Annotated in this window: 49 protein-coding genes, 3 pseudogenes, 1 riboswitch and 1 other annotated feature (2 of these 54 running past the window's edge); of the genes and pseudogenes, 40 read left to right on the forward strand and 12 right to left on the reverse strand. The window is 46.2% G+C overall.

The features are described 5' to 3' along the window. Window positions 1-751, forward strand: the final stretch of a protein-coding gene (locus tag BFJ94_RS05720) for an ABC transporter permease (protein WP_120461794.1). The gene continues 1,142 nt to the left of window position 1, outside the view; 751 of the gene's 1,893 nt are visible here — the last part of the coding sequence; its start codon lies off the left edge, out of view; its stop codon occupies window positions 749-751. Here the strand turns inward: BFJ94_RS05720 and BFJ94_RS05725 are convergent. Next, complete coding sequence (locus BFJ94_RS05725; protein ID WP_120461795.1) at window positions 748-1,308, reverse strand: RNA polymerase sigma factor; 561 nt, start codon at window positions 1,306-1,308, stop codon at window positions 748-750. The two genes, BFJ94_RS05720 and BFJ94_RS05725, sit on opposite strands and share 4 nt — an antisense overlap. 182 nt (window positions 1,309-1,490) lie before the next feature. On the opposite strand from BFJ94_RS05725, the gene BFJ94_RS05730 reads away from it, so the two are divergent. The 10 genes from BFJ94_RS05730 (at window position 1,491) to BFJ94_RS05775 (ending at window position 9,971) form a co-directional block, all read left to right on the forward strand. Further along, entirely contained in the window at window positions 1,491-2,204 is a 714-nt protein-coding gene (locus BFJ94_RS05730; protein ID WP_229716972.1) for a response regulator transcription factor, read from the forward strand. Window positions 2,205-2,208: 4 nt separating this feature from the next. After that, a complete protein-coding gene (locus tag BFJ94_RS05735) occupies window positions 2,209-3,633 on the forward strand; it encodes a sensor histidine kinase (RefSeq protein WP_120461796.1) in 1,425 nt (474 codons plus the stop codon). A gap of 68 nt (window positions 3,634-3,701) precedes the next feature. After that, the gene (locus BFJ94_RS05740) at window positions 3,702-4,238 is read left to right on the forward strand and encodes a hypothetical protein (RefSeq protein ID WP_162944196.1); all 537 of its coding nucleotides are present in this window, start codon (window positions 3,702-3,704) and stop codon (window positions 4,236-4,238) included. Window positions 4,239-4,379: 141 nt separating this feature from the next. Next, complete coding sequence (locus BFJ94_RS05745) at window positions 4,380-5,501, forward strand: FtsW/RodA/SpoVE family cell cycle protein (RefSeq protein ID WP_229716974.1); 1,122 nt, start codon at window positions 4,380-4,382, stop codon at window positions 5,499-5,501. Between the two features lie 61 nt (window positions 5,502-5,562). Next, entirely contained in the window at window positions 5,563-6,180 is a 618-nt protein-coding gene (locus BFJ94_RS05750; protein WP_120461799.1) for an undecaprenyl-diphosphatase, read from the forward strand. 27 nt (window positions 6,181-6,207) lie between these two features. Next, window positions 6,208-7,242: an LCP family protein gene (locus BFJ94_RS05755; protein WP_120461800.1), complete on the forward strand. Its 1,035-nt coding sequence runs from the start codon at window positions 6,208-6,210 to the stop codon at window positions 7,240-7,242. Window positions 7,243-7,337: 95 nt separating this feature from the next. Then, window positions 7,338-7,493, forward strand: coding sequence for a helix-turn-helix domain-containing protein (locus tag BFJ94_RS05760; RefSeq protein WP_120461801.1), 156 nt, complete (start codon window positions 7,338-7,340; stop codon window positions 7,491-7,493). 73 nt (window positions 7,494-7,566) lie between these two features. Next, a complete protein-coding gene (locus BFJ94_RS05765; RefSeq protein ID WP_120461802.1) occupies window positions 7,567-8,574 on the forward strand; it encodes a phosphotransferase family protein in 1,008 nt (335 codons plus the stop codon). Between the two features lie 649 nt (window positions 8,575-9,223). Continuing rightward, a complete protein-coding gene (locus BFJ94_RS05770) occupies window positions 9,224-9,667 on the forward strand; it encodes a hypothetical protein (RefSeq protein WP_120461803.1) in 444 nt (147 codons plus the stop codon). Then, complete coding sequence (locus BFJ94_RS05775) at window positions 9,660-9,971, forward strand: nucleotidyltransferase family protein (protein WP_120461804.1); 312 nt, start codon at window positions 9,660-9,662, stop codon at window positions 9,969-9,971. Before BFJ94_RS05770 ends, BFJ94_RS05775 begins: the two co-directional genes overlap by 8 nt. A gap of 117 nt (window positions 9,972-10,088) precedes the next feature. Here the strand turns inward: BFJ94_RS05775 and BFJ94_RS05780 are convergent, their stop codons facing one another. Next, window positions 10,089-11,033, reverse strand: coding sequence for a tyrosine-type recombinase/integrase (locus BFJ94_RS05780; protein ID WP_120461805.1), 945 nt, complete (start codon window positions 11,031-11,033; stop codon window positions 10,089-10,091). A gap of 230 nt (window positions 11,034-11,263) precedes the next feature. Between BFJ94_RS05780 and BFJ94_RS05785 the strand changes: the two genes are divergently transcribed. Beyond that, window positions 11,264-12,460, forward strand: coding sequence for an AI-2E family transporter (locus tag BFJ94_RS05785; protein WP_120461806.1), 1,197 nt, complete (start codon window positions 11,264-11,266; stop codon window positions 12,458-12,460). Window positions 12,461-12,514: 54 nt separating this feature from the next. On the opposite strand, the gene fabV is transcribed toward BFJ94_RS05785, so the two are convergent. Then, window positions 12,515-13,699, reverse strand: a complete 1,185-nt coding sequence (gene fabV / locus BFJ94_RS05790) for an enoyl-ACP reductase FabV (protein WP_120461807.1) — start codon at window positions 13,697-13,699, stop codon at window positions 12,515-12,517. A 212-nt stretch (window positions 13,700-13,911) separates the two neighbouring features. On the opposite strand from fabV, the gene BFJ94_RS05795 reads away from it, so the two are divergent. The 3 genes from BFJ94_RS05795 (at window position 13,912) to BFJ94_RS05805 (ending at window position 19,099) form a co-directional block, all read left to right on the forward strand. Continuing rightward, window positions 13,912-15,273, forward strand: a complete 1,362-nt coding sequence (locus BFJ94_RS05795; protein WP_120461808.1) for an MATE family efflux transporter — start codon at window positions 13,912-13,914, stop codon at window positions 15,271-15,273. 41 nt (window positions 15,274-15,314) lie between these two features. Continuing rightward, entirely contained in the window at window positions 15,315-17,648 is a 2,334-nt protein-coding gene (gene gshAB / locus BFJ94_RS05800) for a bifunctional glutamate--cysteine ligase GshA/glutathione synthetase GshB (RefSeq protein WP_120461809.1), read from the forward strand. 269 nt (window positions 17,649-17,917) lie between these two features. Next, window positions 17,918-19,099: an aminotransferase-like domain-containing protein gene (locus BFJ94_RS05805; protein ID WP_120461810.1), complete on the forward strand. Its 1,182-nt coding sequence runs from the start codon at window positions 17,918-17,920 to the stop codon at window positions 19,097-19,099. A gap of 238 nt (window positions 19,100-19,337) precedes the next feature. Here BFJ94_RS05805 and BFJ94_RS05810 read toward each other — a convergent pair whose 3' ends face one another. From BFJ94_RS05810 to BFJ94_RS05825, 4 genes are all read right to left on the reverse strand, one after another. Next, window positions 19,338-20,210, reverse strand: a complete 873-nt coding sequence (locus BFJ94_RS05810; RefSeq protein WP_120461811.1) for a carbohydrate ABC transporter permease — start codon at window positions 20,208-20,210, stop codon at window positions 19,338-19,340. 21 nt (window positions 20,211-20,231) lie between these two features. Next, the gene (locus BFJ94_RS05815) at window positions 20,232-21,089 is read right to left on the reverse strand and encodes a carbohydrate ABC transporter permease (protein ID WP_120461812.1); all 858 of its coding nucleotides are present in this window, start codon (window positions 21,087-21,089) and stop codon (window positions 20,232-20,234) included. 120 nt (window positions 21,090-21,209) lie between these two features. Beyond that, window positions 21,210-22,541, reverse strand: a complete 1,332-nt coding sequence (locus tag BFJ94_RS05820) for an ABC transporter substrate-binding protein (protein ID WP_229716978.1) — start codon at window positions 22,539-22,541, stop codon at window positions 21,210-21,212. Between the two features lie 222 nt (window positions 22,542-22,763). Further along, on the reverse strand, window positions 22,764-23,096 hold the full coding sequence (locus tag BFJ94_RS05825) for a hypothetical protein (RefSeq protein WP_438803688.1): 333 nt from the start codon (window positions 23,094-23,096) through the stop codon (window positions 22,764-22,766). Window positions 23,097-23,308: 212 nt separating this feature from the next. Between BFJ94_RS05825 and BFJ94_RS05830 the strand changes: the two genes are divergently transcribed. The 4 genes from BFJ94_RS05830 (at window position 23,309) to BFJ94_RS05845 (ending at window position 28,426) form a co-directional block, all read left to right on the forward strand. Next, window positions 23,309-24,025 carry a response regulator transcription factor gene (locus BFJ94_RS05830; RefSeq protein WP_120461814.1) on the forward strand — a complete coding sequence of 239 codons (717 nt, stop codon included), beginning with the start codon at window positions 23,309-23,311 and terminating at the stop codon, window positions 24,023-24,025. After that, complete coding sequence (locus BFJ94_RS05835; protein ID WP_120465109.1) at window positions 24,012-25,013, forward strand: sensor histidine kinase; 1,002 nt, start codon at window positions 24,012-24,014, stop codon at window positions 25,011-25,013. The genes BFJ94_RS05830 and BFJ94_RS05835 overlap by 14 nt, the downstream gene beginning before the upstream one ends. A 114-nt stretch (window positions 25,014-25,127) precedes the next feature. Continuing rightward, window positions 25,128-25,811 carry an ABC transporter ATP-binding protein gene (locus tag BFJ94_RS05840; protein WP_120461815.1) on the forward strand — a complete coding sequence of 228 codons (684 nt, stop codon included), beginning with the start codon at window positions 25,128-25,130 and terminating at the stop codon, window positions 25,809-25,811. Next, window positions 25,808-28,426 (forward strand): ABC transporter permease, encoded by a 2,619-nt coding sequence (locus BFJ94_RS05845; RefSeq protein ID WP_120461816.1) that lies wholly within the window; start codon window positions 25,808-25,810, stop codon window positions 28,424-28,426. The genes BFJ94_RS05840 and BFJ94_RS05845 overlap by 4 nt, the downstream gene beginning before the upstream one ends. A gap of 118 nt (window positions 28,427-28,544) precedes the next feature. On the opposite strand, the gene BFJ94_RS05850 is transcribed toward BFJ94_RS05845, so the two are convergent. Continuing rightward, window positions 28,545-28,811 (reverse strand): hypothetical protein, encoded by a 267-nt coding sequence (locus tag BFJ94_RS05850; RefSeq protein WP_120461817.1) that lies wholly within the window; start codon window positions 28,809-28,811, stop codon window positions 28,545-28,547. Between the two features lie 147 nt (window positions 28,812-28,958). Between BFJ94_RS05850 and BFJ94_RS05855 the strand changes: the two genes are divergently transcribed. From BFJ94_RS05855 to BFJ94_RS05900, 11 genes and pseudogenes are all read left to right on the forward strand, one after another. Next, window positions 28,959-29,573 carry a sugar O-acetyltransferase gene (locus tag BFJ94_RS05855; RefSeq protein WP_120461818.1) on the forward strand — a complete coding sequence of 205 codons (615 nt, stop codon included), beginning with the start codon at window positions 28,959-28,961 and terminating at the stop codon, window positions 29,571-29,573. Window positions 29,574-29,680: 107 nt separating this feature from the next. Continuing rightward, window positions 29,681-31,384: a molecular chaperone HscC gene (locus BFJ94_RS05860; protein WP_120461819.1), complete on the forward strand. Its 1,704-nt coding sequence runs from the start codon at window positions 29,681-29,683 to the stop codon at window positions 31,382-31,384. Continuing rightward, window positions 31,384-34,002, forward strand: a complete 2,619-nt coding sequence (locus tag BFJ94_RS05865; RefSeq protein WP_120461820.1) for a J domain-containing protein — start codon at window positions 31,384-31,386, stop codon at window positions 34,000-34,002. Before BFJ94_RS05860 ends, BFJ94_RS05865 begins: the two co-directional genes overlap by 1 nt. After that, window positions 33,995-34,660, forward strand: coding sequence for a DUF1266 domain-containing protein (locus BFJ94_RS05870; RefSeq protein WP_120461821.1), 666 nt, complete (start codon window positions 33,995-33,997; stop codon window positions 34,658-34,660). Before BFJ94_RS05865 ends, BFJ94_RS05870 begins: the two co-directional genes overlap by 8 nt. 96 nt (window positions 34,661-34,756) lie before the next feature. Further along, a riboswitch (TPP riboswitch) is annotated at window positions 34,757-34,857 on the forward strand. 116 nt (window positions 34,858-34,973) lie between these two features. Next, window positions 34,974-35,594, forward strand: a complete 621-nt coding sequence (locus BFJ94_RS05875; RefSeq protein WP_120461822.1) for a thiamine phosphate synthase — start codon at window positions 34,974-34,976, stop codon at window positions 35,592-35,594. A gap of 4 nt (window positions 35,595-35,598) precedes the next feature. Next, on the forward strand, window positions 35,599-36,717 hold the full coding sequence (gene thiO, locus BFJ94_RS05880; protein WP_120461823.1) for a glycine oxidase ThiO: 1,119 nt from the start codon (window positions 35,599-35,601) through the stop codon (window positions 36,715-36,717). An 18-nt stretch (window positions 36,718-36,735) separates the two neighbouring features. After that, complete coding sequence (gene thiS, locus BFJ94_RS05885) at window positions 36,736-36,948, forward strand: sulfur carrier protein ThiS (protein WP_120461824.1); 213 nt, start codon at window positions 36,736-36,738, stop codon at window positions 36,946-36,948. A 51-nt stretch (window positions 36,949-36,999) separates the two neighbouring features. Beyond that, window positions 37,000-37,773, forward strand: coding sequence for a thiazole synthase (locus tag BFJ94_RS05890; RefSeq protein WP_188831427.1), 774 nt, complete (start codon window positions 37,000-37,002; stop codon window positions 37,771-37,773). Between the two features lie 215 nt (window positions 37,774-37,988). Beyond that, window positions 37,989-39,109, forward strand: a pseudogene (locus BFJ94_RS05895) (chitinase); the annotation flags it as partial. 75 nt (window positions 39,110-39,184) lie between these two features. Continuing rightward, window positions 39,185-39,544, forward strand: a complete 360-nt coding sequence (locus BFJ94_RS25760; protein WP_229716986.1) for a carbohydrate-binding protein — start codon at window positions 39,185-39,187, stop codon at window positions 39,542-39,544. A gap of 186 nt (window positions 39,545-39,730) precedes the next feature. Further along, window positions 39,731-40,489: a YheC/YheD family protein gene (locus BFJ94_RS05900; RefSeq protein WP_120461826.1), complete on the forward strand. Its 759-nt coding sequence runs from the start codon at window positions 39,731-39,733 to the stop codon at window positions 40,487-40,489. 50 nt (window positions 40,490-40,539) lie between these two features. Here BFJ94_RS05900 and BFJ94_RS05905 read toward each other — a convergent pair whose 3' ends face one another. The 3 genes and pseudogenes from BFJ94_RS05905 to BFJ94_RS05915 all read right to left on the reverse strand — a co-directional run bounded on the left by BFJ94_RS05905 (window position 40,540) and on the right by BFJ94_RS05915 (window position 44,268). Beyond that, window positions 40,540-41,691: a Ger(x)C family spore germination protein gene (locus tag BFJ94_RS05905; RefSeq protein WP_120461827.1), complete on the reverse strand. Its 1,152-nt coding sequence runs from the start codon at window positions 41,689-41,691 to the stop codon at window positions 40,540-40,542. Beyond that, window positions 41,688-43,171, reverse strand: a pseudogene (locus tag BFJ94_RS26190) (spore germination protein). The gene BFJ94_RS05905 and the pseudogene BFJ94_RS26190 overlap by 4 nt, the downstream one beginning before the upstream one ends. Beyond that, window positions 43,168-44,268, reverse strand: coding sequence for an endospore germination permease (locus tag BFJ94_RS05915; protein ID WP_120461828.1), 1,101 nt, complete (start codon window positions 44,266-44,268; stop codon window positions 43,168-43,170). The pseudogene BFJ94_RS26190 and the gene BFJ94_RS05915 overlap by 4 nt, the downstream one beginning before the upstream one ends. Window positions 44,269-44,842: 574 nt before the next feature. After that, window positions 44,843-45,065, forward strand: a binding site (T-box leader). Between the two features lie 70 nt (window positions 45,066-45,135). Here BFJ94_RS05915 and tyrS point away from each other — a divergent pair. The 7 genes from tyrS to BFJ94_RS05950 all read left to right on the forward strand — a co-directional run bounded on the left by tyrS (window position 45,136) and on the right by BFJ94_RS05950 (window position 54,161). Then, entirely contained in the window at window positions 45,136-46,398 is a 1,263-nt protein-coding gene (gene tyrS / locus BFJ94_RS05920; RefSeq protein ID WP_120465110.1) for a tyrosine--tRNA ligase, read from the forward strand. Between the two features lie 49 nt (window positions 46,399-46,447). Next, window positions 46,448-47,152: a protein rep gene (locus tag BFJ94_RS05925; protein WP_120461829.1), complete on the forward strand. Its 705-nt coding sequence runs from the start codon at window positions 46,448-46,450 to the stop codon at window positions 47,150-47,152. A gap of 786 nt (window positions 47,153-47,938) precedes the next feature. Beyond that, entirely contained in the window at window positions 47,939-49,345 is a 1,407-nt protein-coding gene (gene tyrP, locus BFJ94_RS05930; RefSeq protein WP_120461830.1) for a tyrosine-tyramine antiporter, read from the forward strand. 71 nt (window positions 49,346-49,416) lie between these two features. After that, window positions 49,417-51,288 (forward strand): tyrosine decarboxylase, encoded by a 1,872-nt coding sequence (gene tdc, locus BFJ94_RS05935; RefSeq protein WP_120461831.1) that lies wholly within the window; start codon window positions 49,417-49,419, stop codon window positions 51,286-51,288. Between the two features lie 84 nt (window positions 51,289-51,372). Continuing rightward, window positions 51,373-52,197: a bifunctional hydroxymethylpyrimidine kinase/phosphomethylpyrimidine kinase gene (thiD, locus tag BFJ94_RS05940; RefSeq protein WP_120461832.1), complete on the forward strand. Its 825-nt coding sequence runs from the start codon at window positions 51,373-51,375 to the stop codon at window positions 52,195-52,197. Window positions 52,198-52,290: 93 nt separating this feature from the next. Continuing rightward, on the forward strand, window positions 52,291-53,658 hold the full coding sequence (gene nhaC / locus BFJ94_RS05945; RefSeq protein WP_120461833.1) for a Na+/H+ antiporter NhaC: 1,368 nt from the start codon (window positions 52,291-52,293) through the stop codon (window positions 53,656-53,658). Between the two features lie 191 nt (window positions 53,659-53,849). After that, the gene (locus tag BFJ94_RS05950; RefSeq protein WP_120461834.1) at window positions 53,850-54,161 is read left to right on the forward strand and encodes a YerC/YecD family TrpR-related protein; all 312 of its coding nucleotides are present in this window, start codon (window positions 53,850-53,852) and stop codon (window positions 54,159-54,161) included. A gap of 785 nt (window positions 54,162-54,946) precedes the next feature. Here the strand turns inward: BFJ94_RS05950 and BFJ94_RS05955 are convergent. Further along, window positions 54,947-55,732, reverse strand: a complete 786-nt coding sequence (locus tag BFJ94_RS05955; protein ID WP_120461835.1) for an SDR family NAD(P)-dependent oxidoreductase — start codon at window positions 55,730-55,732, stop codon at window positions 54,947-54,949. 153 nt (window positions 55,733-55,885) lie between these two features. Between BFJ94_RS05955 and BFJ94_RS05960 the strand changes: the two genes are divergently transcribed. The 3 genes and pseudogenes from BFJ94_RS05960 to BFJ94_RS05970 all read left to right on the forward strand — a co-directional run. Beyond that, a complete protein-coding gene (locus BFJ94_RS05960) occupies window positions 55,886-56,650 on the forward strand; it encodes a LuxR C-terminal-related transcriptional regulator (protein ID WP_162944197.1) in 765 nt (254 codons plus the stop codon). A gap of 72 nt (window positions 56,651-56,722) precedes the next feature. Further along, a pseudogene (locus BFJ94_RS05965) lies at window positions 56,723-57,004 on the forward strand (UDP-N-acetylmuramoyl-L-alanyl-D-glutamate--2,6-diaminopimelate ligase); the annotation flags it as partial. Between the two features lie 92 nt (window positions 57,005-57,096). After that, window positions 57,097-57,671, forward strand: partial view of an SIR2 family protein gene (locus tag BFJ94_RS05970; protein WP_120461838.1) — the start only. The gene runs 604 nt beyond the window's last position; only the first 575 of its 1,179 coding nucleotides appear in the window; its start codon is at window positions 57,097-57,099; the stop codon falls past the right edge of the window.

The raw sequence follows: 57,671 nt of genomic DNA on the forward strand, positions 1-57,671 counted from the left end.
GCTCCCATTGCCACTTAGCCTGCTGATCATCGGCTTTCTGATCCTCACCGGTTGTGATAGTCGGGGAAAGGTGGAAGATGTCTTTAGTTTCGATGCGGGGGAATTGCGAAATTATGGGGAGACCGCCGAGTATGCGATTCAGCTGGATGAGGAGCAGAGCCTGATTACGGCCCGACATCTCGCTACAGGTGAAGAAATTCTGCTAACGCGCGAACCCTTCCGGCAAGAAGGCATGATCTCGACCATCTTCGTCCGCGATGATTGGTGCTATTATGTCACCCAAACCTTGGGCAAGGAAGGAATCCGCATCTATGGTATCGATCTGAAGAACTTCCACCAGAAGCTCATATATAACAGTCTGCGCGAGAATACCGAGGATTTCTTCGGTCTTGTATCCGAGCAGCAGGATATGGAACAGATAAGCAGGAACATCTCGCCCGTGTACAGCCTGATTCTGAATCCAAATTATATCTATTATGTAGTGGATGCGGAACTGGTGCAGATTCAGCGGAGTACAGGCCGTGAGAAGGTGATAGCGCGTGATGTACGAGCCGGACTGGCGCTAGCTTATTACAATGGGGCTATCTACTATATAGATCATCAGTACCGGCTCAATGTATATAAGGAACTGGATGGCAAGGTACATCCGCTGGAATCGATCTACACCGATCAATTTCATATTAAAAACGGAGAACTGCAATATAGAAGCTTGCTAGATGACAAGCGGCTTCAGTCTTATGACCTGCCCTAGTCAAGATGATCGCTGTAATGCTCATGAATGATCATCTTGATTTTCTTCTTCAAGCGATGAATTCTGGTCGTGGTGGCAGTGACGGTAATCCCATACTTCTCAGACAAGCTTGATACAGACATTCGGTTCTGATAGTAGTCGGTATATAATTCATATTCCTTCTCATTAAGCCTGCCCAGAATCTCACTACAGAGCGCTTCATAATTGATGTGCTCATGAAAAAGACGCTCCAGATCCTGATCCAGCTCCATTAAACTGTTGGAAATCGTCTCATCGAGAATGACCTCACGCCTTTTCTTCGCGTACATGCTCCTGTAGGAGTGATTGATCATATTCCGTGCTGTAGTATATAACCAGCCTTCGATGTTAGGATGAGATCTTAAGCGGGAGATTTGCCGATGAGCCTCGAGAAAAGTGTTCTGCGTGCAATCTTCTGCCAGATCAGACAGCTCGTTCTGCCACTTTACGCGTTTTTGGCAGTAGGTATAAATGCGTTTGTAATACTTATTGTAGAGTTCCTCAGTAAAAGTCCCTTCGCTTCGTGACAATCTGTACAATAGAATTCGGCCCCCGATCTATTAAATTCTCTTTTTTTCTATATCTGCAAAAAACTAGTATATGATAATTGTACCATATATTTGTATAAAGTTCGCTTATTTTTGACAAGACTATCTATTTCGAGTAATATCCACTTTATCGTAGAAGGTGATAGGACCTTACTAGCATCCATGGTTGGGAGGTGCAAATCCTGGATACTATAACGCGCAATCAAGTATTGATCGGGGAAGATGATGATCATATTCGCCGGTTTATCTCTATTAATTTGACCCATAGCGGATTTATCGTACATGAGGCTTCTTGCGGAGCGGCGGTCATCGAGAGCTACCAAACGAATAAGCCCGATGTAATCATTCTCGATATTATGCTGCCCGATGCCGATGGCTTCGACATTTGTCGAAGGATCAGGGAAGAGGACCCAGGGGTCATCATCGTCTTCCTGACAGCACGCGGGCAGGATCTTGACAAGATCAAGGGGCTTGAAATCGGAGCCGATGATTATATCGTCAAGCCGTTTAATCCTCTAGAACTGGTAGCTCGGATTCATGCGATACTGCGCCGTACTGACATTAGCGTGCGAACGCAGCGGCAGGTTCTCCAGTCTGGACCGATCCGCCTCGATCTCGATTCCAATCGCGTATTCAAGCAGGATGAGATCATCGAGCTGACGCCGAAGGAGTTCCAGATGCTGCGGACCTTTCTCGAACAGCCTGATACGGCTTTGTCACGAAATGAATTGTTGAATCTCGTATGGGGGGAGGATTTCGTCGGCGATCCGAAGACGGTCGATGTCCATGTGCGCAAGCTTCGCGAGAAGATGGAGGACGACTGCTCCCATCCTCGCTGGATTGAGACGGTATGGGGACTCGGATATCGCTGGAGGAAGGACGAATAAGGCGATGAGTATACAGAAGAGATTAGTAGGAAGCTATGTGGTCGTTATCTTTCTTACCGTTCTGATTCTGGAGATCTTTCTGATCGCCTCCGTCAGATTTTATTATTTACATAATGTGGAGCGGATTCTGATTAATCAAGCAGAGCTATCTGCTTCTTTTTTTCAGCAATATTTCGCCGAAGAGGATCTGGAGAGTCAGTCTGAGCGTCTATTGAAGGGGTTCGTGTATAATTCAGATGCCCAGGTTCAGATTATCACCGCATCCGGCCAACTGCTTCAGGATTCTAATGGGTACGAGAGAAGCATGGGCAGCATCTCCATGGTCGAATATCCCGATGTTCAAGTAGCCATGACCGGCACGCCCGGAGTATGGAGGGGGAAGGACCCGCTCACCCATGAACCGGTCTTAGCCGTCTCTTACCCGCTGAAGAAGTATGAAGCGGATGTAACGCTCGGTGAGGTCCGATTCGCTACTTCCTTGACGACGACGCTGCATACGGTCAAGCAGATTACACTGATTCTGATCTTGGTCGGACTGCTCGTTCTCGCGATCGTTACGCTGCTTGGGATGCTCCTGTCCTGGACCATCACCCGCTCGATCAAGGATCTCAAGCAGGCTGCCGACCGCATGACAGAAGGAGATTTCGATATACGTGTGCGTAAGCGTTATCAGGATGAGCTCGGCTCTCTGGCGGATACTTTGAATATGATGGCCGCAAGAATCCTGAAGACCGAGCAGCTCAAGAATGATTTTATCTCTTCGATCTCGCATGAGCTAAGAACACCGCTTACCTCGATCAAGGGCTGGGTGATCACTTTGAAGGCCAACGGGAAAGATAATCAGCTTCTGATGGAGGAAGGGCTGGATATTATCGAGTCGGAGAGCGAGCGGTTGACTCATTTGGTGGATGAGCTGCTGGATTTCTCGAAGCTGGACAATGGAAGAATTACCCTCCAGCTCAGTCCGGTTCATCTCCAAGCCTTGCTTCAACAGATGGGCAAGCAGCTTGGTCCTAGAGCTGACAGGCAAGGGCTCGCATTGGAGATACAAGTCGATGAGCAGATTCCTCCTATCCAAGCTGATGTAAACCGTCTGAAGCAGGTGCTGATTAATTTGCTGGATAATTCGTTCAAGCATACCGATCCGGGCGGCCTCATCCTGGTGAGCGCACATATGAAGCAAGGGCAAGCCTTGATTCGGGTGAAGGATACGGGGAGTGGGATCGCCGAGGATAAGCTGGCTCATGTGCTGCATCAATTCTATAAGGCGGATCAGCATGCGGCAGGCAGCGGCTTGGGTCTGGCCATATCAGATCGCATCATTCGACTGCATCGCGGAGAATTAAGAATCAGCAGTACGGTGGGAGAGGGGACGACGGTCGATATCATCCTGCCTGTCGAAAATCAGCGAAATTTAACTATTTCATAACCACTTTGGACGAAAGGATCATTACAATAGATATTAACCTTGGATACGCAGGGGGGATGATCATCAGCATGCTTAGTAAATTAGGTCGAACCGGAATGATATTAATGCTGTCAGGGCTGCTTGGAGGATGTGGGATTCCCGCGATGCCAGCCGATATGATCAGGCCTCCTGTATCTGCTAGTCGTCTTCAACAGGACAATACCAGCCGCGAGCTTATTCAACTGCTGCCGAAGCAGGCGCAGGTTATTGTACCGATGCAGAGCAATCTGGGGCAGACCATCTCCTATGGAGATATGGATGGAGACGGGGTCGATGAAGCGGTCGTGGTATACGAGGAGAATCTTCCGTCCGGCAGAGCCCTTAAGGCCGCCTTATTCCGGCAGCAGAACGATCGGTGGCAAATTTTATCGGAAATCAAGGGCTTTGGATACGGGGTTGAGTATGCCGGATTTCCGGATACGAACCGCGATGGACGATCCGAGCTTGCTCTTAGCTGGTCGCTGGGAGAGGCTGGGAATGGACTGGATATTTATGAATTAGATGATAATGGCTTGAGGCTTGTTAAGAAAAAGCAAGAATTCCGTGGAAAGGTTGAGCTGGATTAATCGATATAGCTATATCAAACACGGGTAGTCCGTCCGGGGCACAGGTCTTGAATCAAGACGTGTTCGCGCTCAGTGGACTATTTGTGATGCCCATTTTTATGTCTATACATCTACATGTCTACGAGGATAGAGGTCATAGTAATGCTTAAGCGCAAAATTGAAAAGCTGGATAAATTCATTCTATTCATTCTCGTCTGTCTCGTAGCCTGCGGAACCCTCTCGATCTATGAGGCTACTAGAGATACGAAGCTGGAAGGGCTTCATATCAACAACTTATATCTGTTTGCGTTCTTTTGCATACCGATGCTGGTGATCTTCTGGATCGATTATAAGGCTCTGTTGGGAAAAATATTGTACATCGGCTACGCCATGGGCATAGGCTTGCTCATCGCGCTGAAGTTTGCGGGCGAGAACATCAATGGAGCGGTGCGCTGGCTGAACATCGGTCCCTTTCAGCTCCAGCCCTCCGAGCTCGTCAAGATATTCACCATCCTGCTCGCTGCTCAGCTGCTGAGTAGAAGACAGGGGGAACAGCTTCGTCTATTCAAGGATTTGCTGCCCGTCTGCATCGTTTTCATGATCCCGACCATCCTGATTATGAAGCAGCCGGATCTGGGGACTGCGCTTGTGTTTATCGGCGTGTTAATCAGCATGCTGTGGATGGGCAATATCCGCTTACTTTACATGATCCTGTTCATCTCCATTATGGTCACTGCGATCGTGACTATATTTTGGCTGTACAATGCGAACCAGGAATTGCTGGCCAGATTTGTGGAGCCGCATCAGATGTCGCGGATTCAGACCTTCCTTGATCCCGCAAGCGATCCTGATAAATCATGGCATGTCAAAAACGCGATGCGCGCCATTAGCTCGGGCGGCTTGAGTGGAGGCGATGGATATTACATCGAGAAGGGCTTCATTCCCTATGCCTATTCGGACTCGATCTATGTCGTCATCGGTGAGAATTACGGGTTTTTAGGATCGGCGGTCCTGCTTGTGCTGTATTTTCTGCTCATTTATCGGATGATTCAAATTGTCATCGAAAGTCAGGATTACGCCGGGGCTTACATTGTCATCGGGATTGTGGGCATGCTGGCTTTTCAAATCTTCGTGAACATCGGCATGTTAATCGGTTTAGTTCCGCTGACGGGGATCTCATTGCCATTCATCAGCTATGGCGGCAGCTCTCTGTTCAGCAATATGCTCGCGATCGGGCTGGTGCTAAGCGTTCACGCTCATAATAGCAATCAGGCCTCTTCATAGGATTTCAAGCACCACACAGATTTACTATTATCTACTACTTATCAGGAAGAAGGGTTGAATATTGAGTTTTTTCCAAATAGATACGCTTATATTCGAAGCGATTAATCAGTTATCTGTATCACTAGATGCACTGAATCCATTGATGCGCTTTCTGTCCAAACAGGCGGAATATCTCTTCTATCTCGGAATCATCATCTATTGGTTCGCTGGCGGGCGGGAGAACAAGAAAATGGTCATCGTAGCGCTCGCTGCCGCCTGCATCGGCTTTGGAGCCGGAGAAGTGCTGTCTCATTTATTCTATCGGGACAGACCCTTCGTCGCGATGGAGGTGCATCAATTAATCTCCCATGCTGCGAACGCCTCATTTCCTAGCAATCATTCCATCGGCTCCTTTGTCATCGCCACCGCCATTTGCCTGTATCGGCATAAGGATGGCATTCTGTGGCTTCCGCTCGCCAGTCTGATCGCCTTCTCCCGCATCTGGAATGGGGTTCACTTCCCATCTGATGTGGTAGGAGGGGCACTGATCGGTGTCATCAGCGCAATTCTAGTCCATCAACTCGTTCGTCATTGGGCCTTCGCCCGCAAGTGTACGGACGCCTGTCTGGGTTTATATGATAGCCTTTGGAGCAAGGCAGGTCTGCCTCGCTCGCAGAATCAGTCGTCACGTATAGACTAATAAGGCAACATCGAATTGGAGGAAGCTATGTTTTACATCAGCAAAAAATTGACCGTACGTAAAGCCCTGAAAGCGTTTGTAGCCGTATTCGTCATACTGATTCTCGGGGCTTGCAGCTATGCCGGATATCTCTATTACAAGGCGGATCATGCGATACAGCAAATATCTGCCGTGGAAAAGCCTGTTGAATCGCCGGATGCAGGTGATGTGGGGGTGCCCCCGCTTGAGCCAGCTCCGGATCTGAAACCGATGATTTTGCTCTTGGCAGGCATCGACAGCCGGGAGGGCGGGGAAGGGATGATGAACACGGATGTGCTGATGCTGGTAAGCTATAACCCTGATACCCGTTCAGCCAGCTTCCTGTCGATCCCGCGGGATTTAAAGATCAAGACGAAATCATCATCATCCCGCAAGGCTAATTATTATTATGCTCATTACTATATTAAGGATAAATCTCAGGCTATGGCAAATACGAAGCAATTGTTCAGTGAGATGTTCGATCTGCCGATCGACTATATGGTCGTGGTCAATTTCGATGCTTTGCGCCAGACGGTGGATGCGCTGAATGGACTGCAGATCGATGTTGAAATGGATATGAAGTATCGCGATACGGCAGACGGGACGAATATTGACCTGCACAAGGGGCTGCAGAAATTGGATGGTCAGCAGGTGCTCGACTACGTACGCTATCGCAAATCTAACCAAGGCACCCAGGAGTCTTCCGACTTCGCGCGCAATCAGCGACAGCAGAAGGTGATCAAGCAGATTTTGGAGAAGATGAGCGCCTTGAGCGGGGTTAGCCAATGGGGGGCCATCCTGGATATTATCGGGGATAATGTCGTCTCGGACATTCCGGAGTCTCTGCTGCGTCAAGGAATCTTCAATTTCTCCAGTCTGAAGCCGGATCAAATTCAGTCTTTGCATATGGATAGCACCTGGAAGAGTCCCTTTGTCTATGTGAAGCAGTCTGATCTTTACGATGCGCTGGCGACATTGAGGGAAGAAGCCGGGCTTGATAAGGACAGTCACCCACAGTTCGAATCGATTGGCACATTGAATTAGGGTAGGCTGATGCTGCTTCCGGCTCGGCTCCAATGTATTGTAAAAACACGACAAGTACCACGGTTTCCGATAAAGTCAGGAGTTGATCGATCATCATGCCTGCCGAGACGATGGATCGCCAGATGCCAATCGATCTGACGCAGTTAGCTATGGAGCTGGGGGATCATGATCAGTCGCATTTTATTAAGGATTTCAAAGCGGTCGTCGGCTGTACACCGGATGAATACCGCAGAAACTTGCGGGACAGCTGAGATCTACTGATGGAATTGTAGTAAAATATATAGTTGAATATCGTTGATAGATTATATAGGGGGGTGAACGGCTGTGACGACGGAAATATTTTTCTCTTCTCCTAAGCTGGGAGAGATAACAGGGAAGCAGCTGCAGTTGATGCTGCATCGCTTCCATCTGGGCGAATTGATCTCATATGCGCCTACCTCGAAAGGGGTTGGCCAACAGACCTTGTTCCTGCAATCCACTACAGGGGAGTATGTGTTGAAGGGAAATCCGCTCTATCCTGGGCAATTCATCGAGGAGAAGTATTATATCGAGCACTTGCGATCAACCACATCATTGCCGATTCCGCCGCTATATATTGTGGATGAAGCAGAGGACATCTTCGGCTGGTCCTATGCCATCATGTCCCGACTGCCAGGATTGCATTTGAGTGATCCCGCTGCGTATGCCGGGCTGAACGAAGTCGAACGGGAAGCAGTTGCCTTATTGCTGGCGGACACATTAGCGCAAATGCAGTGCTGGAAAGTTGATCGCTGTGGAGAGTATAAGCCGCTGGAGGGGAGAATCATAGAATTCTCCGCAGGATATACCGCCTGGCTTTATGAGCGGATCAGGTACTGGTTAGCCGATGCGAAGAATTATTCTACAGTTACGGAGCAGGACCTCGCATGGGTGGAGGAAGTATTGAGCAGTGCAGAGTTGGCCTTTAACGAGCTTTCTGCTCCAGTCTACGTCATGGGGGACTATAAGCTGGACAATCTGCTCTTCCAGCCTCAAGCCGATGGATGGCGGCTATCGGGTCTATTTGATTTCACTAACGGCTACTTCGGCGACGGCTTGGCGGATGTAAGCCGAATTATGACCATGTATCTGGACCGGGGAGAAGTCGAGGCGGCCACCCAGTTCATCAAACGCTACTATCTTAATTCAGAATCCAAAGCTGGCTTCAAGGAACGCTATCGGGTCCATATCCTGCACCAACGGGTGCTGGATTGGGGCTGCGCCTATGCGATTAATCAAGTCACCTGGGGCAGAGAACTTTCCTTTGCCGATTGGGCTTCAGAATTTATAGATTTACCGGTAGGGGTGGAGTAATTGTCCATCAGGCCATCGGCTACGCTCACCGACCAGATCGGCTCGAAAATCGGAAATTCCTGCAAAAGTGCAGGCTTTTCAATCCCAAACCGCCTCTTCTGGATAAATACCTGCAAATATGCAGGTATTTCCTTATATTTTGGCTAAATCAAGCCTATACGGAGAAAAAAGATGCATTTTCGCAGGAATTTACTCTTTTAGGACGAATATCAGCAAAATTCCTGCATAATCGCAGGCTTTTCCGGAAGACGCCCTAACGCCGCTCCACAAACTTACGATTCTTAAACTTACTTGTCTATTCTCAAGCCCTTCCTTTATGCCGTATGAAGATTCATATTGCATCAATCCACTATATTAATGTCATTAATCATTTATACAATTAACTCATCTGTAAATCCGCCCAATTCTCTTATTTAGCGACATGAACTATGTCGATTTAACGTCTTTGTTTACTCTAAATAAGTGTGATTTATGGTTACTATTTTATGATAATATGAGGGGGAGGCATTTGTGGAGCTCTGAGCAACGGATGACTAAATTAACAGTCAGTTAACACTAGTATAGGTCATCTTTTATTGGTAGATAATACTTACTAAGAATACAATGCTATACGAAAATATTGAAATTTAGATTGGAGTAGAAGAAAGAGATGAATAAGTCCTCTAGTTCCAGTAGTGATAAAACGTTAAAAGAACGTAAGCTTTCGACACTAAACAGGCAAATAGAAGACTTGCGAAAAACGATCAAAACCTACAATGTTTGGTCAGAACAAGACTCGAATTTGAAAGATTCTCTTTCCAGATCCGTAGTATCTTCTTTTGTAGGTAGTGTAGAAGGTGTCCTGAATTATGTCGGATTTTTAGCTAAAAATTACTATTTTGAAAGCACCCCACATCTTCTAGATAAGTTAAAATTTGCTTACAAGAGAGGTTGGATTGTGAATGAAAATTTATGGGAAAGCTTAGTTAAGAGCAGACATCGTATGTCCCATGTATACAGTGGGTTTGAGGCAAACTCTCTTGTAAAGCGTATATTTTCCGAGGGATATCTAGAAGAAATCTACCAACTTGTCGAGGTTTTACAAAATGAATAAGCCCGTCCTATCTAAAAGCCTGGAAATGTCGTTGAAAGGTATTCTCTATATGTTTCCTGAAATAACAGAGATGATCCTGTTCGGATCGAGAGCTACGGGTAAGGTCCGTATAGGGTCAGACTTGGACATCTATGTCGATGCTACCGATAAATTAGATAAAATATGCTATGAGATCTGGGAAGAGGCCTGTATAGTTCCGGTTGATGTCATAACGCCTGAAATTTTGGAGGGTTCTCCAGAACTAGCGGAGGAGATCGAGGAACATGGTATAGACTTGATAGCTTACTTTGGGTTGAAGAGGTAGTATCTGTGTATAGAGTGGCGCCGGATCGGGCTGGAGCAGCATAGTGCCGGCAGCCAACCCCTACTTATCGGTTCGTTAGCTGCGCCAACACTGCGCTGCCCGAAATAGCGCAGTACATCACTTCACTTGCTGCTTCAGCTTCAATCGGCTTAGATCCGGATGAATGCTGTTCATCGCTTTTTTCTTCGTTTCATCGAGCACATGGGTGTAGATTTGTGTCGTTGAAATGTCCTCATGCCCCAGCAGCTCCTGCACCGTACGCAGATCCGCTCCACTGCGCAGCAAATCCGTAGCAAAGGAGTGCCTCAGCTTATGCGCCGACAGCTTCATTCCCCGCAGCTCGGGATATTCGCTCTGCAAGGCCGCAAAAGTTTTCTCCGCCACCGTCTGTACCATCCGCTTACTAATTCTTCGTCCAAACTGTGATACGAACATAGCGTGTTGATCTTTTTTATTCTTAGGTTCGATCCGTTCGCCCATGTAATGCTGCAGCAGCTCGTTCATTTCAGCAGGGAGGGGGATGTAACGCCATTTCTCCCCTTTACCAAGTACACCAAGCTCTGACCGTTCTTTATTGAAATCATTAACGTTGAGACGCACAATCTCACTAACGCGCAAGCCGGCATATGCCATGAGTGCTACGATCGTAATATCGCGGATGACATATTTTCCCTCAATAAGCTGAAGGCAGGCATCGAGAAAGGGCTTCTCCAAATAAGTAGGCTTACGGTTCTTATCCACCTTGGCCCTCTCAATATTCAAGGCTGGATTATGATTTGTCATTTGGAATTTCACCAGCACTTTATAGAAGAGACGGATCGCCGACTGGCATCGGTTCCGATATCTCGCTCCAGCACCCGCCTCACGGACGAGAGTCAGGTGATTCATGACGTCGAAGTCAGATACATCGCCTACATTCTTACCATCCAAGTTATGAAGAAAATGCATCACATCGAAAGTGTAAGCTTTTTGCGTCTCCTTGGAATATTCCCGGTCTTTCATATAAATCGAAAATAGCTGTAATTCGCGTTCATATTGCTCGGCAATAGCTGTATTGTTCATCAGAATCGCATCCATTTCATCGTTTAAAAGGGAAATTGCATTAAATCTACATTTAACGCAATTAATATTATAGCAGAAATGCGGTGTTTATGGTGTTTCGTTACACTCGACACGGGTCGATTCGTCGATATTTACACTTCAATCCTACTAAATTTGAATCAGCTTCATCTTTGAGGATATAATTAGGAAATAAAAACAATTCTAAAGATAAAACAAGATGGGGGAGTCGTGTGAGCAAACTTAATAAATTTATTAAAATATGCCTAGCTGTCGCGCTAGTGCTGGTCATTGTGTATCTGTGCTCGAAGGTGGATTTTATTTTTACGCCGATTAGATCGTTAACGAAGGTTATTCTTATTCCATTACTGTTATCGGGATTCTTCTATTATATGCTGCGTCCGCTGGTAGACTATATGGAGCGGCATAAGATCAAACGAATGATATCCATTCTACTAATCTATCTGGTCATGGCCATTCTGATCACAGGCTTTATTATTGGCGTATGGCCGTCACTGAGTGCCCAGATCACGAATCTGCTACTGAGTGCCCCGGATTATTTGAATAAATTCAGTCACCAGCTCATGGAGCTGGAGGAGAACGGCGTACTCGCGGACCTCTTGCCTGAGGACTTCAGCCTGCTGTCTAATATGTCCGAATATTTGAACAGAGGCTTCTCCTTATTAAGCAATTATGTCTCCGGATTGTTCTCATTCTTCTCTAACTTTGCGATCATCCTGTTCACGACACCGTTGCTGCTGTTCTATATGCTTAAGGAAGGGAATAAATTCAGCCGTGGGATCGCCCGTTTCTTTCCAAGACGATACCATCAGGATGTAAAAGAGGTCACCACAGAGATCGATAGTGCGCTGAGCGGCTATATTATCAGCAGAGTGTTGGTCAATGTGGCCCTGGGCGTATTGATGTATATAGGCTTCCTGTTCCTTGGATTACCCTATGCACTTCTGCTCACAGTAATTGCGGTCATTCTGAATTTCATTCCGTTCTTCGGTGCGATTCTGTCCTCCATTCCGATCGTCATTATCGGTTGGATCGAATCTCCATCGATGGCGATCTGGTCGCTCGTGATCATACTCGTGGCCCAGCAAATTCAGGATAATCTGATCTCACCACTCATCTTCGGCAAGAAGCTGGACATTCATCCGATTACGACGATTATCCTCGTGCTCGCCGGCGGCGATTTATTCGGTATTATCGGCATGCTGATTATTATTCCTGTCTATATGTTCTTCAAGATTATCATCATCAAGATATACGAGATCTTCTTCAAGAGTCAGTGGGAGGCGGAGGATGAAGCTGAGGCCGTGCAGTCAGAAGCTACTCTTGATGAGCAGAGTGAAGCCCCCAGCGATCCTGTAGCAACAGTGGATTCAGAGGATTCAAATTCAACGGATACACCATCGAAATAAAACCTAAAAAAATCCCGTTCTCTCTATCAAAAGAGAAGACGGGATTTTGTATTATTAAACTAAATTCGGAATGTCTACGCTCGGATCAACGTCTGCTTCATAATCGACCCCTTCGGTCCGGAAGCCGAATAATTGGAAGAAGTCCTGCTGATATCCAGCCAGATCTGATAATTCATTCACATTATCCGTCTCAATTGTGGCCCAGCGCTTCATCACCTCGGTCTGGATATTGTCGCGCATTTCCCAATCATCGATGCGGATCAAGCAATTCTCGTCCTTGGCATTCTCATTATATAAATGCTCCGCGAACAAGCGGTACATTTGCTGGATGCAGTTCTCGTGCAGGCCATTCTCCTTCATCACTTGGTACAGCGTCGAGATATAGAGCGGAACTACCGGAATCGCCGAGCTGGATTGGGTCACAAGCGCCTTGTTCACCGATACAAAAGCCCGTCCACCCTTGGAGGCCAGCAGATCTTGCAATTGATGCGCTGTTTGCTCCAGATCATTCTTCGCCTTACCAATCGTTCCTTCGCGATAAATAGGATGTGTGATCTCCGGACCGATATAAGAATAAGCCACCGTAGTCGCTCCATCAGCCAGTACACCCGCTTCCAACAGCTGATCGATCCACATTCTCCAGTCCTCACCGCCCATGACAGCGATCGTCTGTCTAACCTCTTCCTCCGTAGCCGGTTCGATACTGGTCATCGATACTTCACCCGTATGGAAGTTCATCGTCTTGTTGGAATAAGCTTCTCCAATCGGCTTGATCACCGAAGAGAAGGTCTCGCCCGTCACCGGATGGGTGCGGCGTGGGGAAGCTACGCTGTATACGACCAGGTCAACTTGGCCGAATTCGGATTTGATCAGATCAATCGTCTTCGTCTTGATCTCATTGGAGAAGGCATCGCCGACGATGCTGAAGGATTTCAGCCCTTGGCTCTGTGCGGCCTGTTCAAACGCTGCTGAATTGTACCAGCCCGCCGTTGCGGTACGTACACCTTCAGCCGCCTTGTCGAAGAATACGCCGATCGTGTTGGCGCCAGCGCCGAATGCCGCGGCAATCCGGGAAGCTAGTCCATAACCGGTCGAAGCACCTACGACGAGCACGTTGACTGGTCCTGTAATTTTCTTTTGCGCTTTGACATATTCAATCTGTTGCTCGATCTGCTTCGCACATCCTTCTGGATGCGCTGTCGTACAAATGAAACCACGTGTCTTGGGCTTAATGATCATCTAAAAGATTTCCCCTTTACTATGTAATGTAATGAATTGTTGAATACAAACCATCTCTATCTCTAGAGAATTATAGCAAATCTCACAATATGAATACAAAGGTTATATTATAAGCGTTATTCCCGAGTCTATGGATAAATCATGATTTGATTAAATTCGCGGGGAATTATAATATTATAGGCAGCATTATTGTACGGGACAGGAGAGTTGAAATGAGAGAAGCTTATTCTTTAACCGAGGGCCCTATAGCCTCGACTTTATTGAAATTAACACTACCTATCATTGCTACTAACTTCATATCTACGACCTATGGGTTGATCGATATGATCTGGGTAGGCCGATTGGGGAGCGGCCCGGTGGCAGCGATTGGAACCGCGAGTTTCTTCATCAATCTGGCGTTGGCACTGTCAACGATGATTACGATTGGGACAGGGATTAAGGTGGCCCATAGTGTAGGCGAAGGCGAAGAGTCCAGAGCTCTGATATACATCAAGAACGGATTCATTATGTCCTTGCTCCTAAGTATCCTGTACACTATAGTGATATTATTCACAAAAAATAAGCTGATCGGCTTTTTCGAATTAGCGAATGAAGAAATCGAGTGGATGGCGATCCAGTTCCTCGTTATCTCCTTGTTTGGCTCGATCTTTACGATTATCAATACTCTGTTCAGCACCATCCTGAACTCCTACGGAAATAGTAAACAGCCTTTTAAAATATTCACGCTAGGCTTTCTGGTCAATATGCTGATCGATCCTCTGCTGATTTTTGGATTAGGGCCTATTCCGGGGATGGGGGTTCTGGGGGCAGCCATCGCCACCCTGATCGCGAATCTGGTGGTTACCGGTTTATTCATCCTGCGTACGAAGAATACTTCGCTATTCTCATTGCGGAAGAAGTCGGATATTCAGCTGATGAAAGAGGTTATCAAACTCGGAGCTCCAATCACGATTCAGCGGGTAACCTTCATCATCATCTCCATTATTATCGCCAAGCTTATCGTCCAATGGGGGGCGGAGGCGATTGCCGTACAGAAGGTCGGTATCCAGATCGAAGCGATATCTTATATGACCATCGGCGGACTACAGGGCGCCATTGCGGCTTTCTTCGGTCAAAACTATGGCGCGAGACGGCTCGACCGCATTCATCGAGGATATTATCAGGCCTTGCTGCTAACGGTTATTTTCGGCGCTTTGATCTCAGTTATTTTCATTCTATTCCCTGGTCAGCTCTTCTCGCTATTCCTGAGTGAGGCTAGCAGTCTGGCACTAGGAACCGACTATATGAGGATTATCGGATACTCGCAGTTATTCATGTGTCTGGAGATTATGTCGGTAGGGGCCTTCAACGGGATCGGCAAGACACATGTCCCGCCCATGTTCAGCATTACCTTAACAGCGCTGCGCATTCCGATGGCCTTAGCCTTGTCCGGCCCCTTCGGTCTGAACGGGATATGGATGTCTATCGCACTAAGCAGTGTATTGAAGGGAGTCATCCTGTCCGGATGGTTCATCGGCTCACTTCGGAAGTTAGATAGAACAGCTGCGGTAAGCAGCAATCATGCAGCGATGTAATGATGTAATGATGTAATTGTGAATGAAAGAAGGAATTCGATATGACTTTACTAGATCATCAGTTGATAAAAAGAATCATGGAACACGATCTCGACGACGGACTGTTTCGCGGTCGATTCGGACTGGAGAAAGAGAATGTAAGAGTCGATGCAAACGGGCAGCTGGCTCTTACCCCGCACCCGAAGGTGTTCGGCAATAAGCTGGACAATCCTTATATTCAGACGGATTTCTCCGAGAGCCAGATCGAAATGATCACACCACCTCTAAATAGCACTGATGAAGCCCTTCATTTCCTTGAGGCGCTTCATAATATCGTGACAGAGCAGCTGGAGGATGAATACCTGTGGCCAAGCAGCAATCCCCCGGCATTACCATGTGATGAGGAGATCCCGATCGCCAGACTGGGTCATCCTGCAGAGGACATATACCGCGAACAGCTGGCTGAAAAATATGGCCGTAAGAAGCAGCTACTCAGTGGAATTCACTTCAACTTCTCTTTCGATGAGAGATTTCTGCAGCAATTATATGGGAAGCTGGAGTCTAAGCCGAGTTTCAGAGGGTTCAAGGATGAACTGTATTTTCGAGTAGCCCGCAATGTGATGAAGTATCGCTGGCTGCTGGCCTATGTGGTGGGAGCGAGCCCGGTATTTGATCCTAGCTATGTTGAGAAATGCGTATCTGCAAGTGAACAGCTCGCTGACAAGAGCCATTTCTTCCCGCATATGGTGTCCTTGCGCAACAGTGTCTGCGGATACAGGAACAATAAATTCTTCCCGGTGTCGCTGAATTCCCTGGAGGAATATGTTCATGATTTGCATACGCTCGTCGATTCACATGAATTACTGAGTGCCAAGGAATTCTATAGTCCGGTTCGGATCAAATCAACTGCAGGGGGAGATCTTCTCCAGGGGTTAATCGAGCACGGCGCCGCTTATTTGGAGCTGCGTATGATTGACCTCAATCCGCTGCAGAAGGCGGGCATTTGCCGGCAAACGCTGGACTTTGTGCATTTATTCCTGATCTTCATGTTGCTTAAGATAGAAGAGCCTTTCGATGCCGTGGAACAGGAGCAGGCGGCGATGAAGGTGGATCGGCTGATGAAAGCGGGAATCGACAGTTCCATAGACCCCGATGGCACGGGGATCAGCTTCGCGGACGAGGCGATGCGCCTGCTGAACGAAATGCAGGAAATGGTCAGTATTTTGCAGCCTGAGGATAACCGTTATATGTCGCTATTGGAGCAGGAGAAATGCAAAGTGATGAACCCGGAACTAAGCGATGCGGCATTCATTCGCGCTGAGGTCGGTAAATCCTCTTATGTCGCCTATCATCTGGAGATGGCTAAGCAGTATGCTGTCGAGAGTAAGCAGAGAGGTTACCGGTTTAACGGCTATGAGGATCTGGAGCTGTCCACTCAGCTATTGCTGAAGGCAGCCGTGAAGCGAGGCATCGCCTTCGAAATTCTGGATCGCGATGAGAATTTTATCGCCTTGAAGAAGGGAAACCACATAGAATATGTGAAGCAATCGACGAAGACTTCGCTGGATTCCTATAGCTCGGTGCTTATTATGGAGAATAAAATCGTGACGAAAAAGGTGCTGAAGCAACATAGCATCCGGGTTCCTGAGGGCGAGGCCTACAATGATCTACAAGCAGCGCTGAATGATTATGAGCAATATAGCGAGGGACCCATCGTCATCAAGCCCAAATCGACCAATTTCGGTCTCGGCATCACGATTTTCAAGAACCAATTCTCCAGAGAAGACTATCGGCAGGCGTTCGAGATGGCCTTCGCTTATGACAGCACGGTACTGCTGGAGCCATTCATGACGGGCAAGGAGTATCGCTTCCTGGTCATGGGGGATGAGGTCGTTGGAGTTCTGCATCGCGTTCCCGCCAATGTTCGTGGAGACGGTAGCCATACGATCGAGCAGCTGGTGGCCTTGAAGAATCAAGACCCGCTAAGAGGCAAGGGCTACAAGACACCGCTGGAGCGAATAGAGCTGGGTGAAGCCGAAGTGATGTTTTTGAAAAATCAGGGCAAGAGCATTCATGATATACCGGATGAAGAGATGATCGTCTACCTGCGCGAGAACTCCAATATTAGCACCGGAGGGGATAGCATCGACTTCACCGATGAGATCCCGGACAGCTATAAGCGAATCGCCGTACGATCAGCTCAAGCCGCTGGCGCTGTCATTTGCGGCGTAGACATGATGATCGATAATATTCATGAGGAAGCAAGCGCTCAGAACTACAGTATCATCGAGATCAACTTCAATCCGGCCATTCATATCCATTGCTATCCCTATCAGGGCAAGAATCGCAGAGCTGATGATAAGATTCTGGATCTGTTGTTTCGAGATGCTAAATGACAGGCATATCGATATTGAGTTATAATAATCTGATTAGCAATTCTAACGAAACGTGGTAACGCTATTCGTGCCAAAAAGCGCCGCTGAAAATTATAACGAAACTGGGTATCGCTATTTTGCCAAAATCACGGTTTATAGCCCAAATTTAGCTCAAATAGCGATATGGTGTTTCGTTAGATTCGAAGGAGCCTTGTTTTGGAGCAAATAGCGTTCTGTAGTTTCATTAGAATATCCAAACAGCATGTTATTTGCATAAAGGAGCAACAAGAATGAACATTAATTTTTCTAAAAGAGCTCGCGCTATGAAGCCGTCTGGAACGCATCAGCTGCTACAAATGTCTGAGAGACCCGAGGTGATCTCTTTTGCCGGCGGGTTTCCTGCTCCCGAGCTGTTCCCGGTTGAGGCTTTGAAGGCGGTATGCGAGGCCGTATTAGACGAACAAGGCCCTGCATCTCTCCAATACAGCACGACCGAAGGCTATATACCGCTGAGAACAGCTATCTGCGATAGAATGAAGATGATCGGCATTGAAGCTTCCTATGAGCATGTGATGATCACCTCCGGCTCGCAGCAGGCTATTGATCTAACGGGGAAATTATTCATCGACGATGGCGATGTCATTATATGTGAGAGTCCTACATATCTAGCAGCGATTAATGCATTCAAGCTGTACAATCCGCAGTTTGTGGAAGTTGCTATGGATGAGGACGGGATGATCATGGAAGAGCTGGAGAAGAAGCTACAGGCGCATCCTGGGGCGAAGTTTATTTATACGATTCCGGATTTTCAGAATCCGACGGGCCGGACGATGAACCTGGAGAGAAGACAGAGAATGGTGGAACTGGCCAACCAATACGATGTGCTAATTCTGGAGGATAATCCTTACGGTGCGATCCGATTCGCGGGTGAACCTTTGCCACCGATTAAGCATTTTGACTCAGAAGGTCGGGTTATCTATCTCAGCACTTTCTCTAAAATTTTCTCACCAGGGCTGCGATTAGGCTGGATTTGTGCGGATGAGGCCATGATCGAGAAATATGTATTATTAAAAGAATCCTCCGATCTGCACACCGATAGCTTCGCTCAGAGGATTGCCGTCAAGTATATGGAAATGAATGATCTCGATGCACATATCGATAGAATCAGAGCCATTTATAGAGAAAGATACACTACTATGGTATCCTGCATTGAACAGTTCCTGCCGCACAGCGTGTCCCATAGCACCCCGGAGGGCGGTCTATTCATTTGGCTGGAGCTCCCCGAGAGCATCGATTCGGCAGAACTGCTTCAGGATTGCCTGAATAATCATGTCGCCTTCGTATCGGGCGCTGCTTTCTTCCCGAACGGAGGAGGGCATAATACATTACGCCTGAACTTCTCCAATATGTCCAATGAGAATATTACGGAAGGCATCAAGCGCTTGGCCGATGTACTGCATAGCAAGTTATAAAAAAATGGAAATCCCTTTGGTGAGCACATAAAGTTAGTTAACATAATAATAGTTATGTAAACTTATATGAGCTCGATCTGTAATCACAGTCATCATAACTGCATAAAAGCACTTATAATCTGTACCTCGCGCAGCACTTCACCCCAAGAGGCGGTGTCACGGAACAGAGAAAAGGTCGAGTAGAAGGGTAATTCTCATCCCTAATAACTCGACCTTTCTTATGTGCTTTTGAAAGTTGTTATCCTTTAACGGCCCCTTCTGTCAGACCCTGTTGAATATACTTGGAGATAAACAGGTAGACGATCAGGACCGGGATGACGGTCAGTGTAATCGCTGTGGCCATCAGGCCGAAATCCGTACCATACTGTGAGCTGATCTCATTCAGCAGGGCCACGATCGGACGGACATTCTCCTTGTTAACGAAGATCAAGGCCGAGAACAGATCATTATAGGACCACAGGAAGACGAAAATACTAGCCGAAGCGAAGACCGGCCTGGAGATGGGCACGAACACCTTGTAGAACATTTGCCAACGGTTCGAGCCATCGATGAATGCAGCTTCCTCCAGCTCCTTCGGAATTGTAGACATATAGCCGGCCATGACGAGAATGGCGAAGGTCAGATTACCTGCCGTATGGGGAAGGATCAGTCCCCAGTACGTATTCACAGTGCCCGTCTTGATCAGCAGCTCATACACCGGAACAACCGTGGCGAAGGCTGGAATCAGCAGAGTTGCGTATAAGAGGGAGTAGAGCACTTTTTTTCCCGCAAAATTAAATCTGGCTAGCACATAAGCGGCCAATCCGCCAAAAATCAACACTAATATAACGGCCGATCCGGACATGATCAAGCTGTTGACATAGCTCTTGCCGATATTAATCCGGTCGAACGCTGTCGTATAGTTAATCATATTAAATTCCTTGGCGATGCTAAATGAGTTATTCATAACATCTCTGGAAACTTTGAAGGAGTTGTTCACGATCCAGAATAACGGGTAGATCGTCGTCATCGCCCATGCGGTCAGAACTAAATATATAAAGACGGTGCTGAGCTTGAACCGTCTGTATTCTCCGCGCCGAACATTAGGTTCTACTGAAATTGTTGGTTCCATAACTGTACACCCCTATATGACTTAGTATGTAATCTCGTCTCTTTTTAACAAACGATTGGCCAGTAACGCCAGCAATACGCCGAATATCACCATATAAATCGCTATGGCTGATCCATAGCCGAAATTCTGGTCGACCATGGCTTTCTTGTACATATAGGTTCCCAGGACTTCCGAGCCATTCTGTCCGCTCGTGATGACCCATACAAATTCAAATACCTTGAGTGTCCCTGTAATCGCTAAGGTAATAACGACCTTAATGTCACTCATAATTAACGGGATCGTTAGCATGGTCGTCCGTTTAATCGCCCCGATGCCTTCCAGACGGGCAGCCTCATAATAGTCAGCCGGAATCTTTGACATCGCCGTCAGGAAGAGGATGAAATAGAAGCCGACATAATGCCATACCGTTGGGATCGCCACGGCTTTGAGTGCGTTACCTTCATCAAGCCAGAATATCTTCTCAATGCCAAAATTGGCTAGAATATTGTTAAGTAATCCGAAGTTATAGTTATAGAAAAGAACGAACAGCAATGAAATCGCCGTACCAGAAATGACAACCGGGAAGAAGAACACTGTACGGTAGAAATCCTTAAAGCGGCTGATCCCCTCGATAAGAACCGCTAAGACGAGCGCAATTCCGACCTGGAACAGAAGTACATAGAGCATCAACTCTAGCGTATGCAATGTCGCCGCCCCGAGCAATTTATCGGTAAACAATCGTTCAAAGTTGTCCCATCCGACAAATTTCTTGTCGAAGAAGCCCTTGGTGCGATAGAAACTTAAATAGAAGCTCTTGAAGAACGGATAGTATAAGAAGACTGTCAAAAATAGAGCCGATGGGAAAAGAAACATAAAGATGTATTTGCGATCGCCCTTCATAATCATCACCTTTGTTGTGTTATTTAGTATTTTGCTTTTGAAACGGCTACGCCGCCCGGGGGTCAAGCGAGTGGGCGGCGCACATCCGTTTATTCATTTTGGGTGGAGGGGAGGTAATTGTTATTTATTTGCATCTTCCACTTTCTTGGCACTCTCGATAGCTTCAGTCGGTGTTTTCTTACCAGTTACCACCTGCTGAACACTAGCGCGGAGGTCATTGAAAGTTTCAGGAGCAACCTTACTGTCAACCGGCGAACTAATTGAATCCGAATTAGCAGCCATTGCAAATCCATCCATAGCTACTTGAGCCAAGCCGCTAATTTCTACGTCAGCTGCCGGTGTCCCACCATTAGCAGTGGCAATCTTCTGAATAATAGCTGGAGAAGTCAGATGCTTCAGCAGTGCGACTACTGAATCTTTCTTCGCAGCATCGTTATATACCGATTTAGGGAGATAGAACCCGGAACCAAAGCCGCCCACCACGTTATTACCGCTTCCTAAACCACCTGGTACGGTAGGGAATGGAATAACCGTCGCATTATCCTTCGTTTCATCTGTCCAGCCGCCGATCGCCCAGGACCCTTCGATGGTCATGGCAGCGAGGCCTTCACTGAAGTAGTTGCCGGACATATTCAAGTCAATCGTAGCGGCATCCTTAGGGAAGGCTCCGAGATCATACAGTTCTTTCATCGCGGCATACGCCTTTTCCCAGTTAGGATCGATTCCATCCTTCAAGCCTTTGCTCTGCCCTTCAGGGCCTGCAGCAGACAGAATGCTATATTCTATTAAATAATGAGATTGGTCAAACGGTACGGAGAGAGGAATAATCCCTTTGGCAGAAAGCGTTTTCACAGCTGCGGTAAGTTTATCCCAATCCGTTGGCAATTCCAGACCATTCTCTTCGAAAATCTTCTTGTTCACGAATAAACCTTCATAGAAACCAGTAAGCGGTGCTGCATAAATATTGCCGTCAGGCTGCTTCGCAAAATCAAGCGCGCTAGGTATGAAGCCATTCTTCCATTCAGGATCCGCATCGAGAAGGTCATTAAGCGGGACTACTTTGTCTGCATTAACGAAGCCCTCAGCATCAGCGCCGATAAAATAGAAGAGAAGATCCGGCTCATTGCCGCTGTTCATATCCGTATTTACCTTCGTACGGAATCCATCGTCATTAGCTGACATGGTATCGTTCTCAATAGTTACATTAGGGTGGCTGGCGGTAAACTCATCAATCGCTTGCTGAAAAGCTTCGCGAGCGCTATCCGTTCCACCAAACGTCGAGAATACACGGAGTTTGACTGGGGCAGCATCTTTGTTCTTATCGTCCTGTTGTGTGTTAGCAGCGTTCTTGCCTGCGTTCCCATCCGCAGCCGAAGAGTTGCTACCGCTCTTGTTGTCTCCGCATGCTGCTAGGATCATGGAGAACAATAAAAGTAGACTCAAAAGCATCATTGAATACTTCCTCAACACAATTCCCCCTAATAATTATATTGTATTCGGTTTATCTAGGTGTTTAGGAAAATATTAACTTAACATACAGATTCCTTGTAGGGGGATAATTCTATAATCAGGGGATAAATTACTCTAAAACATATTTAAACCTGAAAGTGGCTCCGCATTTCAGAGAGATCAGGTTAAGATTCTCTCTTCATTTGACGGAGCCACTTGAGGGAACTACTGTCTTTGTTGATTCATATACCCCGTAGGCTGGTTTGACGAGTTAAACTGAGGCTGCATATAACTTACCGACTGGGTCATTGTATTGTTTAGTTGCTGCGCTAAATTGGAGATCTGTTGTAATTGCTGAAGAGCTGTCTGATGCCCTTGAAGCGCGGTTTGAATCACTTGAACGGCCTGGCGCTCGCGCTGAGCCAGCTGCTCCAGTTGTTGCGCATTGCTCTCTTCCTGCCGCATTAATTGCTGATACGCCATAGATGCCTGATTGGTCTGTTGCTTTAGTTGCTGGATTAACTGTGAGATTTGTTGAGCTTGCATACTCTGATTCACTTGATGACCTCCATTGATGTAATTGAATTCTGAGATATTATGGCAGGAAATCAACAGGATTATACAAAATTGAACGTATGGAACGTCGGAAAGATATACATTACATTAACATTTAATTATATTAATCAATTAAAACGAGCTGGAAATAGCGAAGTCACCCGTCGATGCTATAATATAGTCATTGAAAATATATGAAAGCAGGATGACTGTTAATGAACATATTACTAGTTGAAGATGACAAGACGATCGCTGCAGGGCTTCAATATTCCTTGGAGCAGGACGGATTTGCCACCATCATTTGCTATAATGCGGAGTCAGCCGGGCAGGTCATTGCAGAGCGGCTGGAGCAGATTTCACTCTGCATATTCGATTTATCTTTACCGGATGGAAGCGGGTATGATCTCTGTCGCATGGTCAAAGATCGAAGAGATCTGCCAGTTATTTTCTTGACAGCGATAGATGATGAAGTGAATGTTGTTATGGGACTGGATATGGGGGCGGACGATTATATTACGAAGCCATTTCGGATTCGCGAGCTAACCTCACGGATTAAATCCGTGCTTAGGCGCTATCAGAACCAGCAGCAGAGTAAGCAGCAAACGCAGCCCAAAGCATTCATCGACATCGGTAATGTGCGGATTGGTACGCTAGAAGGTAAGGTTTATAAACAGGGGAACGAGGTGGCTCTGACAGCGCTGGAATACCGTTTGCTGCTTATTTTTGCAAATCATATCGGACAGGTTCTATCACGGACGCAGCTGCTGGAAGGCATCTGGGATATCGCTGGCGATTTTGTGAATGACAATACATTAACCGTCTATATCAAAAGATTGCGAGAGAAGTTGGAGGATAATCCTCAACAGCCGACACTGATCAAGACCGTTCGTGGACTTGGCTATAAGGTAGGTGATTCGTATTCTGCGAAATAGAGAATTCCGGATCACACTGCTGATCATGTGTGGAATTACGCTAGCCGCCGCAGCCGCTGTCTTCTTTTTACCAATTCCCCCGATTATTATCGTTCTGATCGCATCCTTGCTGCTGATCGCCTGCTGCTATCTGTTCACTCGCTGGAGATATCGCGAAATGGAGAAGCTGTCGGGCTATTTACGGAATATTGCAAGCGGGAACTACACGCTGGATGTACGCGATAATGAAGAGGGAGAACTGAGCATTCTGAAGAATGAAATATATAAAGTGACGCTCCGCTTGTCCGAACAAAGCACTCTTCTTCAGCAGGATAAACTTCGGCTCACCGATGCCATATCCGACATCTCCCATCAGCTCAAAACACCTCTAACCTCGATGCTAGTCATGGTGGATCTGCTCAGCCATCCCGAACTGCCTGACGCGAAGCGGACGGAATTTACCAACAATATTCGTATCCAATTAGAGCGAATCGAATGGCTGATCACTTCTTTATTGAAGTTATCCAAAATTGACGCGGGCGCGATCCAGTTCAAGAAGGAGCCGGTTCGTGTTGAGCAGCTGCTTCATAAAGCGCTGGGGCCGCTGTTAATCCCGATCGATATTAAGGAGCTGTCGCTTGAGATTCACGGTGATCCGGAAGCAGCCTTCACAGGGGATCTGAACTGGATGACGGAGGCGCTGATTAATTTGTTAAAGAATGCGGTCGAGCATACGAATGATGGCGGGAGGATTACGATTCAATATGAGGAAAATCCGCTGTTCACGGTTATAGAGATCGCTGACAATGGGCAAGGCATCGCCAAAGAGGATTTGCCTTATATATTCAGACGATTCTACAAAGGCAAGAATGCCGGAGATAGCAGTGTGGGTATAGGACTAGCTATGTCCCACAGCATTATTACAAGTCAGGACGGCACGCTAGATGTCAGCAGCCTCCCCGGGGAGGGTACGCGGTTTAGAATCAATTTTTACAAGCGAGTTATTTAACAGGCAGCCCATCACTCATCTGCAAAGTGACTAGATTGTCACTTACCAAGTCACTGAATAGTCATCTTCATTAATTATACTGACTCTATCAACAAATGAACTGGAGGATTCTGCATGGAAATTTTGAAGATAGAGCATTTGTCCAAAATATACGGCAAGGGTGAAATGGCTGTCAAAGCTTTGGATAACGTATCTTTCTCGGTACAAAAGGGGGAGTTCGTGGCGATCATCGGTCCTTCAGGCTCGGGAAAATCAACCTTGCTGCATATGCTTGGCGGTGTTGATCGTCCGACCTACGGTAAAGTCATCATCGATAATACAGATATTTACAGCTTGGATGAGACTGCGCTGGCCGTGTTCCGGCGTCGACAAATCGGACTCATCTATCAATTCTACAATCTGATCCCTGTGCTGACCGTGGAAGAGAATATTACATTGCCGCTCTTGCTTGACCAGCATAAGGTGGATATGAAGCAGCTTAAAGAGATCGTCGACGCGCTTAAGCTAAGCGACCGCTTAAATCATCTGCCCAATCAGCTATCCGGGGGCCAGCAGCAACGTGTCTCCATCGGCCGGGCCTTGATTAATAATCCGTCTATTATCCTGGCGGACGAACCTACGGGAAATCTCGACAGCAAGAACAGTAGTGAAATCATCGCCCTGCTGAAAATGTTCAACAAAATGCTCAATCAGACGCTAATCGTGATTACACATGATGAGAGAATAGCACTCCAGGCGGATCGCGTTATCTCTATTGAAGACGGAAGGATTGCCAAGGACGAGGTGATCCGTCCATGAACATCGTTAATAAGCTGACGATCAGGCATATGAGGCTGAACAAGCGGAGGACCTGGGTTACGATCATCGGCGTGATTATATCCGTGGCCATGATTACTGCGGTCGCTACCATTAGCGCCTCATTTCTGGATCTATTGAAGCAACATTCGATTGCAACGGATGGGGAGTGGCATGTTCGGTATCATGATGTCGATGCCCGGCAGATCGAGGCGATTCAGCAGGACAGCAAGACGAAGGGATTATCTATCTCCAGAAATCTCGGTTACGCTTATCTTGAGAATCCAGAAATTTCGAACAAACCTTATCTGCTCGTCAGAGAATATAGTGACTTTGCATTTCAGCAATTAAATATTAAGCTGGCCGACGGGCGCCTCCCTAAGAATAAACAAGAAATAGTGGTTCCCCAGCATATTACCCGGATCGGAGGCACGGACTATCAAATCGGCGACACGATCTCGCTAAGTGTGGGGCAACGCCATTCCCTGGTTGAGGATATCCCTTCTGAGACCTTAGAGAATTATTCTTTCCTGCTCACAGAGGAAGGAGAGCCCGGTGAAGAACTGATCAATTTAACAGAGCATAAGTACACCATTGTAGGGATGATAGAGACACCGAAATGGGAACGTTCATGGGGAGCAAGTTATACGGCGATCTCCTATATAGACAAGGATATGCTCGGAGTAAATGATGTGGCGAATGCTACTGTTACGCTTCATAACGTGAATAAATCTATATATAAGCATGCTGAGCAGTTAACGGAGACTATCGGGGCTACGAAGAACCAGCTTGAATATAACAGTGCGTTGCTCCGTTATTATGGAATTACGAATAATAATAATCTGAACAAGCTGCTCTACTCCTTGACTGCCATCATGATGGGGATTGTCATTGTCGGTTCAGTGGCGCTTATATACAATGCGTTTGCCATTTCTGTGGCTGAACGCTCCCGCCATTTAGGTATGCTCTCAAGTGTCGGGGCAACCCGGAGACAAAAGCGAAATTCGGTATTGTTCGAGGGAGCGGTGATCGGCTTAATCAGCATTCCGTTGGGAATTGCTAGCGGATTGGCCGGGATTGGAATCACCTTTCTTGTCATTAACTCTGTGATTCAAAAGGCGTTGGATCTTTCAGAGAACTTGAAGGTAAGCGTGACAGTCACGCCTTTCTCAATGATCACTGCCATTCTCGTCTCGGTGTTCACCATCTTTATCTCCGCTTATTTGCCTGCCAGAAGGGCGGCGAAGGTGACCGCGATCGAAGCGATCCGGCAAACGGCTGAAATCAAGCTAACGGGCAAGACAGTGAAGACATCAAAGTTAGTCCGCAAGGTCTTCGGCCTCGAAGCCGAGATCGGTCTGAAGAATTTGAAGCGCAACAAGCGCAAGTACCAGGCCACCGTGTTCTCACTTGTTATCAGTATTGTACTATTCCTTGCTGTATCTTATTTCACCAATAACATGAAGAGATCCGTGGAGATGACACAGAGCGGCGCAAATTACGATATTCAGCTAGTTAGTATCTACGGGAAAATGGATCCCCATTTCGCGCAATCGGTCGCTGAATTAAACGGGATTCAGCAGTATTCGCTAGTGAAACGGAGCACTTGGAGTACCTGGATTGATCCCGCAGTGGCTGCATATCCTCTAAAGGAAATGGTCAAGCAAGATAAGAGTATACTGGAGAACGGCAAAATCCAATATTATGTGCATATGTACGCGCTTGATCGTCAGAGCCTGGAAGCATATGCGGCCGAGATTGGTGCGAACAGTGAGGAGCTGAATGATCCCAAGCAGATGAAGGCTATTGTCATCGATCAAGCTAGCTATCTAGACGATGTTCATAAGAAATTCGTTGAGACCAAGACCTTGTATTCGAAGATTGGCGATGATTTGGAGCTGATCAGCGATCAGGTAGATTCAGAGCAAAAAGCGATGAAAGCCCAGGTTGAGATAGCTGCACTAACGGCGCAAAGACCACTCGGGATTGATACTTCAAGTTTATCTGAACTAAGTATTATCGTCTCCGAGCCTGTCATGAATCAGTTGTTAGCTGGAGATGGCGGGGAGGCAAGATATAGCCGAAATAGTATCTTCCTGAAGAGTACAGATCCAATCAGAACAGAGCGAGATATCTTGAGTTTGAAGGAAGCGGAATCTTATTATCTCTGGAACCTGTACAGCGATAAGCAGAGAGATGCGCAGACGATAACACTGTTATCGGTCTTTACGTATGGTTTTATCCTGTTAATAACGGCGATCTCTGTCGCTAATATCTTCAACACAATCTCAACCAGCATCTCACTGCGCAAGCGTGAATTCGCTATGCTGAGATCCGTTGGTATGACACCGCACGGCTTCAATAAGATGATCAACTATGAGAGTATTTTCTATGGCATCAAGTCACTTCTCTACGGCTTGCCGCTCAGTTTCGGTGTGATGTTGCTCATCTACTATTCCTTATCGAACTCTTTCTCATACCGATTTGATGTGCCATGGATCAGCCTCGTTATTGTGATCATCGGTGTGTTCGTCATCGTTGGATCGGCGATGCTCTATTCCAGCTCCAAGGTGAAGAAAGAGAATATCATCGAGGCGATTAAGCAGGAGAATATTTAGATAGACTGATGGATTTGAATTGGAAAATAATGAGACCACCCTCCCGGTGGTCTTTTTTTATGGATGTGGATTCAAATGAAATTATATATTAGTTTACATAACTATTATTATGTCAACTTCACTCGATGATCAATGCCACCCATACGATCAGCACATATAACAATGACATCGAGGAAATGACGCAAGCGGGAATAATCCAGAGTAGTTTTGTATTGAACGGCCGAAGTTTTTGACGGATTTTCTGGTTCACTGACAGCATTTCATAATCCATTTGGTCCAGCAGTTTCGCCGCCTTCTCCTCCTCATAATCCTGTAGCTTAAGCCAGGTCTGTTCATAACGTTCTTTATACGCTTTCCAATGAGAGCTATCCTTCAATAACGTCATAGTTATCCTCCAATCATCATTTACTAGGGAATACAAGTTCTTACAATTATACAATGAACCTGTGGAAATAACCATCCAGCCGATATATTATAGAAGTTGAGTTAAATTCAGATTTTAGCTTATATAGAAGAGCAGGAGAGTAGACATATGGCGACTAATAAAGAGAAAATGCTAGCTGGAAAGCTATATATGGCGGGTGAAGGAGAATTGGCCAGGGACTTCAACAAATCCCGAATGCTAACCCGCTTATTCAATAATACGACCGAGGAACAGAAGGAATATAGGGTGGAGCTGCTCCGTGAATTATTCGAGTCGATCGGGGAGTCCGTATATATTGAACCGCCTTTTCGCTGCGACTATGGATGCAATATTACGGTTGGCAACCATTTCTATGCCAATTTTGACTGTATCATTCTAGATGTAGCCAAGGTCAAGATCGGAAATAATGTATTGTTCGGTCCAAGAGTTGGAATTTATACGGCGGGTCATCCGATTGATGCGGGGGTACGTAATACGCTGCTGGAATTCGGCACACCGATTACGATAGGTGATAACGTATGGGTCGGCGGGAATACGGTCATTAATCCTGGAGTGACGATTGGCAACAACGTTATTATCGGCTCCGGCTCAGTCGTTACCAAGGATATTCCAGATAACGTGATTGCCGTTGGTAATCCTTGTCGCGTCCTAAGATCGATTACAGAAGAAGATCAAATATATTGGGAGAAGCAGAAAGAAGCGTATTACGCAGATATAGAGTAACTCTAATGGAACGCGACGGGAAACTGAGCTTATGATACATAGATTTGCGGTTGATAGAAAATAGATAGAAAAGAATTTGTATAGATAGAAATGGGAGGGTATTTATTTTGACGATGATCGGAATTGACTTAGGTACAACGAACAGCGTTGTTGCTGCTTTTACACCAGATGGGCCCAAAATCATCCCCAATGCGCTAGGCCAGCACCTGACCCCATCGATTGTCAGTCTGGATGATGACGGACAAGTGATCGTCGGGGAGGTCGCCAAGCAGCGATTGATTACACATCCGCAGCTGACAGCTTCCCTCTTCAAAAGATATATGGGAACGAACAAGAGCTTTCGGCTGGGTCAATATAAGTTCACGCCGGAGGACCTGTCCTCATTCGTGCTGCGTTCATTAAAAGCCGATGCAGAGGCTTATCTGGGCACCCCGGTGACCGAGGCGGTCATTAGCGTGCCTGCTTATTTCAACGATGCTCAGCGTCAAGCGACGAAGCGAGCCGGGCAGCTGGCCGGATTGCAGGTGGACCGGTTAATTAATGAACCGACCGCAGCTGCGGTAGCCTATGGACTTCATTTAGAGGAGCCCAATACCCGCTTTCTTGTCTTCGATCTGGGCGGGGGCACCTTCGATATTTCGATTCTGGAGCGGTTCGAGAATCTGATGGAGGTTCAAGCTGTGGCCGGTGACAATTATTTGGGTGGGGAAGATTTTACAGAGCTGTTGTTCCAGGAGTTCGTCACGCGGCAGGAAGCAGGCAGTGTCAATCTGGAGGATATCAAGCTAACCGGGGTGATCCGCAAGCAGGCTGAGACGGCCAAGCAGACCTTGTCTCAGAGCAAGGTGGCGGTCATGGAGCTTAGCCAGCCGGATACCTTGCAGCCGTTGACGGTGAGCCATGAGCAATTTGAGAGATTGGCCAAGCCGCTGCTGATGCGGCTTAGACATCCCATCGAACGGGCGATTCGCGATGCAGCGATCCGGCCGTCTGATCTCGATGCGATTATCCTCGTCGGTGGAGCGACCCGGATGCCTGTCATCTCTTCCTTTGTCGCCAAAATGTTCAATCGCCTGGCTTCGGCTCATATCGATCCGGATGAGACTGTCGCGATCGGAGCGGCCATCCAGGCGGGAATGAAGGCGAGGAACGAAGCGGTGAACGATATCGTACTGACCGATGTCTGTCCTTATACACTCGGGGTTGGCACGACCATGCGGACTTCATCAGGGCAATACGAACCGGGCTATTTCAGTCCGATTATTGAGCGGAACTCCGTCGTGCCTGTCAGCAAGATTCAGCGCTACTATACGATTACCGACAATCAGACGGCGATGAATATCGATGTCTATCAAGGAGAGAGCCGCCTGATCCAGAACAATGTTGCACTCGGTGAATTCTCCGTCGATCTCCCCCCGTCACCCAAAGGGGAAGAAGCCGTAGATATCCGCTTCACATATGATATTAACGGGATTCTTGAAGTGGAGACGACGATAGTAAGTACAGGAGAGAAAAAGCAGGTGATCTTTGAAGAGAATCCGGGGCAATTCTCCAAAGAACAGATCGAGCAAAGGTTCAAGGAACTCTCCGAGATCAAGATCCATCCGCGGGATCGGATGGAGATCAAGCTGCTGCTGGCTCGCGGCGAGCGACTCTATGAAGAATCGCTCGGGAGAACGCGGGATCAGATCGCGCTGCTGCTGCAGCAATTCGATGAGATTCTGAACCGCCAGAACGACCGTGAAATCCGCGAGGCCGTCACAGACTATAAGGCTTATTTAGATGCGATTGAGAGGGGGTTGGAATTCTGATGTCAGAATTCTGGAGCCTGCTCGGCATCGAACCAACCCTTGATACTATAGCCATCAAGCGGGCTTATGTCGCGAAGCTGAAGGTGACCCATCCGGAGGATGATCCTGAAGGGTTCCAGCGTCTGCGCGAAGCTTATGAGACCGCTGTTGATGAAGCGAGAAATGCCAAGGTTCAGCAGGAATATGAAGCTGAAGCTGAAGAAGAGGCTCAGGCAGAAGAGATAGAGGAGGTAATGGAGAACGACTCCACTGATGATGAAGCGGCCGCAGATGGAGATGCGGATAGTCAAGCTGAGATCGATGTGCCTACGGCCTTGGCCGTCGATTTCCTGAACGCTGCAGCTGCGATCTATGATGATATTCATGCCCGGGTCGATCTGAAACGGTGGGAAGCACTGCTGGAAGATGATAAATATATCGCGATAGAGACCCGCCAGATTCTCGAGTACGAAATGTTCAAATTGTTCATGGAACGCTCCTGGGCTCCGGGTCCCGTGTGGAGATTGTTGAATGAGTCTTTTGCCTGGACAGAGATAGAGACTCATCTGGCGAAGTATTTCCCGGAATCCTACCTCTATCATTTCTATATGCAGACCCGAGAATACTGGGATCTCAGCTATGATTTCGCGGCCAAGTGCGAACTGGACGAAGAAGAGATCGAGCATTTCCTGTCTCTAAGAGGAAGGGCGCAGATCGTCCTGATTCAGCGTGATGATGAGTTAACAGAGCAATTTCTGCTAGAGGCCGCGGAGATCATGCCCGAGGAGCCGGATCTTGGCCGAATGCTGGGGCAATACTGGTCGCGAACCAAAGATTGGGACAAGGCGCTGCTAGCTCTGCAGAAGATGGATGTTAAGCCACAGGACACGGACTATTATAATGAATTGGCAAATGCCTTATATCAGACCGGGCTCGATGAGGAAGCCTATTCAGCATACGAGCAAATTCTGCGCTATGCGCCAGATGACTTCCAGGCGCAGACCGGTCAGGCCCGCTGTCTGGACAAGCTCGGCAAGAATATAGAGGCCATTCGCTCTTATATTCGAGTCTGGAAGGAGTGTCCTTGGGATCTACATGCAATCCATCAATTAACTCTGTTGAATGGCAGGTTGGAACAGATCCTTCCGCAGATGGAGATGGATCAGGGGGAAGGCTCTCTGCTGCATGAGATCGCCGAAGCCTATGCAGCAGAGAGATTGTTCAACGAGGCTGGCATTTACATATTAAGCTATATAGAGAAGCATGAGACTCTGAATCAAAGACAGAACTATCTGTTAGGCCATATGCTGTATCAGCTGGATCGTTATGAGGAGGCTGCTCCCTATTTTAAGGCGGCAATGGAAGTTCAGCCCCTTGATGTTGATTACAAGCTGGAGCTCATGCTGGAAAGAGCGAATAATTCATACTTCCTGAGTGATTATGAGCTGGCCTTGGCTTTATTTGATCAGGTGCTGGAGCTTGAGCCTGCTCAAGACGAGGCCCTATTCTATAAGGCGGAATCACTCAGAAGATCCGATCGAATCGAAGAAGCCATCGAGGTTTATAAGTTTGCGCTGGAGCATCAGGATCATCGGCTATTTCATGCCGGGATTGCCGATTGCTACTATAAGCAGAACAAGTATGTGGAGAGCTCATTTCACTTCAATAGCGCAGAGCTTGATGATCGCAATGATCCGGTTTATTTTCTTGAGTATGGTGAAGTGCTGTTGGAGACAGGCAAGCATCGCGAGTCGATTGATATGCTGGATCTGGCGCTGCAGAAGAGAAATTTCTACTACGCTCATTATTTCAAAGGGATCGCCTACTACCGTCTGAAGGAGTATGAGCAAAGTCGATTAAATATGCGAGAGTTCCTGGAATACGAGAAAGAAGATCTACAATTGTATGCGAATCTGTTCATTGGCAACAGCTCCATGTACCTGAAGGATTGGAATGCGGCAGTTGCTGCTTATAGGGAACTGCTCAATCATCTGGAGGGCGAGGAAGATCCGTGTACTTTTATTAAATTTTATGCCACCGCCTTGCTTGCAGCACGTAGATTCGAGGAAGCGATCGAACCCTTGGAGCAAGTGCTCTCGATGGAAGAGGATAATGAATGGGCGATGCTGCATATCGTGAGAGCATTTGCAGAACTACTGAATTGGAATAATATCGATAGATCCTTGTACAGAATGCTCAGCGCCTCCATCGAGAGGTATGTAACACGGATCGACGCGGCGGACAGTAATCCATACATTCTGTTCTATGCCGGGCTCATGCAGTATTATGCCCATAAATACAAGCAGGCCAGGGACTGCTTAGAATCAGCCTATGATGCGGGGCTGCGCGGAGATACAGGCAGTTATTATAGTCTCGTTCTCTATGGAGCTGGAGAGGTAGAGCAAGGATTAGAGATTGCGAGAAGCGTTCTGCAGGATTGTCCTGATCATCCGGACTATAGAAGACGACTGCAGTATTTAGAAGAGCATTATAGCAAACGCAGTAAATTTTTAGGGCGGTTAGGCATGAATCCGTATCGTTATCTCAAGGAAACGACCCAAAGATTTGATTTTCCTGATATTCTAGGAGACCATGCCTTGCGAATCGAGTTCCCGGGGGAAGTGATCGTAAATGAATAGCTTGCTTAGTTCATCGCAATTATGGGCGTTGGCTGCAGGTGATGTATTGTTCCATAGCAATGGTTTTTCTTATGCAGATGAATATGCGCTGAGTAAAGGAGAAGTTGATATCGATATCATCAGGGAGGAGTTCCTGCATGAATCCTGGAGCATTGTAGATGAGGAGAGCGCCTATAGCACCCTTAACTGGCTTGTCGAGGTGGGGCATCGCTCGGAATTTAATCGTGTCCGTAATCTGATGAGTCTCATGACACCACAGAGACAGGAGCAATTTATCGAATCTCAACAAGAGGAATTCAGAGCGATTAATGCCAAGGTTGTGCAGAGATATGATAAGGTATTGCCGGAAGCAGGCATCCTCGCCTGGGATCTTGGCCGAGCTGCCGCTGTCTGTTATTTAAGCGCAGAAATAGGGTATATTTCGAAGGAATATGCCTGGAGCTATCTGCTGGATAACGCCGTTCAGCTGCAGCAGTCCTATAGTAGTTGGCAGGAATATGGATTGGCTTATATTATCGGCCGCCAATTCTGGGATAAGGATCTCGATGATTCCAGCACAATGCTGCATCATCGGCTTATCCAGCGGCAGCTGACCGTACCAGAATGCCCATGGAGCTTCCTGCCTTGGAATACGAAGCTGAATCATGATCTAGCATGATCTATAACTCTATAACTGCTTTCGATTGACTGAATTTTATATTTGTTCTGTTCAATGGGAAGATACTATGATATATTTGTACGTAATTTAATAGCCTTTCTACACTAGGGGAGCCAATGTTGGCTGAGACGGAGGATTCCGGACCCTTTGAACCTGATCTGGATTATACCAGCGTAGGGAAGTGTCGCAGATGTCTTCAAGCTTAACCGAGAATCATAGTGTTCATGAATTGAAGCGTACTTAGCCACTTTCCTGCCGGAGGGTGGCTTTTTTGTGTGGAAATGGCTTGGAAGAAAGGAGGCGCTTGTTCCATATGTATGAGCTCCATGTTATATCTGACGGAATAATGCCTTTATTTGAATTTGCCGGGCTCGCAGCAGGAATTCACCCTTATGTAACTGCCATTCACCTTCGTGAAAAGAGAAGCACGGCACTTGAGATATGGACTGGAGTGCAGCGGATGCTCGACCAAGGCGTCCCCCCAGGCAAAATAACGATAAATGATCGTCTGGATGTGGCCTGGGCCTGCGGTGTCGGCGGCATCCATCTAGCCAATCACAGCTTGCCACTGGAAGCACTGACCCGGTTGCCCGGTTCCTTTCGCATCGGCCGCTCCGTGCATGAAGTAGAGGAGGCCGGACGGTGTGCTGCCGCCGGAGCCGATTATTTGTTCTTCGGCCATATTTACGCCAGCCGTTCCAAGCCGGGCTTAGCACCTCGGGGTCTGGCCATGCTCCGGGAAGTCGTGGCCGCGTCCAGGGCCCCGGTCATCGCCATCGGCGGGATTGGGACGGAGCACATCGACGAAGTACTGGAGCATGGAGCGCAAGGCATTGCGGTAATCAGCCATGTGCTCCGTGCTGACAAACCGGTGAATGCTGCCAAAGTGCTGGCCCACCGATTAGAGGAAGCAAATTTCAGGAAGGGAAGGTAGACCCATGCGGAAATCAACGGACATTATCATCATCGGCGGCGGTGTCATCGGCTGTTCTATCGCTTACGAGCTGGCGGTAAGAGGTGCCGCGGTGCAGGTATTCGAGAAGGAGCAGATCGCCGGTGGAGCATCGGGGGCAACTGCGGGGATGCTGGCAGCGCAAGCAGAGTTCATTGCCGAGGCTTCGCTGCTGCAATTAGCACTCAAGAGCCGAGCGATGTTCCCACGCTTAGTGAAAGATTTGAAGTCGCGAACCGGTTTGGAGGTGGGGCTGATCGAGCATGGCTTGCTACGGATTGCAAGGGACAGTGAGAATGCGGCAAAGTATTCAGCCTATGCGGAACAGCAGCGGCAGCAAGGTTTGATAGCCGACTGGCTGGGTCCTGGAGAGACACAAGAACTGGAGCCGTCTCTGACGGGGATATTCACCGGTTCGCTGCACCTGCCCAGAGACAGTCAAGTGATTGCCCCGCAACTGACCTTCGCTTACGCAGCAGCGGCGAAATCCCTGGGAGCTGAGTTCAGGGAATATAGCGAAGTGCAGCAGTTGCTCTATGACGGGGGGAGAATAAGCGGCGTTCGAATCCGTGACGAAGTGATTGCCTGCCGACAAGTTGTCGTCGCATCCAGCATTCAATCAAGCCGTCTGCTACAATCGGCAGGCTATGACTTGCCGCTCTACCCCGTGAAGGGAGAATGCATTGCTGTCAGGCCGACTGGTCCGCCGCTTCGGCGGACGATATATACCGATCGCTGTTATCTCGTTCCCAAAGCGAACGGTGAGCTATTGATCGGAGCAACGGTGAAGCCAGGAAGGGTCGATAGTCAAGTCAGGCTAGACGGTATTTCCACGCTCATTGATGAAGCGAGACAGCTTATTCCTGCTCTGGATCAAGCGGAATGGTTGCGCTGCTGGAGTGGTCTTCGTCCGCAGACGCAAACCGGCTTGCCGTATATGGGAGAGCATCCGGAGATCGAAGGCCTGTTCATCGCAGCCGGGCATTATCGCAACGGGATTCTGCTTAGCCCGATCACCGGAGCCATTATCGCCGATCTGATCGAAGCGAAGCCTCCGGCAGAGGATATCGCTGATTTTGCAGTTCCAGCCATCATCTATCAATAAGAGAGGAAGGGAAGAACCATGAATTTAATCGTTAATGGTCGGCCGTTGTCTTTGTCCACAGAGTCTTCTGAGCGAACCAGCCTTCAAGATCTAATCGATCATCTCGGGCTCACCGATAAACTGGTGATCGCCGAGGTGGATAAGCAGATTGTCGATCGGGGCCTGCACTCTCAGTACATACTGCAGGAGGACATGAAGATAGAGCTGGTCCATTTTGTTGGCGGCGGTTAAGTAGAACACATGCACAAGCGACGTAAATACGTAAATTTCAATCAGGAGGCGATTAAAATGTTAAAGATTGGCCCGCACGCGTTTCATTCTCGGCTTCTACTCGGCACCGGAAAATTTCCCAATTTCGAAATTCAGAAAGAGGCTGTGGCTGTCTCTGAAGCGGAGATATTAACATTCGCCGTCAGGCGCATGAATATCTATGAACCACAGCAGCCGAATTTTCTTGAAATGCTCGATCTGGAGCATTATACCCTGCTACCTAATACTGCCGGGGCGGCCACAGCGGAAGAAGCGGTCAGGATCGCTCGTCTGGCCAAGGCTTCAGGACTCTGCGATATGATCAAAGTCGAGATCATCGGCGATGCCCGAACCCTACTGCCCGATCCGCTGGAAACGGTAAAAGCCTGCGAGATGCTGCTGGAGGAAGGCTTCATCGTCCTGCCGTATACTTCTGATGATGTCGTATTGGCGAGACGGCTGGAGCAGATCGGGGTACATGCGATTATGCCCGGGGCCGCACCGATCGGCTCCGGACAGGGTATCATTAATCCCCTGAATCTGAGCTTTATTATCGAGCAGGCGAACATTCCCGTCATCGTTGATGCCGGCATTGGCAGTCCTTCCCATGCGTCTTATGCGATGGAGCTTGGAGCAGACGGAGTGCTCCTAAATACAGCTGTATCTGGAGCCAGACAGCCTGTGCAGATGGCTCAGGCGATGAAGCTGGCGATTGAAGCCGGAAGACTAGCTTATACCGCAGGTATGATCGGGGCCAAGCGATATGCCACAGCGAGTAGCCCGAGTGAAGGATTGCTGAATTCATAGGATTAGATAAATTTATCCCTATAAACTAGATATTTCCCCTTATACCTTGAAAGCCCCTTCATATTTATGAAGGGGTAAGAACCTGTGACACTGGAATCAAGATGGAATAAGACAGGTTTTTAGCTCAAGGAAGGGGGGATGTGGTCTAGCTCAAAGAAAAAAATGTAACCGTTGTCATCGGTCTATTTGCATAATTGAAGGAGGCAGATCCAAAAATGAAGGGTAATCGTTTGGCTTTTCGCCAGGTATCGATCGGCATCCTGATCGTGGCGCTGATCGTTTCATTCTTTCAGCTCATGCCTGTTAATGCAACCAAGGCACAGGCGGCAGTAAGCAGTAAGATGATCGTAGGCTACTGGCATAATTTCGATAACGGTTCAGGCTTCATCAAGCTGCGCGATGTTTCACCGAAATTTGACGTCATCAATGTCTCGTTCGCCGAGCCAACGTCCGGGGTTACGAATGGGACGATTGGATTTACCCCCTATAATTACACAGATGCGGACTTTAAGGCGGATGTCGTCTATCTGCAGAGTCAGGGCAAGAAGGTGCTTATCTCGATCGGCGGCGCCAATGGCCAGGTTCAACTGCCCAGCACCACGGCCCGCGATAATTTTGTAAATTCGGTTACAGCTATCATTGAGAAGTACGGCTTCGATGGGCTGGATGTCGATTTCGAAGGTCACTCGCTCTACTTGAATGCTGGTGATAGTGACTTCAAGAATCCGACCACTCCGGTCATTGTTAATCTGATCTCAGCGCTCAAGACGATCAATAATCACTTCGGCACCGATAATTTCTATCTCACCATGGCGCCGGAAACCTTCTTCGTCCAACTCGGTTATAGCTTCTATGGTGGAAGCTGTATTAGCTGCGACAACCGGGCCGGAGCCTATCTGCCCGTCATCGAAGCGACCCGCGATATTCTGGATTGGGTGCAGGTGCAGAACTATAACTCCGGGCCGATCATCGGACTCGATAATCAGTATCACAATATGGGTAGTGCCGATTTCCATGTAGCCATGGCCGATATGCTGTTAGCGGGCTTCCCGGTTGCTGGCAAATCGAATCAGTTCTTCAATGCACTTCGGGCCGATCAGGTACTGCTCGGCTTACCGGCTAATGCCAATGCCGGAGGCGGCTTCACCTCAGTCGCGGAAGTACAGAAAGCGCTCGATGCCCTGATCAAAGGAATCCAGCTTCCCAGCTACCAGATGCGTAGCAGCACAAACGGTTTTTCTGATTTTCGCGGAGTGATGACCTGGTCTATCAACTGGGATAAATACAATAACTTCGAATTCTCTCCAATAGCCACCGGGCATATCTCGATGCTCTAGGTCCCCCTGTACCGGATCACCAGCCCCCAACCGCTCCTGCCAATCTCACAGTTACAGCCAAAACCTCCACTAGTATCTCCTTAAGCTGGACTGCAGCCACGGATAATGTCGGCGTCACCAGTTATACGGTCAGCTACGGAACGAACACGCTTCAAGTGAATGGAACATCAGTTACTATCCCTAATCTCACACCGGATACCAGCTATCAATTCACCGTGACCGCGAAAGATGCGGCGGGGAATGTGTCACCCGCTGTATCCATCAGTGCCGTAACCGACGCGCAAGGCAGTTCATCGGCCTGGGCGGCGAATATTAACTATAAAGTCAATGATGAGGTAACCTATGCGGGCAATACCTATGTCTGCCGACAGCCGCATTTATCGCTCGTGGGCTGGGAGCCGCCTAATGTTCCGGCTCTGTGGATGCTGAAATAATGTACTATCCCGTTTGAAGAAGCGGCAGGCAAGTCCCGTGCCCGGTCGGTGCGGGGCTTTGTTTTTTCCTTCCTTGCGTGAATCCGCCTAATTTGGATCCAGACAGCTACTTGCCTGTGTGCCAAGGCCATCCTATCGCATAGACTATAGTGGTTATGATTATCGTCCAGATTGGAGAGAGCGGCCGTGAGCGTGAAGAAGAAGACGCGCACAACTTTAACGAGCAAATGGCGCAAGACGAAGATTCTGCTTCGGCAGACAGAACTTAAGCCGTATATACCGGATACGCGAAAATTCAGTAGAGCCGCATTGGAAGCCATGCTCGGGAAATACGAAATGGTCTATGTTAAACCGGATGTAGGGACGCATGGCAAGGGTGTGATCCGGGTGGAGCTGCTAAAGAGCGGGGAATTGATGTATCAAGCGGACACGAAGAGTAAATGGTTCACCGATTTTGATTCTTTCTATGAATCACTGGAGCAAGTGATTGGTGAGCGGCGATATCTGGTTCAGAAAGGCATTCATCTCGTAAAATATAAGCAGCGCCCGTTCGATATCCGCGTTATGGTTCAGACGGATGCCAAGGGGGTGTGGAAGACGACTGGCCTGATCGGCCGCATCGCCAACCCCCGTAAAATTGTGACTAATTATCATAACGGGGGGAAGCTGATCGATGTGAAGAGCTTGCTCGAATCTCAGCTCCCGCCCAAGAAAGCCGCACAGACGATTAAGACACTGGAGCAATTGGGTGTGAAGGTGGGGAAGCAGCTGCATACGGAATACCCGGGATTCCGGCAAATCGGAATCGATGTCGGCTTCGACAAGACGTGGAGACCTCGCATTTTCGAAGTGAATACGCTTCCTGATCCCTATGTGTTCAACAAGCTAGCGGATAAGAGCATGTATCGCGAAGTAATGAAATATAGACGAATGCATTCCGTGTAAAATAGTAAAATGAGCATCCATCACCCATGAATGCTCATTTCTCATTTTAGCTAATCCACCCTTAATTTATATTTTCCACTATGCTGCAGGTTCACTTTGACATGGATCGTATTTAGCGAATCTGGTTTAATCATGCGTTCACCCTGCTCGTCCATTTCCCGCCATTTCTTCGGATTCTCACGGTATAGGCACTCCGTAAAATTGAAAATATCAACGCCACGCTCCAGCCCCTTGTCGTAGGTATGCCTGATTTGCCGTTGAATCACCTGGGCGGTCATATTCTCGATCTCCTTCTTCGTGAGATTCTGCCGCAGTTCATCGACATAAGCGTTCAATTTGATACTGATATTATAATAAGGCTGCCCATCACGTAGCTCATGATGAGCTTCTGTTCTCGGATCCTCCAGGACTATGGCGGCCTGGGGCTGCTCATCACTCGGGATGTTAATGATCGAGCGCTGCAATTTCTTCTGCATCCAGCGGTATCCTTGAAGCTCATCCTCTGAGAACCAATCCTTGGCTGTGCTGCCTTTGAAGAAATAAGCGCCATCAATTTTGAACATCGGTCGATGCTCCAGATCCTCAGTCCACGCCTGGCGATTAATCGCCAGAGAAGGGAGGAGCGGCGCGCCCGCAGGTTCATTGATCAACGCGACCAGCTTGTAGCCATATAAGGGCATGATGCATGATCTTTGCGAGTAAGTCATTTCCGGTGATTCCATGAGGGTCTGAAGCGGCGATATGTTAAGATTCGATTTCATGGCGAATATCTCGCGCATCGGTTCGCGGGTACCATACACAGGAATATTATAGCGAATCTCCCGATAGCGGTTGACGAAATCATATGATGCCTTCAATCTCTCGCCATCTTCAAGGAATCGGTCGCTGAAGACGATGGCCTTGACATGCCCCCAGAACACCCTGAGCTGAGCCGTCGAATAGATGGAATTGAAGGACTGTGTCACCGTTGTGCCTTCCCCTTTGCCGATCCAGGTCGGAATATTCTTCCCCGATAAATCCGTCTCTGATTTAGCCACATTAGAGAAGTTAAGCAATTGGACATAGGTAATGTATTTGCCGTTCTCATAATCGAATCCGATCCCCGTTACATAAGCCATATTCTGAATATCCTTGGAGTTCCAGCAGGCCGTTAATGCGAACATCAGAGCGATATTAGCCAGCAGCAGCAGTTTCCGTCTCATTGCGCATCCTCTCCCTGATGATCTGGATCGATCGGATTCAGACTGTCGGGACGGCTGCGCATCTTGTTCCAAGGGAGGCGTAGATACCCCTTCAATATATCCTTGAAGTTGGGGGGAGATAACGGCGCTAAATATGGGACACCAAAGGATTTAGCTCTAGACATATAGAACAGGAGCAGCAGCATCGATAGAATAAGCCCATACATCCCGACGAACGACGAGATTAAGAAAATCACAAATCTCAATACGCTAACAATCGAGCTTAGCGTCTGATTGACAAGGGTTACGCCCATCACCGCAGTAATCGAGCCAACTACAACGACAGAAGGGGATACCAGCCCCGCCCGGATCGCCGCATCCCCGATGACGAGCGCCCCGATTACCGTCAGGGTCTGTCCGATCGAAGTCGGGAGGCGCACCCCGGCTTCCCGGAATATTTCCAGCAGCAAGAGCAGGATGAACATCTCCATTTGCGCGGAGAAAGGGAGACCCTGGCGAGAAGAGGAGATCGTGGCCATCAGCTGGAAAGGAATCTGATCCTGATGGAATGCAGTTAGCGCAACCCATAAGCCGGGCAAAAGGATGGACATCCAGAAGCTGAACAAGCGAATCAGCCTTACGAAGGAGACATACTGGAAGCCAAAATGCACATCCTCCGGCGATTTCAGAACGAGTCCAAAAGTAGCAGGGCCGATCAGAGTCAGCGGATTACCGTCTATAACGATGACGAATCTGCCGGCAAGCAGCGCATTAACCGCATAATCTGGTCGTCCGGTCGTATCCAGCAGTGGAAATATCGGATATTTCACATCGGATAAGGCCTCCTCAAGCTGATTCACACTGAATAGACCATCGACATCGATCCTTTTAATCCGTTTCCTTACCTCGTTCAGAACATTTGGGTCCAGGATATATCCATATAGAGCAATGCGACCTTTGTTCTCGTACGTCTGCCCAGCATAACGGACTCACAACATAGCGAGGTGCTGCGAATCCGTTTACGAATCAAGGCAATATTTTTCGAATAGGCTTCGACAAACCCGTCTTTGGGACCTTTAATGGAAATTTCTGTACTCGATTCCTCGGGGGATCTCTCCGGTCGATTGCTGATGTTCAGACGGAACAGATGATTCGTGTCTGTAAAGGTGATGAGTAGGCTCCCTTCAAAGACCGTATCTACGATTTCCTCCTTTTCAATTTCTCGTGGAAAGGAAATCAGCGGCAGCGCACCTACCGCACCATCAAGCAGCAGCCCCTGAAATTGATCATGCCGATACATGCGATCCAGCTCGGGAAGAACACTATTCACAATCTGCGCACTGTCGCATAGGCCTGGAGAATAGACCAGCATTATATCATAAGCTATATTTTGACCCCGGAATTGAAAGGTCTGAAGACTTACATCCGATGATTTCTTGAATAAATCAGTCAGCATGGACTTGGTCCAGACAGAAGCTGGGCTGGCTTGTGCATTTTTCATGTTGTCTTCTCCTCCTTGGCAGCAGGTTTAGAGAACCAGGCGATCAGGGCCCAACAGGTGGTTAAGACGACAGAGAGGATCAAGGTTGCAACGAGAACTAGCTTGAACAGGCCTAAATAGAATGTATTGTATTGCTTCAAGGCAATCGCCAGAATCAGGTAAATGGTCGATATCAGCCTAATAATCCATTTGCGCAGCCGGGGGTTCTGGTAGGCAAATAATTCGGCAATCATAAACTGAGCAAGACTAATACGTATCGTAGCGCCTGCCAGCCACTGGAATACGGATAAGAAATCAACATGCTCCACATAATTCCCCAGCTTCACTAGCCGCCATTGCTCATAGGGAGATACCATCTGCTTGGCCGATTCCTCCGGCCCGAACTCAGTAATCGCACCGATTAGCGGACCAAGGGAGATATACACAAGCAGGAGGGAGAGCAAAATAATATGCCATGGACGCATCGTCTTCTTCAAATGGTGCTGAAACAGCAGGATCAGGAATAATTCAGCAAATGCGCCGCCGACATAGACCATTCCGTTCACCACGGGTCCCATACCATGCTCTAATATTGGCAAGAGCAGTAGCCAATCCTTCTCTGGCATATTGGAGATCGATACGAAATAACCAAGAGTTAGAACTGCCGGAAGTAAAATTCCTGAGCCGATGGCAATAGCGGTCATCCCATGCATGGCGGAATAATGGCAGACGAGCAGCAGAGCAAAGATAATCAGATTTTGCGGCGTAGCCGGCAAATAATTGGAGACAGTCCAGACCGTCGTTTGCGTAATGGTCATATTTCCAATAATGAACAGTAGAATGACAACAGGGATTAGCATGATCCAGGACAGCAGGGGACTGGTTTGTTGGGCAAGCCATTGCTGAAGCGGCTGTCTGTCCGATTTTTTCATAATATAGACGATCAAAACCGACCAAGGAATGAACAGGACGGCTGTAAGTAGAACGGATATCCAAGCATCCCTATGGGACGCATCGAGCAGAATCGGGTTAACGATAACATGACTGAGCAATCCATTGAAGAGCATAATGATCATAAAGATCTGTATAACGTTAATCTTCCCACTCGATTTATTCACTGGCAGCTCACTCCATAGCGATCAAATTCAACATTTGGCTGGTTTGGGTTATTATAGCTTGAGCAGAATTCAGCAAAATATGCATCTTCCGCTTTTGATACCCTTTCGATTTGTAAGCTCCGGATCAACAATTTACTACCATTTTCTTCCCGTGACCCATTGATATTCGTGCCCCTTTTCACTTTAAAATCCTGGATAAATGAACTTGTTATTTTACCTGGAATTCGACTGCTTCGCTTTAATGCGCCTATCAATAAACTTACTAAAATACGCATTTTTATTAATAGAGCCGCTAATCTATTAAGTCAGGATAGGGAATCATATATATAGAAGTGATGAATCCTCAAGTTGATTAATAATATTAATTATTAAAATTTAATTATGTATAGCGCTGTATTCTAGTATGGTCCAAACTGCACTTTAAGAACGTCAAAAAATGGCTGATTACTCACGATTTATTTTACAAATAATAAAAATGGCTAGCTCGATCAGGGGAATTATTCCATGAAAAAGTACAGAAAAAAGATGTTGACAAAGAAATTTATTAGCACTATGATTGCTGTAATCTAATATTGGATGCACGATGAAAGAGCGAAGTAGCAAGTTTGTCACTGCTCAGAAAGCCAGGGGTTGATGCGACCTGGTCATACAAACTACTGCGAATTACACTCCGGAGTAACTTAGGTAACGCTAAGCGGACTGGCAATCGATATCATTGCTAAGAGTGGTATTAATGGTGAACTGCAGCGCCATTGATGCAATTTGGGTGGTAACACGGTTAATAAATCGTCCCTATGTCTAAAATAGACAAGGAGACGATTTTTTTATTATCTAATTAAAAATTCACCAGGGAGATGAACTACAATGATGAACATTATCGATGAATTGGAATGGCGCGGAGCAATTAACCAACAGACTGATGCTGAAGGTTTACGTAAGTTAACAAGTGAGAAGTCGATTTCATTGTACTGCGGTGTTGATCCTACCGGTGACAGTATGCATATAGGGCACTTGATTCCGTTTATGATGCTGAAGAGATTCCAGATGGCGGGCCACCGTCCAGTCATCCTCATTGGCGGAGCAACCGGTACGATCGGAGATCCAAGCGGACGCACTTCAGAGCGTACACTGCAGACGATGGAGCAAGTACAGAAGAACGTAGACGCACTGACGGCACAAATGAAGAAACTGTTCCTTAATGAAGGTAACACTGGACTTCGCATGGTGAACAACCACGATTGGATGAAAGATATTACTATTCTGGATTTCCTTCGTGACTTCGGTAAAAACTTTAGTGTAAATACAATGCTGGCGAAGGATATCGTGGCTAGCCGCCTCGATTCGGGGATCTCATTCACCGAGTTCTCGTACCAGATCCTTCAATCCATCGACTTCCTGCATCTGTTCAAGAATCAGGATGTGCAGCTGCAAATCGGTGGTGCCGATCAATGGGGTAATATTACAAGTGGTCTTGACTTGATCCGTAAGAAGGAAGGACCAGACGCCCAAGCCTTCGGCTTGACGATTCCTCTGATGCTTAAAGCAGACGGTACGAAATTTGGTAAAACAGCGGGCGGAGCTATCTGGCTTGATCCGAAGAAGACAACTCCATTCGAGTTCTTCCAGTTCTGGGCCAACCAAGATGACCGGGATGTTATCAAATACCTGAAATTCTTCACCTTCTTGTCTAAGGAAGAGATCGAAGCACTTGAAGAGAAGGTAAAGACTGAGCCGCATAAACGTGAAGCACAGCGTGTACTTGCTGAAGAAATGACCCGATTCGTTCATAGCGAAGAAGCACTGGCTCAAGCCAAGAAAATTACCGAAGCACTGTTCAGCGGTGACATCAAAGCACTGACTGCTGACGAAATCGAACAAGGCTTCAAGGAAATGCCTACATTCCATGCTTCCAACGAAGCTAAGAATATTGTGGACTGGCTGGTTGATGTAGGTATTGAACCATCCAAGCGCCAAGCTCGCGAAGATATTACGAACGGTGCGATCTCCTTGAACGGTGAGAAAGTAACGGATACGGAAATGAATATTACGGTAGATAACTCCTTTGAAGGCAAATTCATTATTATTCGTAAGGGTAAGAAGAATTACAACCTTGTTAAACTCGGAGAATAGCTGATTTCAGCTATTCTCTTCCCTTAAAGAATGGAGGCGGGGATTAAGAGTGCTGGGTACATGGAGAAAACCACTTGAACTTGCATTTTTTAATCATCGTTTGATATCGGAAGTGAACCGGTTTAACAAGGTGAATTGGCTGATTATCGATTTAGGAATCAAGCATGTCACTGCAGAGCATATCAATGAAGTCCTCGACAGCATGCTGGTTGGATTTAACCGACTCTTTAAATATAAGAAGGTAAAGCAAGCGAATCTTGGTTACTTCCGGATGCTCGACATTATAATAGAAGAAGAACGATTTAATCCGGTCATTCATGTCCTGTTGCCAACCATCAAGAGTTACTTCCAAGGGCGTTACTACATTAAATTAAGTGAGTGGGCAACGCTGTGGCATAAGGCACTGGACATGAGACCGGAATATGATTTATCGGTGGAAGTGAATACACTGAATAGTAAGAGTGACCAACCATCCATCATCGATAGCATGGAGCAAGGCCTAATTCTCTTACATAATGTACCGGACCGACCACAAACGAAGAGCAATGATACGATTTCATCTCGAAGGCTTATCGGATATAGCCGATTATTGAAAGAGTATGTAGATCGGATTCATCCAAAAATTGAATATAATTTACATCATTATGATATAAATGATCCATTTGCCAATAGCGCTTTTAATTTAATGAGACATTGGCATTCAGGAATTAGAAACCAAAAGGAATTTGATCTAAAGCAATCTTCTCTACTATGATTTTTATCACGAAAATGATCCTAATTTCGCAAAAAATCAAACTGATTTTTAGCTCTTCAAACGGCTGAAAATCGGTTTTTTTGTTTTCTTTTTCCAGCTATTTGGCCAGTCGATTTTTTATTGATTTTTCAAATACTAGAAATATTGATTGAAATTACTTCTTTTGTAAAATGGATTTTTCCGCGTTTAAAACGACTTAACCATTCTGTGCTCCGCATAAGTATGCGTTTTCACAAACCTATCTGCAACCTCCCACTATATTCCTCAACTTGGGGTAATGTGCAGTCATAAGTTCCTTTCACACAAGACATGATAACGATAAGCAAAAAGCCCAACAGCCAGCCCTTATGTACTGCCTAATTTTCTCAATCGAAAAGGAGTGCTGCTTATAAAAAAAATAGAATATCCAGCAAAATGCTCATTTGTAATTCTTAATATTTATTCATTAAATGACATTTTTATTCACAACTTTTGCCTGAAAATGCTTTAATCCATAAAAGCAAAAAAGGTTTAAAGCCTTTAGCTATGAAATAGTAAAACCTTTAAAGTGACTATTAATAAGATTCTGGGAATTATCTATAAATCCTTATGTGACAAGGATTTGAACCGAATTGACACAACAAAAAATTAGGCGTATATTGACGAAGAAAGTTAATCGATTAACGAATTCATAAAATTTCCTTGCACCAAAACTTCTAGATACATCCAGATATTTGTAATACATCAATTATTCATATTTGGATGCATCAGGAAGTCAAGATTAAAGAGAGAAAGAAGGGAGACTTTATGGCCAATTCAAAAAAATTAACCCTGTTCGGGTTGATTGGGATTACGATGGCCTTCTTCGGTACAGTACGTAGTGTACCGACGCTCGCTATCACCGGTTGGACACAAATTTTCTACATGCTGGTTGCAGCGATCTTATTTGCACTTCCGATCGCATTGATGTCGGCAGAACTGTCAACAGGATTCCCTGAAGAAGGCGGACCACAAGTCTGGGTTAAAAAAGCAATCGGAGAAAGATGGGGTTTTGTTACCTCATGGCTCCTATGGGTACAAATGTTCTTCGGTATGGTTATGGTTGCTTCAACTGTAGGTGTACTGTTTGGATATGTCATTAACGCTCCACATTTATCATCGAATAACGTATTCATTTTTGCAGTAATTCTGATTTCTTACTGGGGAGTTACACTCCTTAACCTGAAATTCGATATGGTTAAAATCGCCGGTAACTGGGGTTCGATTATCGGGGTTTACATTCCTTTCGTAGTTCTGGTTGTTCTCGGTCTTGCTTATATGATCAAGAACGGTATTAACCCAAGCGGCTACTTGGCTAACTTCAAGGCTGGCGATCTGTTGCCTAACCTTAGTGATCTGGGGAGTCTAGCTTACCTGTCAGGGATCATCTTCATCTTTGCCGGTGTCGAGATTTCCTCAGTGCATGCGAATAACATTGAAAATCCAAAACGCAACTACCCAATTGCGGTAATTGCCTCTGTAATCCTGTTGGTTATCTTCAACTTGATTGCTGGTTTGACAGTTTCTAACGCAGTACCTATGGGTAAAATGGAACTTTCCAACATTACTCAGCCATATATGATCTTCTGTCAAGATCTAGGCATTCCATCTATTTTCGTTAACATCATCTCTGCGATGATCTTGATCGGTGTCTTGGTACAGCTTAGTGCCTGGGTACTTGGACCAAGTAAATCAATGATTAAAGTTGCAGATGAAGGCAACTTGCCACCATTCTTCCAAAAGAGAAATAGCAAAGGGATTCCAATCACTTTCGTATTGATTCAAGCGATTGTTATTTCCTTGGTCTCGGTTATGTATATCGTAGTGCCTGACGTAAACAGTGCATTCTTGGTAATCACCATCACAACTACAATTCTTTACTGTATCGTATATGCCTTGATTGCGATTTCTGCTGTGCGTCTGCGTTATAAAGAGCCCAATATGGATAGACCATTCCGTCTTGGCAAGAGTAATGGCTTAATGTGGTTCGTTGCTATCCTGTCGATAGTCAGTGTTCTAATTACCATCATGGTCAGCTTGATTCCACCATCCATTTTGCCAGCAAGCTTCTCCACAGCATACGTCATTTACCAAATCGTTGCGACAGTAGTCATGGTTGGCGTTGCCCTGATTATATATAAGTTCAAAAAACCTAGCTGGAAAAAAAGTGATTAATTCAGCATTTATGTAATTGCAATACTCATTAATCCTTTTTTCATAAAAATTCTAATCACGGAGGTAACAACATGAACTATCAAATTCCTGAAATTAACCTCAAAGCATTGTTCCTTGGCGACAAAGGCGAAAACGTTGATTTGTTCAAGGACATCTTATTGAAAATGGTTGACGAGCATGTAGGCTGGCGTCAAAATTACCAACCTCAAGACTTGCCGGTTATCACACCTTTCGATAAAAGTTCAAAGAGCTTTCAAGATACTGCAGACCATATGCGCAGCGTATTCAATGTATTATCTTCGAAACTTCGCTCTAAATCGCTGCCATGGCATACAGCTGGACGTTTCTGGGGTCATATGAACTCCGAAACCTTGATGCCTGCCATTATCGCTTATTCAGCAGCAATGCTCTGGAACGGTAATAACGTGGCTTACGAATCTTCCCCAGGTACATCTGAAATGGAAGAAGAAGTTGGACATGAATTGGCTAAAATGATGAGCTACAAACCAGGCGAAAGCTGGGGCCATATCTGTGCTGACGGTTCCATCGCTAACCTGGAAGGCTTGTGGTATGCACGTAACATCAAATCCTTGCCACTCGCATTCAAGGAAGTTGTTCCTGAAATGGTTGAAGGCAAATCCGAATGGGAATTGCTGAATATGTCCACTGAAGAAATCATGGATATCGTTCAAAAGGTTCCTGATAAAATGGATGATATTAAAGCCGTATCCGCTCGTAGCGGTAAAAACCTGCAAAAGCTAGGTAAATGGCTCTTCCCACAAACGAAGCACTATTCCTGGCCAAAAGCTGGCGATATCATCGGTATTGGTCTTGACCAAGTAGAAGCAATCGATGTAGACAGTGAATATCGCATGGACATCACTAAACTGGAACAACGTATCCGTGAATTGGCTGCAGAGAAAATTCCGGTACTCGGCGTTGTCGGCGTTGTCGGTAGTACAGAAGAAGGTCAAATCGACCATATCGACAAGATTGTCGAACTTCGTAAAAAACTGGCTAAAGAAGGCATTTACTTCTATATTCACATTGATGCTGCTTATGGCGGTTACGCACGCTCGATTTTCCTGGATGAAAATGATCAATTTATCGATTATGATAAGATCGATGAAGTATACAAGAAACACCATATCTTTACCGATATGAAATTGAAGGATGAATGGCTGACTGAAGACATCTACAATGCCTTCAAAGCATTCAGTGAAGTTGAATCTGTAACGATCGACCCTCACAAAATGGGTTATATCCCTTACTCTGCTGGCGCGATTGCAATCCGCGACATCAGAATGCGTGAAGCGATCTCTTACTTCGCAACTTATGTATTTGAAAAAGGCGCTGACATTCCTGCATTGCTTGGTGCTTATATCCTTGAAGGTTCCAAAGCCGGTGCAACTGCAGCCGCTGTATGGACAGCTCATAAAGTATTACCACTGAACGTAACTGGTTATGGTAAACTAATGGGTGCCAGCATCGAAGGTGCATATCGCTTCTACAACTTCTTGAAAGACAAGAAATTTAATGTTAATGGCAAGACTATCGTACTTCATCCATTGACTAAACCAGACTTCAACATGGTTGACTATGTATTTAATGAAGAAGGCAACACTGACTTGGTGAAAATGAACAAATTGAACCATGACTTCTTCGACTATGCTTCCTATGTTAAGGGCGGTTTGTATAGCAATGAATTCATCACTTCCCATACTGACTTCGCTATTCCAGACTATGGCAACAGCCCATTGGAATTCGTGAAGAGCCTTGGATTCACTGAGGCAGAATGGGATCGTGCAGGTAAGGTTACTATCCTTCGTGCTTGCGCATTGTCTCCTTATGCTCATGATGAAGCAACATTTGAAGATTATGCAGCTAAGATCGAGAAAGCAATGCAAGACAAGCTCGAACAAATCTACATGTACGAAATGTAATTATCACAAATAGGAAATGCGTAACAACCTTACCAGGGTTGTTACGCATTCCTCTTTATCCATAATAAGGGGTGGTTTTTGAACATGTCGAACATAAGAAAAGTGCTTACAGTTGCAGGCTCAGATTCAAGCGGAGGGGCAGGGCTTGAGGCCGATCTGAAGACATTCCAGGAATATGGAACCTTTGGATTCTGCAGTATTACCTCCATTGTAACGATGGACCCCGATAACAATTGGCATCACGACGTAACGCCGATCGATCCAGAACTGGTTCACAGACAGATCAAGACCGTATTATCCGGTGGCAAGCTTGATGCGTTGAAGACTGGGATGCTCGGTTCCGTTGAAGTAATTGAGCTGTTAAGCAAAATTATTGATGAGAATGATATCGCTAACATCGTCATTGACCCGGTCATGGTATGCAAAGGGGAGGACGAAGTCGTTCAACCTGAGAATGGACATGCCATCCGTGAATTACTGCTGCCTAGAGCAACCATCACTACGCCTAATCTGTTCGAAGCTGGTCAACTGGCCGGAATGTCCAAGGTAAAAACCATCGACGATATGAAGGAAGCTGCGCGGCAGATCTTCGATCTGGGCGTTAAGAATGTCGTTATCAAAGGCGGCAAGACCCTAGAAGCTGAGAAAGCCGTTGATCTACTGTATGACGGTAATGAATTTACGCTGTATGAAGCTGACAAACTGGAAACAAACCATAATCATGGGGCAGGGTGTACCTTCGCAGCAGCCATCGCAGCTGGTTTAGCTAAGGGAATGCCGGTTAAAGCTGCGGTATCCAAAGCCAAGGAATTTACAACAGCGGCTATTCATGGCGGATTTGCCTTTAATCGCTATGTAGGGCCAGTTTGGCATGGGGCATTTAATAAGGCCGAAGGGCGTATTGAATAATTAGAGCTTATTTGGTCAATCTATAAATCGAATCACTAAATTACTCCGTTTACAACAAATGTTCAATCATAACTTGATAAGGAGTTCAGGCTTATGAACAAAGAGGTTACACTAAAAGAAAGCCTGTTTCTGTTAGTCGTTCTGTTAGCGATTATTGGAGCATGCATTATTGGTCTCGGGATGGATCCACAAATTCCGATTTTGATATCTCTGGGCGTTATTATCATCTTCGCGAAAATTAAAGGGGCTTCCTGGGATCGTATCCATAAAGGAATTTCCAACGGGATTAGTCCCGGGCTTATACCTATTCTCATCTTTATGCTCATCGGAGCATTGATCAGCGTCTGGATCTCCGCAGGAACCATTCAGACCATCATGATATATGGCTTCAAAATATTATCCGCTAAATACTTTTTGCCTTCCGTATTTGTTATTTGCGCAGTCGTAGGGGTTACTGTAGGCAGCTCGTTCACGACGATCTCAACCGTAGGTATCGCATTCTTCGGCATGGGGCAAATTATGGGCTATGATCCTGCAATTACGACTGGCGCCATCATTTCAGGTGCCTTCTTGGGCAACAATATCTCTCCATTATCTGACACAACCAATCTGGCGTCTGCCATTGCCGAGGTCGATCTATTTGAACATATCCGTTATATGATGCGTGTCGTCATACCTGCTTTTCTGATCACAGTGATCTTCTTTGCGGTTATGGGACATGCTAATGTATTAACGACAGGGGATCAAGTTAATGAGCTCGTTAATACATTAAGTACATCATTTCCTATTTCGATCGTTACCTTAATACCAGTTCTAGTGCTATTCCTGTGCGCATGGCGTAAGGTACCTGCAATTCCGACGTTGCTGTTAAGTATCGTCTTCACGATCGGTGTTATTTATATTTATCATCCGCATACCAGCCTATCGGACATTTCGGCGCTGATGCAGAATGGTTATGTAGCTAACACTGGAGTAGAGAGTGTAGATAAGCTGCTTACGCGTGGCGGTATACAGAGCATGATGTGGTCGGTATCCTTGATTCTCCTGGCACTCGCTCTGGGCGGTTTGCTTGTCGAGATGAATATCATCAAGACGATTATCTCGCGGATCACTTCCTTCGTAAGTACAAAGGGCAAACTGATCTTAATGACAGGCCTCAGTGCAATGGGAGTTAACTTGCTGCTAGGCGAGCAATACTTATCGATTATTCTGCCGGGTGAAGCGTTCAAGGCACAATACGATGCGATCCAATTAGATCGTAAGGAAATGTCGAGAATCCTCGCTAACGGAGGCGCAGCAGTGAATGCCTTGATCCCATGGGGCGTAAGCGGCGTGTTCATCACAGGCACCCTGGGCGTTTCGACATTGGATTATCTACCGTTCGCCGTTTTCTGTATCGCAGCGCCAATCTTGAATATTTTGTTCGGATTTGTAGGCAAAAAATCGGCAAAATCCTCTTAATACATCACGATATACAAGCATAGATTGTGTTAAAATGAAAAAAGTTGGTATGCTGCCAACTTTTTTTCTGTTAAACGTGTATAATGTATAATGGTAAAAAAAGTCGAATGGTAATAATTCCAAGTAAAAATTATTGTTTTATTGTGTTATACATAAATCAGGAACTTGCCATGACTCAAGGAGGGACATTAATGCTAATTAATGAATTAAAAGGAAAAGCATTGGACGAATTTATGGAAGGTATTCTAACCTTGGAAACCAAAGAAGAGTGCTATTCTTTTTTTGATGATTTATGTACTGTAAATGAAATTAAAACGTTAATTCAGCGTTTCCAAGTAGCCAAGATGCTGTATAACAATAATACGTACAATAAGATCGAAACTGAAGCAGGGGCGAGTACAGCCACCATCTCGCGTGTGAAGCGTTCTTTGTATCACGGCAATGATAGCTATGAGCTAATGTTCAGTCGCATGAAGAATTCCAATCCGAAGAAGACCGACTAATTACAAATACGGTCATTTAGAAATCCCATGGATATAAAGCGCTTACAATAGCTAATTATGCCAATTCTATAATAAGTGATTAGAAGCCAGATATCTTGTGGGGGTATCTGGCTTTTGTTTGAGGTGGGGAGGGGGTGTAAGCCTATAGCTGCTACACACCGCTTAGAATCGCCTGGGCGATGCCGGGCCGCTGCGTACAAGCTTCTAGCGTTGCAGTGCTTCGCTGAGGCTGCGTGACTGCGGATTAGTCGGTCAAACATGGCCCAAGCGTCACACAGACGCCTAGGCGATCGCTGTCGCCTTACCGCCAAGACAGTTCGTAACAAGGTTCGTTCCACGGATAGAGTCAGTAATAGAGTTAGTTGCTACATAGGGCGAGTCGTTGCCACGCCACAACTTTGTGCCGGAACTTTGTATTCGAAGCTTTGTATCATAACCTTGCAAACCTCCGGAAAACCTTAGCCAACCTCCAAACCTGCAAAAGTGCAGGCTTTTCATACGGAATCCCCTTTTCTGCACGAATTCCTGCAAATCTGCAGGCTTTTTTACCGTTTTCTTTAGAAACGAGCTGATCTGGCGCAAAAGCCTGCATTATCGCAGGAATTTACATTTTAGGGCGCAGGGTAGTAGAAATTCCTGCATTTTAGCAGGAATTTATCATCGCGGATGGGGGCGTAGGCCGAACCTTGAATCGAATATTTGCGAATGCCGCATAAAGCACACAGCAAAAGCCGAGGACGCATAATCGTCCCCGGCTTTTTATAAAAATAAGTGTGTATTTAAACTTAAATAGTAGCGCCACCATCAACAGCAAATGACTGTGCAGTAATATTATTAGCAAGATCACTACATAAGAAAACAGCCATGTTTGCAATATCTTCTGGTTCTTGTGGGCGCTTTAATGGAATCATGTCGGTAAAACTGGCAAATATCTTCGCTTTTTCCTCTTCGTTATTCTCTCCAGCCATTTCGTTAAGCTGTTTCTCCCACATCTCGGTTCTAACAACGCCAGGCAAAATTGCATTAATATTAATATTCGAGTCTGCAGCTTCTCTAGCTAAAGCGGCAGTAAGAGCCATTACACCGGCCTTTGCAGAAGCATAAATACTTGAAGCTGGAGTGGCCATTTTGGCAGCTATGGAAGAGAGATTCACAATTTTCCCCGATTTACGAGGTATCATATAAGCAAGAGCTGCCTTACAGCCATGAATAGTACCTTTTAAGTCAATGTCAACTACAAGATCTATCTCATTGGTAGAGAACTCATGGATCGGTTTCATGATACCAATCCCTGCGTTATTGATCATGAAATCAAGTTTACCCAACTCACTCGTTGTTGTTTCGATAAGCTTACTGAAGGATTCTGAATCCCGGGTGTCAATCTGGAACGCAATTGAATTACAGCCCAAGTTCTTAATCTCCTCAGCCGTTTGTTTAGCCTTTTCTATGTTAATGTCAGCGACAACCACATCTGCTCCTGCTTGGGCAAATCGCAGAGCAATAGCTTTCCCAAGACCGCTTGCAGAACCAGTTACAATAGCTACTTTACCACTCATATTAATCTCAATCATCCTATTAACCTACCTTTCTCTGTTTGCCTCTAGCATATAGTAAAAGACGAATATACATCATCGGATATATTACCTATATTATGTTATATTATTAACAAGCGATAAAAGAGATGTGGGTGGAGAATGAAACACATTACAATAGAGGACTACCAGATGATACTTGATTTGTGTTTTATGATGGATCACTATGAGGAACAATATCGCCAGAGAATTCTGGAAATTCTGTCCGAAAAATTAGGCTCAGGGTATCACCACATTACCTTCCTCACGCTTGATAAGCACGAACAACTGGCGAACCCTGTTGGTATTAACAAGGTACAGAGATTGTGCGATACTTACACTGAGGGATATGATCGTTTTGACATATTCAGAGACGTATGTAAACCCGGGAAGAGGATCGCCGGGGTTATGTCCATCGAAGATATTATGAGTTTTCATGAGTATGAGCAAACCACTTACTATAATGATTTTCTTCGTAAAGAAAACCTTTATTATGAGTTAGCAGTTCCGCTGTACTACAATAATAGGCTGGTTGGTGGCCTTGGACTTTTTAGAGAGAAGAAGGAGGGAGATTTCTCACCTCGTGATAAGGAGATCGTGAGTCTTCTTTCCCGACATCTAGCCTTAAGCTATCACAATTCGTTACGAGCCCAAGCATTTAATTCTGATCAGTCGCCATTAACGAAAACCTGTCAGAAAGAAAACCTTCTTTTAAAACTGACCTTGGCAGAAAGGAAAATTGTTGCTCTTGTGGAAAAAGGGATGACCAACCGGGAGATTGCCAAACACAACAATATTAGTTTTCACACAGTAAAAGCTCATTTAGAGCATATTTATAACAAACTAGAAGTGCATAGCCGAACAGAAATGTTACATCGAATTAACAGCCAAAATGTAAAGGGGATAAAATCTACATAGTAAAACTTAGTGATTCTGCTTTTCGGTTAAATGGAAACGCTTGCGAATAACAGCGAATACATTAACGTTTGAATAGTTCGGCAAGGAGATTTATTCGTTTGTATACCAGGTATTCCAGGTTTCCAAGAAGACCGACATCAGTATGTAGAAGAAGCTATTAGGGCGGGGGCAGTTGCCTTAGTAGTAGAACATGATGTCAACATCAGCATCAGCGTGCCAACGATCAAAGTGCCGAATGCCCGTTATGCAATGGCCGTATTCGCTAATCATCTGAACGATTACCCGAGTACTGAAATAAAGTTAATCGGAGTGACAGGTACAAATGGAAAAACAACAACTAGTCACATGCTGGATTGAATAGAGGAAGATTACTTGAGAACAAAAGGAAATTAGAAGTGGAATGGCGAAAATTATACTCAAGAGAAAATACAAAAAGGTGAGATGAAATGACATTTTCCGCAATAACACCTTTTTTATATCATTTAAGAAACAATAAGGATATAAATGAAGGAACAGAATTTGAAGATCAGAAAAAAGATATATCTATCATTCTAAGACAAATTTGCAGTAAATCTGAAAATTTAAATTTTTTGCTTGGTTCTGGTTGCTCGCTACCTGCTATTCAATTAATGGGTAATACTTTTATGGAATTAAAGAGGAGTGAACCCCTCTTAAATGATGTTCTTGGAAAATATAATGCGGATAATAGAGATATTGAAGGATTCTTGAATCATTTAAATCATGGTTTGAATTTTCTTGAGCCGGGAAGCGATCACTATAAGAAAATTGAAGAAGCCTTTAAAACTACCAAAAAGTTTCTTTTAAAATCTATAAAACTTGATTATTACGTGAAAACAGATGATCAACCTACAACAGGAGATTTGAATACTATTGCAACATTAGACTTATATCTGAGATTTTATAGAAGTATTTTTAGCTTTCGAGAATTTAATAAGCAAGTATCTCCTGTTAACATTTTTACTACTAATTATGATTTGTTTTCTGAAGTATCACTTGAGAT

Source organism: Paenibacillus aceti, assembly GCF_003614185.1.
In the GTDB taxonomy this organism is placed as follows: domain Bacteria; phylum Bacillota; class Bacilli; order Paenibacillales; family Paenibacillaceae; genus Fontibacillus; species Fontibacillus aceti.

Excerpts from the sequence above, each read along its gene's own strand:
- BFJ94_RS05735 (WP_120461796.1), top strand. The coding sequence starts at position 2,209 with ATGAGTATACAGAAGAGATTAGTAGGAAGCTATGTGGTCGTTATCTTT.
- BFJ94_RS05740 (WP_162944196.1), top strand. The coding sequence starts at position 3,702 with ATGCTTAGTAAATTAGGTCGAACCGGAATGATATTAATGCTGTCAGGG.
- BFJ94_RS05745 (WP_229716974.1), top strand. The coding sequence starts at position 4,380 with ATGCTTAAGCGCAAAATTGAAAAGCTGGATAAATTCATTCTATTCATT.
- BFJ94_RS05755 (WP_120461800.1), top strand. The coding sequence starts at position 6,208 with ATGTTTTACATCAGCAAAAAATTGACCGTACGTAAAGCCCTGAAAGCG.
- BFJ94_RS05760 (WP_120461801.1), top strand. The coding sequence starts at position 7,338 with ATGCCTGCCGAGACGATGGATCGCCAGATGCCAATCGATCTGACGCAG.
- BFJ94_RS05770 (WP_120461803.1), top strand. The coding sequence starts at position 9,224 with ATGAATAAGTCCTCTAGTTCCAGTAGTGATAAAACGTTAAAAGAACGT.
- BFJ94_RS05775 (WP_120461804.1), top strand. The coding sequence starts at position 9,660 with ATGAATAAGCCCGTCCTATCTAAAAGCCTGGAAATGTCGTTGAAAGGT.
- BFJ94_RS05780 (WP_120461805.1), bottom strand. The coding sequence starts at position 11,033 with ATGAACAATACAGCTATTGCCGAGCAATATGAACGCGAATTACAGCTA.
- fabV (WP_120461807.1), bottom strand. The coding sequence starts at position 13,699 with ATGATCATTAAGCCCAAGACACGTGGTTTCATTTGTACGACAGCGCAT.
- BFJ94_RS05795 (WP_120461808.1), top strand. The coding sequence starts at position 13,912 with ATGAGAGAAGCTTATTCTTTAACCGAGGGCCCTATAGCCTCGACTTTA.
- gshAB (WP_120461809.1), top strand. The coding sequence starts at position 15,315 with ATGACTTTACTAGATCATCAGTTGATAAAAAGAATCATGGAACACGAT.
- BFJ94_RS05805 (WP_120461810.1), top strand. The coding sequence starts at position 17,918 with ATGAACATTAATTTTTCTAAAAGAGCTCGCGCTATGAAGCCGTCTGGA.
- BFJ94_RS05810 (WP_120461811.1), bottom strand. The coding sequence starts at position 20,210 with ATGGAACCAACAATTTCAGTAGAACCTAATGTTCGGCGCGGAGAATAC.
- BFJ94_RS05815 (WP_120461812.1), bottom strand. The coding sequence starts at position 21,089 with ATGAAGGGCGATCGCAAATACATCTTTATGTTTCTTTTCCCATCGGCT.
- BFJ94_RS05820 (WP_229716978.1), bottom strand. The coding sequence starts at position 22,541 with ATGATGCTTTTGAGTCTACTTTTATTGTTCTCCATGATCCTAGCAGCA.
- BFJ94_RS05830 (WP_120461814.1), top strand. The coding sequence starts at position 23,309 with ATGAACATATTACTAGTTGAAGATGACAAGACGATCGCTGCAGGGCTT.
- BFJ94_RS05840 (WP_120461815.1), top strand. The coding sequence starts at position 25,128 with ATGGAAATTTTGAAGATAGAGCATTTGTCCAAAATATACGGCAAGGGT.
- BFJ94_RS05845 (WP_120461816.1), top strand. The coding sequence starts at position 25,808 with ATGAACATCGTTAATAAGCTGACGATCAGGCATATGAGGCTGAACAAG.
- BFJ94_RS05850 (WP_120461817.1), bottom strand. The coding sequence starts at position 28,811 with ATGACGTTATTGAAGGATAGCTCTCATTGGAAAGCGTATAAAGAACGT.
- BFJ94_RS05855 (WP_120461818.1), top strand. The coding sequence starts at position 28,959 with ATGGCGACTAATAAAGAGAAAATGCTAGCTGGAAAGCTATATATGGCG.
- BFJ94_RS05865 (WP_120461820.1), top strand. The coding sequence starts at position 31,384 with ATGTCAGAATTCTGGAGCCTGCTCGGCATCGAACCAACCCTTGATACT.
- BFJ94_RS05870 (WP_120461821.1), top strand. The coding sequence starts at position 33,995 with ATGAATAGCTTGCTTAGTTCATCGCAATTATGGGCGTTGGCTGCAGGT.
- BFJ94_RS05875 (WP_120461822.1), top strand. The coding sequence starts at position 34,974 with ATGTATGAGCTCCATGTTATATCTGACGGAATAATGCCTTTATTTGAA.
- thiO (WP_120461823.1), top strand. The coding sequence starts at position 35,599 with ATGCGGAAATCAACGGACATTATCATCATCGGCGGCGGTGTCATCGGC.
- thiS (WP_120461824.1), top strand. The coding sequence starts at position 36,736 with ATGAATTTAATCGTTAATGGTCGGCCGTTGTCTTTGTCCACAGAGTCT.
- BFJ94_RS05905 (WP_120461827.1), bottom strand. The coding sequence starts at position 41,691 with ATGAGACGGAAACTGCTGCTGCTGGCTAATATCGCTCTGATGTTCGCA.
- tyrS (WP_120465110.1), top strand. The coding sequence starts at position 45,136 with ATGAACATTATCGATGAATTGGAATGGCGCGGAGCAATTAACCAACAG.
- tyrP (WP_120461830.1), top strand. The coding sequence starts at position 47,939 with ATGGCCAATTCAAAAAAATTAACCCTGTTCGGGTTGATTGGGATTACG.
- tdc (WP_120461831.1), top strand. The coding sequence starts at position 49,417 with ATGAACTATCAAATTCCTGAAATTAACCTCAAAGCATTGTTCCTTGGC.
- thiD (WP_120461832.1), top strand. The coding sequence starts at position 51,373 with ATGTCGAACATAAGAAAAGTGCTTACAGTTGCAGGCTCAGATTCAAGC.
- nhaC (WP_120461833.1), top strand. The coding sequence starts at position 52,291 with ATGAACAAAGAGGTTACACTAAAAGAAAGCCTGTTTCTGTTAGTCGTT.
- BFJ94_RS05950 (WP_120461834.1), top strand. The coding sequence starts at position 53,850 with ATGCTAATTAATGAATTAAAAGGAAAAGCATTGGACGAATTTATGGAA.
- BFJ94_RS05955 (WP_120461835.1), bottom strand. The coding sequence starts at position 55,732 with ATGATTGAGATTAATATGAGTGGTAAAGTAGCTATTGTAACTGGTTCT.
- BFJ94_RS05960 (WP_162944197.1), top strand. The coding sequence starts at position 55,886 with ATGATACTTGATTTGTGTTTTATGATGGATCACTATGAGGAACAATAT.